This is a genomic window from Flavobacterium sp. 5 (assembly GCF_002813295.1).
Classification (GTDB): domain Bacteria; phylum Bacteroidota; class Bacteroidia; order Flavobacteriales; family Flavobacteriaceae; genus Flavobacterium.
On record NZ_PHUE01000001.1, the window covers coordinates 3,056,588 to 3,114,258 of the forward strand.

A 57,671-nucleotide genomic window follows, 5' to 3' on the forward strand; every position below is an offset into this window, starting at 1 on the left:
AATATGAAATTGATTTAACAATTACACTTTCAGATGCACATCTGTTGAACCGTAAAATTGAATATGTAAAAGTAATTGAAGTGTCAAATATAGGAATGGATTTTTCTGGATATGAAAGATTTTATGAGAGTATTAAAAACGAAGAAAATCAATATGTTATTTTAAGTAATAGTTCAGTTAATAAATTGCAGAGTGAGTTTATAGATTCTTATGTGGATTTTTTTAAAGAAAACAAATCAATTGGAATGTTAGGGGTCTCATTGAATTCTAAAATTTATCAAAGCTTGATTAGGAATAACTTTAATCCTCATTTACAAAGTTTCTTTCTGTTAACAACGACAGATGTTTTGAGAGAAGTTGTAGAAAAAAACAGTTGTTTTCCAGGTAAGGGGATTGACCATAAATTGCTGTTAATTAGAAAAGGAGAAGTCGAATTATCTAAAATTGTATTGAATTTAGGATATAAGTTAGCATGTGTTCTTGAAGATGGAAAACCTTTTTTGTTTGATAAAAGTTTTTTTATAGATAATGGTAAAGCTTTTTGGAATATTCCTTTTGGAGATTACAGAATAAATGCGATAAATCCTAATTCAATAAATCCAATTACTATTAAATAATAAAATTATGAGTTTATGATTAGCAAAACATTTTCAGCTTCTATTGTTGCTTATAATGCTGATTTATTTGAGTTAATGAAAACTATTGATAGCCTATTTCGTGAAAATTTGGATATTAAGCTTTTTTTAGTTGACAATTCGATTAATGACAATTTAAAAAAAACATGTGAGGATTTAAGAATACATTATATTCATAATCCCTCTAATCCAGGGTTTGGAGGTGCACATAATATTGCTATTAAAAAGGCTATTGAATGTGGCTCAGATTATCATTTTATAGTTAATCCTGATATTTATTTTGAAGGAAACGTTATTTCTTCAATGGTAGCTTACATGGAAGAAGATATTACAGTTGGAATGATGATGCCACAGATTTTAAATCTTGATGGAACAGTTCAAAATCTACCTAAGTTGCTACCATCTCCTTGTAGTATTTTAATGCGGAAACTAAAAAGGCCAAAATTAATTTACAATACTTTTATTAATACATATGAATTAAGATTTGTGGATAAAAAAATGATATATAATACTCCGATATTATCTGGTTGCTTTACCCTGTTGAATCTAAAAGCAATACAAGAAATTGGTATGTATGATGATAACTATTTTATGTATTTTGAAGATTGGGATTTATCTAGAAGGATGCATGCAAAATACAAGACTATATATTATCCAGAGGTTAGCGTTTACCACGGGTATGAGTCAGGGGCAAATAAGAACTCTAGATTGTTTAAAGTTTTTATTAATTCGGCGATAACATATTTTAATAAGTGGGGTTGGTTTTTTGATAGTGAGAGGCGATCTATTAATAAAAAAGCATTAGCTCAATTTAAATAAATGAAAATTATTATTACTGGAGCAAAAGGTTTCGTGGGTTTAAATCTTAAAGAATTTCTAAAAAATGATTTTGATGTTGAAGGATTAAGCGTTCGTTATGCAAACAATCAAAGCTTCAGCTTAGAAGTAGATGCTATTATTCACTTAGGAGGTAAAGCTCACGATTTAAAAAATGTTTCTGTTCCGCAAGACTATTACGATGCCAATTATGAGCTAACTAAACAATTATTTGATTCATTCATTGATTCAAAAGCAAGCATTTTTATTTTTATGAGTACCGTAAAAGCAGTAGCAGATGAAGTTGCTGGAACTTTAACAGAAAATGAAATTCCAAATCCTAAAACGCATTATGGTATTGCTAAACAACAAGCCGAAGCTTATATTTTATCCAAAGAATTACCAGAAGGAAAAAGGATTTACATTCTAAGGCCTTGCATGATTCACGGTCCTGGTAATAAAGGAAATCTAAACTTATTATATCAATTGGTGTCAAAAGGTTTACCTTGGCCTTTAGGAACTTTTGAAAATAAACGCTCTTTTTTGAGCATCAAAAATTTATGTTTCGTTATTAAAGAATTATTAGAAAGAACTGATATTTCATCAGGTATTTATAATCTTGCTGATGATGATGCCTTATCAACTAATGAATTGATTAAATTGTTAGGACAAAGCTTAGGAAAACGAAATAAGATCATGAAAATTTCAACTTCTCTAATTAATAAAATGGCATTGATTGGAGATATTTTGAAGCTACCCCTAAATTCGGAACGTCTTCAAAAGTTAACAGAGAATTACGTGGTTTCAAACAAAAAAATAAAAATGGTATTAAGTAAAGAATTACCTATCTCCGCTAAAGAAGGATTATTAATCACATTTGACTCTTTTAAAAAATAGTAATACAATGACAATAGAAAAAACACCCATTCAAGACTTAGTAATAATCAATCCAACTGTATTCCCAGATGATCGTGGTTACTTCTTCGAAGCTTATAATAAAGCTAAATTCCATGAAAATGGAATCTTGTATGAATTCATTCAAGATAACCAATCTTTTTCAAAAAGAGGAGTAATACGTGGTTTGCATTTACAAATTAACCCTTTTGCACAAGCGAAATTAGTGCGTGTATTAGAAGGAGAGATTTTGGATGTAGCCGTAGATTTGCGTAAAAATTCACCAACTTATGGACAATATTTTTCGGTTGTATTAAATGCTGAAAACAAGAAACAGTTAATGGTTCCTCATGGTTTTGCGCATGGTTTTTCAGTGTTGAGTGAAACTGCTTCAGTGCTATATAAAGTGGATCAATTATATCATAAAGAAAGTGAGAGAGGCATTCGCTTTGATGACCCAACCTTGAATATCGATTGGCAGATAAATGAGGGTGAAGCTATTGTTTCGGAGAAAGATATGATTTTACCAAGTTTTAACGAAATAGACTGGAGTTTTGAATAATAAAAATAAAATTTTGGTAACGGGAGCCAATGGTCAATTGGGTTCTGAATTAAAAGTATTGTCTTTACAATATTTACAATTTGAATGGATTTTTACTGACAGAGAAGAATTGGATTTAAGTAATTTAGAGCAATTAGCAATTGAATTAAATAATTTAAATCCTCAAATACTCATCAATTGTGCCGCTCATACTGCTGTTGATAAGGCAGAGAATGAGATTGAATTATCTGATGTTTTGAATCACCAATGCGTTGCTATTATGGCTCAATGGACATCAGCTAATAATTGTAAGTTCATTCATATTTCTACTGATTATGTTTTTGATGGTACAGCCTCAGTCCCGCTGAAAGAAGAAGCTATTGCAAACCCAATAAATGTGTATGGCCAAACCAAATTAGCTGGAGAAATCGCTTGTATACGTGAAAATACTAATGCAGTTATTATTCGTACTTCATGGGTATATTCAAGTTTTGGAGCTAATTTTGTAAAAACAATGTCACGCTTGATGCAGGAAAGAGACAGTTTGAATGTAGTTAATGATCAAATAGGGAGCCCTACTTATGCAGCTGATTTGGCTGAAGCGATTATTACTATTATAAACTATTCAAAATGGGAAGCGGGTATTTATCATTTCTCAAACGAAGGAGAAATTAGTTGGTATGAATTTGCTTTGTCTATTCAAGAAATTGGTGGATTCGATTGTGTGATTTCAGGTATTCCCAGTAGTGCCTATCCGACTCCTGCAAAACGTCCACAATACTCTCTGTTAGATAAATCAAAAATTGCAACTACATTTGGAGTTATTGTTCCTAATTATAAAGAAAGTTTAGTTAGGTGTATGGGTCAGTTAGTTAATGATTGATTGATGGTTTTGAAGAAAGCTTTAGTTGGCATTTTGAAATTTCAGGTTTCTAAAAAGTATATTAACAGTGCAAAACATATTGAATATGATGTAAATTCATGTTAAATTCTATTGCTTTTACTATCTTTGGAAAAAAATGGCAAAAGTAAAAGCCCCTTTTACAATTACAGGAACAATTGATGATTTGAATTTTTACGATTCTCCTGATGGCAATATTGTAAGAATGTCTGGTAAAACAGGTGTTACCAAACAACAATTTCGTGATAATGCTATTTTTGATCCGATACGCAGACAAGGTGCTGCTTTTGGTTTATGTTCCAGAAAAGCGAAGATTTTTAAGCAAATGGTTCAACCTTTTTATAAGAATGTCCATGCTGGATCTTTATTTGGCCGCTGTATACAGTTGTTGTTGGCTATTTTAAATGAGGATACTCAAAATAAAGAAGGCAACAGGCAACTTATTAATGGATTGCGAACTTTAACAGGATTGGATTTTTTACTTGGATTTGAAGGAAATAACAGTCGCCCTATAGAAAGTGTTTTTTCTAAGACTCTCCTTTTTAGTTGGGAAAAAGCGGAACTTAATTTAACATGGTTTAATCCTTCAAATGATATTATCTGGCCTGAAAATGCAACACAAGTACACATTCAATTGGCAGTTGCTGATTGGGATTGCAGAGAAGATTTTTTTGAAACAAACTATAGTGACGAACTCGTTTTTGACAGATTGTCAAATAAAGCTTTATTGTCTTTTGAGTTGATGACTCCTAAACAAGCGCATTTATGGCTCTGTTTTATTCATTTTAAATTTAGTTATACTTTGTATAATAAAGTAAAACCATTGCCAAATATTAGTAATTCAGTTACTTTGATTGGATATAGGTCTTTTAGTGAATATTTACTATAGATTGTGTGATTTTTAAGTGATTAATTTTTGTAAAAAGTGGTTGCTATTAATAGCAATGTTAGTGTTTCTTTAAATGTTTTGTGTGGTAAAATATAACACTTAGTCAGAAAAGAAGAACTCCGTTTTATATTATTTCGCTTGTAAAATGTTACTTTAGGATACCCTCTCTTAAATAGAATATATTTTAGGATAGTGTTGGGAATGGATGAGATGAGTTGGGAGAGTTGATTTGTTGTTTTGAAAAAGAAATTGAATTTAGATTGATATAAAGAGAAATTTAAGAGGATAATACTATAAGATTTTAATATATGAAAGGAATTATATTAGCAGGAGGTTCAGGTACAAGGTTACATCCGTTAACGCTTGCAATGAGTAAACAAATGATGCCGGTTTATGACAAACCAATGATCTATTATCCATTGTCAACTTTGATGATGGCAGGGATCAATGAAATATTAATTATTTCAACTCCACATGATTTACCTAATTTCAAAAAATTGTTAGGAGATGGGTCAGCAATTGGATGCCGTTTTAGCTATGCTGAGCAAGCTATTCCAAATGGTTTGGCACAAGCTTTTGTGATAGGAGAAGAATTTATTGGATCGGATAGTGTAGCTTTAGTTTTGGGTGATAATATTTTCTTTGGAGCCAATATGCATGAATTGTTGCAATCGAATACAAAACCTGAAGGGGGAGTTGTTTTTGCTTATCATGTTTCTGATCCTGAGCGATATGGAGTAGTGGAGTTTGATAAAAATCTTAAAGCACTCTCTATTGAAGAAAAACCTTTAGAGCCTAAATCTAATTATGCTGTTCCAGGATTGTATTTTTATGATAATTCAGTGGTAGAAATTGCCAAGAATATTAAACCTAGTGCAAGAGGTGAATATGAGATTACCGATGTGAATAAAGTATATTTAGAAAAAGGAGCTTTAAAAGTTGGTATATTGAGTAGAGGAACTGCTTGGTTGGACACAGGGACTTTTAATAGCTTGATGCAAGCTGGACAATTTGTACAGGTTTTAGAAGAACGTCAAGGTTTGAAAGTGGGTTGTATTGAAGAGATTGCTTGGAGACAAGGATTTATAACAGAACAAGAATTAAGAGATTTAGCTGAGCCATTGAAGAAATCTGGTTATGGAGAATATTTGTTAGGTCTTTTAAAACACAAATTGTAATTAAAATTATTTAGTTATTCGTTATCTATTTTTGGTTATGATTAACTAAGAATAAAAAATCTCCTGTATGATATACATCGCATTGCTTTTTTTATTTATTGGTATTGAGTTGATTTATTTCAAAATTGCTGATCATTTTAATATAATAGACAAGCCAAATAGTCGTTCTTCTCACACTTCAATTACTTTGCGTGGTGGAGGTATTATTTTTCCTTTTGCAATTCTAATTGCATATATTCTAGGATATGTTTCTTTGTCAATAACCATTGCAGTAGTTTTGGTAGCTATTGTAAGTTTTATAGATGATATAAAGCCTTTGTCTCAATTACCCCGATTTGCATCTCATGCTATAGCCATTTGTTTAGTTTTTTATGATTTAGGGTTATTTACCCAATTGTTTTGGATCTTACCTGTAATTTTTATTTTGATGATAGGTTGGGTGAATGTTTTTAATTTTATGGATGGTATCAATGGAATTACTGTATTGTATTCATTTTTTGCTATAGTGAGTTTTTCTTTTATAGAAATAAATAAGGAGAGTTTACCATTATTGATTACTATGGGATTGTCTTGTTGTGCATTTGGTATTTTTAATGTTAGAAAAAGAGCTAAGACATTTGCAGGTGATGTTGGTAGCATTAGTATGGCTTTGTTTTTGGGGTATTTTATGATGAAAACAATTTTAGATTCAGGTCAAATTGGATATCTTCTGTTCTTATCTGTTTATGGGATTGATTCTGTAATTACCATTTTTACCCGTATTAAAAAGAAAGAGAATATTTTGACACCCCACAGATCTCATTTATATCAATATTTGGCTAATGAATTAGGATACTCTCATTTAGTAGTGTCATTATTGTACTCAGGAATTCAAGTGTCAATTAATGTAATATTACTTTATTTGCAACAAATAGGGGAATTATCACTCCAAATTATTGTTCCTTTTTTACTATTTCAAATTCTATTTTATTTATGGATTAGAAAAAGAGTTGTCCAAAAAATTACTTTACAAAAAATTTGAGAATTGTAATATAATATTATATTTTACTTAATTAATTTTCAATTGCGGTCAATAACTAAAAGATTTTTTGATGTTTTATTTTCAGTAATACTCCTTTGTTTGTTTTTTTGGGTATTATTTCTGGCCTGGATTTTATCGGTTATTGATACTCGGACTAATGGAATTTTTACACAAGTACGTATTGGTCAGTATGGAAAGCGATTTAAAATCTATAAGCTTAGAACCATTCAAGTAAACCAAAATATAAAAGAGCTGCAAATATCTAAGATGGGGCAATTACTCCGAAATTCTAAATTAGATGAGTTACCACAACTTATCAATGTATTGAAAGGAGAAATGAGTTTTGTGGGACCAAGGCCAGATATTGAGGGGTACTATGATTTGTTAGAAGATGAGAATCGAAAAATCCTGAAATTAAAACCTGGATTGACAAGTTTAGCATCTTTGAAATATTACAATGAAGATGTATTGTTACGAAATCAAAGTAATCCTTTAGTTTATAATGATGAAGTTCTTTTTCCAGATAAAGTAAAAATGAACTTGGATTATTATCACCATCAAAGTTTTTGTAATGATTTGAAGATTATTATTAGAACTTGTAAATTTATCTTTAAAAGAGGTGAAAATTAAATAATCAAATTTGTATTACTTTGATGCGTTTGTTTGAAAAATCGGATTGTTAATTGTCGCTCAGGATGGTATTGTTGTATTTAGACCTTTTATTTATGAAAGACTATTTAGTTCAATTAATCTATTTTTATAAAGATAATAATTTGTATTTTTGTTTTTATCAATTATTTCTTTTAGAAATTTTAAATGCCTTATAATATGCTTAAAAACTCCATATACGCTGGAATTTTTTCTAGAGATAATCTGAAATTAAGTATCCGTAATTTGAGTTATTTGCCTAGGTGGATTATTGTAATGATTGATTTGTCAGTTTTGATAATTACATTTTTTTTCACCTTACTTATTTTTAGAGGGACGGGTTTAAGATATATTCTTACTTCACATGACGTTTTTTTTACGTCTTGTTTTTTTGGAATTAATGTTTTCTTTTTTTGGATATTTCGAACTTATTCGGGGATTATTAGACACTCATCTTATATTGATGCTGTGAAGCTTTTGTTTTCACAAATTTCAGTTTTGATCGTATTCTTGATCTTTAATTTTGCTTATGAGTTATTATACGATGAACGAGTATTTTTGACTACTGCATTTTTTATCAATGTAGTACTTTCTTTTTGCGGTTTATTTTTATATCGTGTTGTTGTTAAACAAACTTTTGAATTATATCTATCTGAAAAAAATACAACTAAATTAATCCGAACCGTTATTTATGGTACAGATGCGAATGCTATTTCGGTAGCCAATGCATTAAAATTTGAAACTCCTACTCGTTTTAAAATCGTAGGTTTTGTTGATAGAAATAATCAAAATGCATCTAAGAGGATGTTAGATTTACCCATATTAGTTCAAAAGAAAAAATTACCTTCTTTAATGCGTTCAGTAGGTGCCGAGGCAGTTATTATGGCAGATAAGAGTATAAGTAAAGAAGAGCAATTGATTGTTGTAGATCAATGTTTAGAGTTTAATTACAGAGTTTATACTGTGCCTTTGATTACCGACTGGGAAAACCAAAAAGAGATTTCTCAAAAGGTAAAGAATATTCAAATTGAAGATTTATTAGGGAGAAAACCAATTGTTTTGGATAATAAATCTATTTCGAAACAATTAAAAGATAAAACTGTTTTAATCTCAGGAGCAGCTGGTTCTATCGGAAGTGAAATAGTTAGACAAGTATTAACATTCAATCCAAAGAGAGTCATTATTTTAGATCAAGCCGAAACGCCGTTGCATCATTTAAGTCTTGAATTGGAAAGTTCATTTCCAAAATCAAAAATTAGAAATGTTATTGCTGATGTTAGGAATAAAGAAGTCATGAATAGGGTTTTTAAAACGTATAAGCCACAAGTTGTTTATCATGCAGCAGCCTATAAGCATGTGCCTTTAATGGAAGAAAATCCATCAGAAGCTATTTTGACTAATATTATGGGAACTAAAAATTTAGCAGATTTGTCTTGTGAATATGGGGTCGTAAAATTTGTTATGGTTTCAACAGATAAGGCGGTAAACCCTAGTAATGTTATGGGAGCCAGCAAAAGAATTGCTGAAAAATACGTTCAATCTTTGCAAATAAAGACCCAGAGAGAGAATAAGATCAATGCAACAAAATTTATTACTACTCGTTTTGGAAATGTTTTGGGGTCTAATGGTTCTGTTGTACCATTATTTACCAAACAAATTGCCAATGGAGGTCCCGTAACAATTACGCATCCAGATATCATTCGTTATTTTATGACCATTCCAGAAGCTTGTCAGTTGGTTCTAGAGGCTGGCGCAATGGGTAATGGAGGTGAAATTTATATTTTCGACATGGGTAAGCCTGTTCGTATTTTAGATTTGGCCAAAAAGATGATTAAATTGGCTGGGTTTATTCCAGATAGAGATATTAAGATAGAGGTTGTTGGATTACGTCCAGGAGAAAAATTATATGAAGAATTATTGAATGATACAGCAAAGACTGTCCCTACTTACCATGAAAAAATCATGATTGCTCAAGAAATTCAAGATGAATTTGAAAGTTTACATGGAGATATTGATGAATTGATCGGGATAGCTAATTTCTTTGATAATGATGATATAGTTGCCAAAATGAAAGTCATAGTCCCTGAGTTTAAGAGTATGAATTCAACTTTTGAGATTTTAGATAAATAAAATTTTAAATAACTACTAAAAGAAAAGGTTTACAAGATTGTTCTTGTGAACCTTTTTTGATTGCGATTGAATTATTGAAGTTGTAAAAACGATGAGTCTTTCTTTCAACCTTTACATTTTAAGTAGCTCTTTTTTTGAGACAATAATTCTATGATTTTGAAATATCTTACAAAATATAATAATATATAAAATAATTTGACGCAAAGAGATCGCGTTATGATGTTTTCTTATAAATAAAAAAAATGAATGAATTACTTGAAATAGCTATAAATGCTGCGGTGTCCGCTGGTGCTGAAATTATGAATATTTATTCCAAGGATTTTGAAATTTCTTTTAAATCAGATCATTCTCCACTTACAGTAGCAGATGAAAGAGCTAATGCTATTATAAATTCTATATTAATTCCTACTAAGATTCCAATAATAAGTGAAGAGAATAAGCAAATTAATTTTGAAGATAGAAAGAGCTTTGAAAGTTGCTGGATGATTGATCCATTGGATGGAACCAAGGAATTTATAAAGAGAAATGGAGAATTTACTGTTAATATTGCATTAATAAAAAATATGCGGCCAGTTTTGGGAGTGATTTATGTGCCTGTAACCAAAACGTTGTACTATGCTGTTGTTCAGGATAACAAAGCGTATAAGATTGATTTGAGTAGTCATTTTTTTGCAAATAAAATGAAAGGACAGTCTCAGCTTTTAGTTCCTAGTTTGTCAAGAGAAAATGAAGTCATAATAGTTGCAAGTCGTTCTCATCTGAATTCTGAAACTGAATTGTATATTGACGATTTAACTCAATTGGGTAAAAAAGTTTCTTTGGTTTCAAGAGGCAGCTCTTTAAAATTTTGTTTACTAGCAGATGGAAAAGCAAATATTTATCCTAGATTTGCGCCAACAATGGAATGGGACACTGCCGCGGGTCATGCGATTTGTAACGCTGTTGGCTTAAAGGTCATGCAGATTGATTTAGAAGAGGAGCTGAAATATAATAAAGAAAGCTTACTAAATCCTTTTTTTGTAGTTAAATAATAGTTGATGTTGATGGAAAAATCAAATTTAGTTCAGTCCTATACTATAGGGAGAAAGGATCGAGAGGCAAAGAATGGACATCGGTCTTTTTTAATTTGGTTTACTGGACTTTCAGGTTCAGGAAAATCGACTATTGCTAATTTACTTGAGACGAAATTGTATCAACAAGATTTTCATACCTATACACTTGATGGTGATAATTTAAGGAATGGATTAAATAAAGAGCTTGCTTTTACTGAAGAAGGACGTAATGAAAATTTGAGACGTACTGCCGAGGTTGCCAAATTATTTGTTGATGCAGGCACTATTGTTATCGGCGCTTTTATTTCGCCAACGGTAGTCGTACGTGAATTAGTTAAGAATATTGTTGGATGCGAAAATTATGTTGAAGTTTTTGTTAATACTCCATTAGCAATTTGCGAACAGAGAGATATTAAAGGATTATATAAAAAGGCTCGTACGGGAGAAATTAAAAATTTTACAGGAATTAGTTCACCTTATGAGAACCCCGTAAAACCTGATATTATTATACATACAATTGAAGAATCTCCAGAACAAGCAGTAGAAAAAATAATGGGTATTATTAAAAAAAGATTGTATTAATAAAGAACATACTTGTATGTTTTGAAATCTTACTTTTTAATTTCAGAAAACGTAACTTGAATAAGTATTTTGAGTAAGTTGGATAGAAATAAACGAAAAGTAAAATGGATTATACAGAAAGAAAAATTTAAATGAATTTAGAAAAACATATTTATACCAGTTCCAACAATTATAGTTTTAGGAACATTCTAAAAGCTAGTTTAAAGGGATATAGAGATTCTTTTTATTTAGCAAAACAATTAGCAAAGCGAGACATACAGGCGCAATATCGACAATCTTTTTTGGGTATTTTTTGGGCTATTTTCCCTTTATTAATTAACTCTTTAGTTTGGATTTTTTTGCAATCATCAGGAACAATCAAAGTGACAACAACTAATATTCCTTATCCCGCTTTTGTTTTGATAGGAACAACTTTATGGGGTATTATAGGAGAATGTATCAATCTGACTTCGGCAAGTGTTAATGCCAACCAAAGTATTATTACTAAAATTAATTTTGATAAAGAGGCTTTAATTACATTAGGGATATTAAAGTTTTTATTTAATTTTTTTATTAAAATTGGACTAATAATACTCTTTTTGATTTTCTTTAAAATTGTTCCTACGATAGAAATTCTTTTTTTTATCCCTCTTTTGTTTTTGACTATTGTATTTTTTGTGGCTGTTGGAACTTTGTTGATGCCAATAAGTTTACTTTATACCGACATTAGTCGTTTGATTCCTATTGGACTCCAGTTTTTGATGTATGCGACTCCTGTAGTTTATGCTATGCCATCTAATGGAATAATGCGTAAGATAATGCTGTTAAACCCTTTGAGTTATATTATTACCGATTTGCGTAATGTACTAACTGGTTATAATATAGAAAATCCTGTCTTCTGGGGTGTAGGGATTTTGGTAACAACAATTTTGAGCATATTAGCTTTAATTATTTATAGAGTTTCGATGCCAATATTAACTGAAAGAATGAGTTAATTATGGGAGAAGTATTGATAAAAGTAGATCACGTTTCTAAGAAATTTGCCAAAGGTCTCAAAAAAAGTTTGCTTTATGGTTTAAGCGATGTTTTTAGCGGTATTATAAGAAGAAAACAAGACAAGTCGTTACGAAAAGATGAGTTTTGGGCTGTAAGTAATATTAGTTTTGAAGTACGTCGTGGCGAATGTTTAGGGCTTATAGGTCATAATGGGGCAGGTAAAAGTACTCTGCTTAAAATATTAAATGGCTTGATTGCACCCGATGAAGGTAGTGTAACCATGTATGGTAAGGTAGGTGCTTTGATAGAATTAGGAGCAGGCTTTAATCCGATACTTACAGGTCGCGAAAATATCTATAATAACGCTGCTATCATAGGCTTTAGCAAGCAAGAAATTAAAGACAAGTTTGATGCTATTGTTGCCTTTGCAGAGATAGAAGAATTTATAGATATGCCTGTACAAAATTATAGTTCGGGAATGAAGGTACGTTTAGGTTTTGCTATTGCGGCACAAATGGAACCTGATGTATTGATTATCGATGAGGTTTTAGCAGTTGGTGATTTAGGATTTATCCTGAAATGTTTTAAAAGAATAGATACTATTTTACCTAATACAGCTATTGTTTTTGTTTCTCACGCAATGCCGATGGTATCACGTATTTGTAACCAAATTGTTTTAATGGATAAAGGAGAATCCGAATTTCAAGGCAAAGAAGTGGGCAAAGGAATTGATTTTTATTATAGTCGATTTTTAGATAATGAATCTAATATTGCTTTTGATGATGGTACTTTTGAAATGTTAGAAGCAAAAGGATTAAATATAAATAATAATGAAAAAGGGATTGCTCAAATAAAATGGGGAGAACCACTAAAGCTTTATTTTAAAATTAGACAAAATCGAGAAATTGAGATGCCTATTTTTATAATCGTGATTTATGATAAGGAACAACGTGAAGTGGCATATATTGATCATAGTAATCAAAATGAGTTGTTTTTTAAAGATGGTCTTATAGAATTTGAGATGTTACTAGAAAAAATACAACTGTCAAAAGGGTTTTATACTTTAGATATTTCTATAAATAAAAAACAAACAAGGGAACCATATCTAAGAATAAAAAAAGTTTTAATAATACAGGTTTTGCATGAAAGTGAAATTTTTCCTTCTTTTTTGTTAGATTGTTCTTTTAAAAATAGTTATAATAATTAATCTTAATAAAAGTGATGGACATTGAAAATATAATTGGTAACTCTAAAGATAGATTACAGCTTTGGACTTCTTTTGTAAAACACAAAGGATTTAAAAATATAGTTGAGTTAGGTGTTTATAGAGGTGAATTTGCTGAAAATATTCTTTTGAATTGCGATTCTATAGAGAAATATTACATGATTGATCCTTGGAGAAAGTTGAAAGAATGGAATAAACCAGCTAATACAGAAGATGAAATATTTGAAGATTATTATAATGAAACCTTAAAGAAGACTGAATTTGTTCGTAATAAGAGGATTATTTTAAGAGGTAAAACTCAAGAAATGCATCAAGAAATTAATAATGATTCTTTAGATTTTGCTTATATAGATGGAGATCATACGCTAAAGGGAATTACAGTTGATTTAATAGCTATATGGGATAAGATTAAGTCTAATGGTTTTATAGCTGGAGATGATTTTTGTTCAAGCGTTTGGCAACATGATAAAACATTTGAGCCAACATTTGTATTTCCTTTTGCTGTCTATTTTGCCGAGGCTAAAAATGTTAAAATATACGCATTGCCTTTTAATCAATTTTTGATATCAAAAGGGAGTAAAGGATATGAGCTTATTGATTTAACTAACGGTAAGTATAATGATTTAAGTGTTTTAAATCAATTGAAGGTACAATTGCCGAAAAAGAGAAATACATTTCTATCTAATTTTTTTAAATAATAATGAATAATATTTTAATCTTAGGTTCTGGAAGAAGTGGAACGAGTATGTTAACCGGAATACTTGTAAAATCAGGTTTTCATTTAGGTGAAAATTTTGAATATTTGAAGAAAGATAAGGCAAATCCAAAAGGTTATTTTGAAGATTACGAAGTAAATACAGTTAACGAAGATATATTAAAAGAAAATTTAATTTCAATACCTGAAACATTAAGGAAATGGATTTTCCCCTCTTTTACTTTTTATAGAGCGAGATGGTTAGCAGTAATTCCAAAAGGGAAAAAAATTAAAACAACGAGTTCTATAGATAATAGAATAGAAGTGTTAATTAATAAACCTTCTTTTTGTTATAAAGACCCTCGTTTTAGTTATACATTGCCTATTTGGAAGAAACTTTTTAAAAAGAATAATATAGCAGCAAAATATTTGGTTGTTTATAGAGAGCCTTTTAAAACAGCAAATAGCATTGTTAGAGAGTGTGAAGAGAATAAAGCTTTGCATCCTTTAAAAATGACTAGTGAAAGAGCTTTAAAAGTTTGGGAATCGATGTATTCGCACATACTTGAAAATTATGAAAAAGATATTCAAAAAGAAAATTGGATGTTTGTTCATTTCAATCAATTATTTTCGTTAGAAGTTCTTGAAAAAATAGAGGAATTTATAGGAGGCAGTATTGATAAACAGTTCCCTGAAAAACAGTTGTCTAGGGCAGAGGATTTGGGGAATGAATTAAGTCCAAATTTGTCTGGGATATATAATCAATTGAAAAAATATTCTTTTTAATAATGAAAAAAGTTCTATTCTTATCACATGATGCCTCAAGGACAGGAGCGCCAATTTTATTATTAAACTTGGCCAAATTGTTGTTGTCTTTTAACGAATTTGAAATACATTTTCTTTTAAAAAAAGGCGGTGTTTTAGAAAATAATTTTAGAGAATTGGCAACAAGTTATTGTTTGGAACAACAGAAAAAAACAAAGTTTGATTTTATTAAGAATAAATTATTTAAGACAAAATCATTATTAGAAGACAAGGAATTTTTGAATCAATACCATTGTATCGTTTCTAATACAATAACCAACGGTGATATTTTAGGAAAGATAAGAACTCATTATAAAGGACAAATAATAAGTTATATTCACGAATTAGAAGTAGCGAGTAAAACCTATACTACTGCTAATAGAATTGAGATAGTGATAAAAAATTCAGATCAGTTTTGGGTTCCTAGTGCTTTGGTAAAAAAATTTTTACATCGAGAATTTAATGTTAAAAATGATATAATTGCAGTAATGCCCTCATATATTGAAAGTAAAAATAGTTTAGATACTCATAGAAATAAAGAAATTCAGAACAGTTTTGTTGTTGGTGGATGTGGTACTATTGATTGGCGAAAAGGTGCTGATTTGTTTTTACAAGTAGCTAATGACTTGTTTTTGAAACGTCCCAATGCTTCTGTTGTATTTAAATGGAAAGGAGCAAATAATGGAATTGAATTAATGAGATTGGAATATCAAATTAAAATGACAAATCTAATAGGGAAAGTTTTTTTTGAATCTGCTTCCTCTGATTTAGATTCTTTTTATCAAGAAATTGATTTGTTCTTATTAACTTCTAGGGAAGATCCTTATCCGTTGGTTATATTAGAAGCAGCTCAATTTGCTATACCTTCTCTTTGTTTTGATACGGTTTGCGGTAGTATTGACTTTATAAAAAATAGTGATGGAGGAGTTGTAGTTCCTTTTTTAGACATATCGGCTTTAAGCGATTCTATTTTGTCTTTTTATGATAATTCAAATTATAGAATTCAAAAAGGAATAAATGCCAAGCAATTTATGTTGAATACACATTCTAATAAAGAATATGTTTATTCAGAATTTAAAAAAGCTATTAACTAATTAAAATAAGTAAGTGAAAAATAAAATTAAAAAATATATTAGAGAAAAAATAATAGCAATTTATGAAACTAGGTTTGCGACTTTTTTTTTTAAACAAAAAGGATTTTGCCCTTGTTGTGAGCAAGATACTTTATTTATTGCAAGAAACTCATGGTTAAGGGATCATTTTAAATGTACTAATTGTGGTTGCATTCCCCGAGAGCGTGCATTAATGAAAGTTATAAAAGAATACTATCCTAATTGGGAAACATTAGCTATTCATGAATCATCTCCAGGAAATAGGGGACATAGCAAATTACTTAGAGAAAAAGCCCAAAATTATACAGAAACACAATTTTTTGGGAATACAAATTTGGGAGATTATGTAAATGGTGTACGCAATGAAGATTTAGAACAACAAACATTTGATGATGCAATGTTTGATATTGTGGTAACTTCCGATGTTATGGAACATATCTACAATCCAGAAAAAGCTTTTAGCGAAATACAACGTACATTAAAATCTGGAGGAGCTCATATTTTTTCAGTACCAATTATAAATAAGCATAAGGCTACACAGCGTTGGGCTAAGAAAGGTTCTGATGGAGAACCTGTTTTTTTGTTTGAACCTGAATGGCATGGAAATCCAATTGATAGTAAAGGATCACCTGTAACTTTTCATTGGGGATATGATATTAAAGATATTATTAAAGAATATACGGCAGATGAATGCGAAATTATTTATATAGATGACTTGAATTATGGTATTAGAGCAGAGTATATAGAAATTGTAGTTCAAAAAAAGAATGTTAAATAGATGAAAATTAAACCGATAGCATTTGTATTGCCACAATTTCATCCCATTCCAGAAAATGATCAATGGTGGGGAAAAGGTTTTACGGAGTGGACTAATGTCACTAAAGCACAACCTTTATTTGAGGGGCACTATCAACCTCAGTTGCCCACAGATTTAGGATTCTATGATTTACGTTTACCTGAGGCTAGGCAAGCTCAGGCTGATTTAGCTCAGGCATACGGAATTCAAGGTTTTTGTTATTATCATTATTGGTTTAACGGTAAAAGACTGTTAGAGCAACCCATTGATGGAATGCTACAGCAAAAGGATTTGAATATGCCTTTTATGTTATGTTGGGCTAATGAAAATTGGACACGCCGATGGGACGGAAATGAGGATGATGTACTCATGAAACAAGACTATAATTTAGAAGATGATAAGGAGCACATGCGTTGGCTATGTGAAAATGTATTTTCTGATTCCCGTTATATAAAGGTTGATAATAAACCTGTATTTGTACTTTACAGGCACAGTTTGTTACCAGATATAAAAAAGACAGCAGCAATTTGGAGAGAAATAGCTATTAATGAATTTGGTTTTCCAGATTTGTATCTGTGTATTACAGATAGTTTTGGAGAGACAAGCGTACCTCAAAAATTAGGTTTTGATGCTGCAATTGAGTTTTCTCCTTTGGCAGTCATTAAAAATAAATTAAAAATAAATCAAAAGAAAGGACTGTTTGATTTCTTCAAAAAGAAATCTAAATCTTCGCCAATTGATTTAAGAGATTTTGAACTTGGTGTTAAAAATTGCATTGAAAAAAAGATTCCAGATTATAAATTCTATCGTTGTGTTACACCGTCATGGGATAATACAGCAAGGAAAAAAGAAAGGGGAGCAGTGGCTATAGGTAGTAGTCCAGAGTTGTATTATAAGTGGTTAGATTATATAGTTAAGCATTTTATACCTTACTCAGTTGAAGAGAATTTTATTTTTATTAATGCAATGAACGAATGGGCTGAAGGAAATCATTTAGAACCCTGTATTAAGTATGGTACAGCTTATCTAGAAGCAACTAAAAAAGCATTAGAAAATTGAACCCAAAAGTATCCATAATTATCCCAAATTACAATCATGAACAATTTTTGGTTCAACGATTAGAAAGTGTTTTTAATCAAACCTTTCAAGATTTTGAAGTTATCCTTTTGGATGATAAAAGTACAGACGATAGTCTGATTATTTTGCAACAATATGCTAACCATCCCAAAGTATCTCATTTTATAGTTAATGATAAAAATTCGGGAAGTACTTTTAAACAGTGGCAAAAAGGGATCCAATTAGCAAATGGTAATTTTATTTGGATTGCTGAAAGTGATGATTTTTGTGAACTCAGTTTTTTAAGTAAAATGATAAATCATATTGAGGCAGATGCAGCAATCGGAATTGCTTATTGTCAAACCAATGATGTTGATGAAAAGGGTCTTTTTTTAAACGACAGAGTTAATTATACAAAAGGATTTGAACCAAATATTTGGGAAATGAATTTTCTTTATGATGGGCAGAAATTTGTTGAATCGTATTTTAGTTTTTTTAATGTTATTCCAAATGCTAGTGCAGTAATTTTTAAAAAAAACTTAGTAGATAATTCTTGTTTTTCAGAGTCTTTGGTGCAAATGAAAATGTGTGGTGATTGGTATTTTTGGATTAAGATAGCTTTAAAATCAAAAATATTTTTTTTGTCAGAAACGTTAAATTATTTTAGAGAACACCAATCTGTAAGTCGTAATCATTTTGATAATACAAAGAAGAGAAGGCGTTTGTTAGAAGAAAAAGAAGTCCGTTTTTTTATGCAATCAGTCAAAATAAGTAATTCGCAAGCTGAATGGTTGTTATATGATAAGTGGTTTAATTTACATAGTTATAAGACCGTTTTCTATAAATCTTTTTATGATATTAAATTAAAACAAACACCATTGTATTTTTTTTTGAAAATGTATATTCAAAGACAGGGTAGAATTAATTAAGGCTAAAAGTAAATTATAATTTTTTAGTATAAGCAGGTTATATGGAATTACAGCACAATAGAATTGCCATAGTTTCTCCTTCTCAAAATGGGTATTCCGAGACTTTTATTCAAGAACAAAAAAATGGATTAAAGGGGAAGGTGTTTTATTATTTTGGTGGAGAAGTCCCGCACTATTTAGAGGAATTTGGAAAATTGAGTAATCAATACATTGCTTGGTCAATAAAAATAAAACGCAGACTAGGATTTAAAACAGTATCGGTAGCTGAGGAAGCTTTTAGTTATTCACTAAAAAAGAATAAAGTTCAGGTTGTTTTGGCACAATATGGACCAACTGCTCACCAAATTGTAAATGTCTGCAAGAATCAAAAAATCCCTTTAATTGCTCATTTTCATGGCTTTGATGCATCTGTGCAATCTGTTATTGAAAATAGTAATTATTACAAAGAAGTTTTTGATTACAGTACATTTGTTATTGCGGTTTCAATTTCGATGCAGAAGAGATTAATTGAAATAGGTTGTTTAAAGGAAAAAGTGATATACAATCCTTGTGTTGCCAATTCAGTTTTTAATGAAATTAAACCAAATTTTACAGAATCAACTTTCATAGGATTAGGGCGTTTTGTAAATAAAAAAGCCCCTTATTATACCATTTTAGCATTCAAAAAAGTACATGATCAATTTCCAAATGCAAGACTGGTAATAGGAGGTATAGGAGAATTATTTGAGACTTGTTTGAACCTTGTAAGATTAATGCAATTAGAAGAGGCAGTTTTGTTGCCTGGAGTTATTAATAGAGTACAATTTATTGAGTATTTATCCAAAGGATTGGCTTTTGTGCAGCATTCTGTTACTGCTTTGAATGGAGATCAAGAAGGAACGCCTGTTGCTGTTTTAGAAGCTAGTGCTGCAGGATTGCCTGTAATTTCAACTATTCATGCAGGGATTCCAGATGTGATTATTGATAATGAAACAGGTTTGTTAGTTGAAGAGCATGATGTTGATGCTATGGCTGAAAAAATGATACTACTTTTAAAGAATAAAGAATTAGCCATACAGTTGGGAAATAATGGAAAGTTGCGAATGAAAGCTAATTTTACGTTGAGAAGGCATCTAGATGTTATTGATGATTTAATAGAAAGAGCAATTAGTAATACTCATGAATAATTCTTTAGTTTCCGTGATAATTCCTACATATAATAGAGCCCACCTTATAGGTGAAACACTCGATTCTGTGTTGAGGCAAACTTACACTAATTGGGAATGTATTATTGTTGATGATGGGTCAACGGACACTACGGCAGAAGTAGTTGGAGAGTATGTACAAAGTGATTCTCGTTTTCAGTTTCATCATCGCCCTAATGATAGATTAAAAGGAGGAAATGATGCTCGAAATTATGGTTTTGAACTGAGTAAAGGAGAATATGTAAATTGGTTTGATGATGATGATGTTATGCTGGAAAATTTTTTAAAAACAAAGATGCTTGCATTTAGACCAGAGTTGGAATTTGTAATTTCTTCGGGATATTATGTTGATGAAAAATTAAAGAATAAAGTTTTAATGAATGTTTATGATACAGATTCTTTATTTAAAGATTATTTGTTATGGAAAAATGAAATTATTACAAATTCGGTTTTAATTAAAAAAACATTTTTAATAGGGAAAGAATTATTTTTAAATTTTATAATTAGAGGACAAGAAGGAGAATTATTTTCAAGACTTTTTTTTAAAATAGAAAAAGAATCATATTTAATTATAAATGAACCTTTGTTTCTGTATAGGCAGCATGAAAATGCAAAAAGTGCAAATGAGGAAAAATATAATGAACATCATGTAGCTTCCAGAACTTATATTGCTATTCAGAATTTTAAAAGAAGTGTAGAACTGAAAGATTCAGAGTTGATTGTTTTTTATTACAGAACATTGATAAACTTTTTTTTTAGAAGTATCGAAAATTCAAATTATTCGAATTCAAAGTACATTATAAAAGAATTATGCCCAATTTTGAGACCAATAAAACTTAAGTTAGCAATAGAGTTTCAAGTTTTAGGGAATTTGCTTTTAATTCTTTCTAGAGGTAGTTATAAAATTGAAAAACGTTGGAAAAATTGCAAAATATAAATCCATTAGTCTCTATAATTATTCCAACTTATAATCGAGCTCATCTTATTGGTGAAACGCTAGATTCAGTATTAGTACAAACATATACTAATTGGGAATGTATTGTTGTTGATGATGGTTCAACGGACAATTCCGAGGAAATTATTGGTAAATATGTGAAAAAAAATGGACGAATTCTATATGAAAAAAGGCCTGCCAATAAGTTAAAAGGACCTTCATCATGTAGAAATTATGGAGTAGAAAAATCAGTTGGAGAATATGTTATTTTTCTTGATTCAGACGATATATTAGAGCCCTTTTGTTTAGAGCAAAGAATTGATTTTGCTAATTATAATGGCAACTTTGATTTTTGGGTTTTTAAGATGAATATTTTGGCTGATAATAAGATAACAGAAAGATTATGCAATATAATCCCTCCTAAGGAATCAGAGGAAAGTATTTTTTATAAAAAGGAATTTTTAAAAGGAAATTATCCCTTTACGGTAACAGCTCCATTGTGGAGAGCTAGGATTGTTAAAGAAAGTGGATTTGATGAAGGAATGATTCGGTTGGAAGATCCCGATTTTCATTTGAGAGTTTTGCAAAAGAATTATAAATGTATTACGGCAAATGATTTACCTCATGATACTTATTATAGAGTAGATAATTCTAAAGCGCAGCAATTAAATTCAGTACTGAATGATATTATTGAAAGCCATATCAGTTTTTTGAATAAGTATTATGATAGAGAAAATGAGGATACAGTACTTTATTTTGATAGGACATTCAGAGGTTTAGTGATCCCCAATGGATCCATAAAACTTTATTTTAAGGCAATTGCTGTAGCGAAAAAATATAAGATTTTAACTTTAAAAAAAACAGTAATATCCTTTATTATGCTCGTGTATAATAGGTTTAATTTGCATAAAATTAGAGGTACTGGATATACTAAGCTTAATTCGATTTTAAGAAAATAAAATTCATATTTTTCTAAATGAACAAAAAAAATCCAAGAATAACGGTTCTTATGCCAGTTTACAATGTAGAGTCCTATATAAAGGAATCTATTGAAAGTGTTTTAAATCAAACATACTCTGATTTTGAATTATTGATTATTGATGATGGTTCTACTGATAATACCGTTGATCGAATCATGGAATTTTCAGATTCAAGAATCAGATTAATTAAAAAAGATAAAAATTTAGGACTTATAGATAGTTTGAATTTGGGTTTTAAACAGGCAAAAGGAGAATATATTGCCCGTATGGATGGGGATGATATTAGTGCACCAAATCGTTTTCAAAAACAATTAGATGTTCTATTAACTAATCCCGAAATAAAAGTTTGTGGTTGTTGGCTTCAAAGGTTTGGAATTCACAATAAAATAATTAAGCATAAAGAGTTTCATGAAGAAATTGTTGCTCAGTTGTTGTTACAATGTTCAATGAGTTTAGGGGCAGTAATGTTTGAAAAGAAGGCATTAGAAAGTTACAGTTTTGATGAAAATAAAAAGCATGTAGAAGATTATGATTTTTGGTCTCGCATTTCTTGGGCCTGTAAGTTATATAACATACAGGAGGTTTTGTATTATTACAGATCACATGATACGCAGGTAACAAAGTTATTTTTTGATACACAAAGAAAGGGAGATATAGATATTAAATTGTTTTTATTTAAAAAACTAAATTATGACAATAAAATTTTCTCAGATGATTTAATAGCTAAGATGCTTTGGTTAACCCAAAAGATTTCGATGAGCGACTTAGTTTTGTTTTTTAAATGGATAAAACAATTGGCTCTTCAAAACAAAAAACAAAAAATTTATTCTCAAAAAGAATTAATTAATATTCTTAGTGTCATTAATCGGAGATTAGTTTTTGAATTATATTTTGAAAAAACTACTATAGGCTTAGATAAAAAATGGCGTTTACAAGCACTAACTTATTTACCTTTAAAAGAGATTATCTTTGTAGTGAAAGGGAAGACAACAGAAATGCTAAAAACGAAAGTAATCAACAAGTTTAATAAAAATAGAGTTTTAAAAAAGTAATGATTTTATGGTTGTATCAGTAATAGTCCCTTGTTATAATCAAGGTGATTTTTTAGACGAGGCTTTAGAATCTGTTTATAACCAAATTTATACAGATTGGGAATGCATTATTGTAGATGATGGCAGTACCGATGATACTGAAACTATTGCCCAGCGTTGGGTATCCAAGGACAACCGATTTAAGTATTTTTATAAAAAAAACAACGGTGTAAGTAGTGCCAGAAATTTTGGAATTGCAAAAGCTTCCGGAAAGTATATCCAATTTTTAGATTCTGATGATATTTTGGATAGTAGAAAAATGCAACTTTCTATTGATAAATTAAAAGAAGATAAAAGTAATGAGTTAGGAATAGTAGTGTCAAATTTCAATATGCTTTCATCAGATTCAAAAGAAGTTTTGCCTCCTTTTTGCGAAATGAACGAAAAATCATTAACGTTTGAAAATTTTTTATTTCATTTTTTTTCAATTCAGTTACAATGTGGTTTTTTTGATATAAAATTGTTTGAAAGTATTAAGTTTCCTGAAAATTTATCTGCTCAAGAAGATTGGATAGTTTGGATTAATCTTTTTAAGGATAACCCTAAATTCGTTTTTATAGATTTACCTTTGGCTTTTTATAGAATAAATCCTTCTGGGAGAATGAATACAATAGGTGCAGATGATAATCAGATTAAGGTTTTAGGTTCCTTGAGAGAAATTTTAACTTACGATCAATATCATAAGTTTTCGGTTGGTTTATTAACTCGATATTATGATTCAACTAAACTGTTTAGAAATAATTTGAAAGCAGTAAAAAAATCAAACACATATCAAGGAGGATTAATGATTAAAAAAGGACTAAATACATTTGGAGTTTTAAAATTTGTAAAGCAAATTTTAAAAAAAGCTCTTAAGTTTAAAGCTAAATAGCCGGTTTTCTTCTCTTTTTTACACTAATATTTGATAATAATTTAAATTAATGATTTCAATAATTATATGTTCTAGGGATTTGCATCTTTACAATAAAGTGCTAAAAAGTATAGAAGAAACAATAGGAGTTGTAACATATGAAATTATAAAAGTTAATAATCTGGTTGAGAATGTACCAATTACAAAAGCTTATAATATTGGTATTCAAAAGTCAAAATACGAATATTTACTTTTTATTCATGAAGATGTTCTTTTTCATACTAAAAACTGGGGTGAGATTTTAACAAATATATTTGCCAATAATTTAAAAATTGGATTAGTAGGAATTGCAGGAGCAAAATATAAAAGTAAATTTCCCAGTGCCTTTTGGCATACAAAGGAAGAACTTTTAACGATGAACCTGATTCAGCATCAACCTTATAAAGAAACAAGTCATATTAACCGTGGATTTAAAGAATCAAGTCTCGAAAAAGTGGTCGTAATTGATGGTGTTTTTATTGGACTTAGAAAAAGTACAACTGTCAAATTTAATGAAGAGATTTTAGGTTTTCATTGTTATGATTTAGGAATTAGCATTGATGTTTTTGATAAACAATATCAGATTGTCGTAACCAATCAAATTTTAATTGAACATTTTTCAATAGGAAATACGGATTTTAATTTTTTGAAAAGCGTTATTAATTTTCATAAGTTGTACAAAAAACAACTTCCAAAATATATTGAAAGGAAGGATTCTAGTTTAGAAAATGTAGCATTAAAAAAATTTTTAGGAGTATGCCTTTCAAATAGATTTATCCCGTTTAATTTATGGATGTATAATTTGTTAAAGAATCCTTTCGAAAGATTAAATTATAGTATATTGAAATTAGTTGCTTATGAATTTAAGAAAAAAATTAAATGCCTAAAGTTTCCATAATATTGCCAAGTTATAATCATGCTAAATTTTTAAAAGATAGGCTTGATACTATTTTAAATCAAACATATACAGACTGGGAAATCATTATTATAGATGATTGTTCTACAGACAATAGTAACGAGATTTTAACTGAATTTGTAAATCAAAATAAATCGAAGGTTAAATATTTTATTAGTAACGATTATAATTCGGGAAGTGGTTACAAATCCTGGCAAAAAGGTATCGAACTTGCTGAAACAGAATATATCTGGATTGCTGAGACAGATGATTATTCTGAACTAACTTTCCTTGAACAATTAGTATCTATTTTAGATATAAATGAGGGCGTTTCTTTAGTGTTTTCGGGTAGTAATTATGTTGAAAACGATACTATTATTTACGATTCAACTAAAAGGGTCAAAGATTTGGATGTCGAAATAAATAAGTATAAAGTTATAGATAGTAGTGTTTTTTTAAATCAAATGCCTTTTAATACTTATATAACAAATGGTAGTTCAGTTGTATTTAGAAAGCCCAAATTAGAGATTCCATCTGTATTGTTTACCAATAGATTATGTTCGGATATTTTTCTTTGGTCATATTTGTTACAAAACAGTTCTTTTGCATTTCTTAATAAAAATTTAAACTTTTTTAGAAGACATAATGGGTCAACATCATCTTATTTACAAAAAAACAAAATGGAAAGTGTTTATCATGAGAAAGCACATTATATGAATTATTTTGGGCAAACGGAAAAGTACAGTCAGTTCATGGATCATTATATAAAGTACTATATTTGGGGTCATAAAAAAGAATTTCTAAACATTTCAAGTATTAAAAAGATTCAATCAGGTAAAAAAATAAAAGCATTGTATTTTTATAAATTGATTCGTTTTTTTGTTTCAAAAATTTCAAATAGATGATTCATTTAGTTACTGTTATTATAACAACATATAATCGTCGAGAATATCTTGAAAATGCTATTCAATCTGTAGTAAATCAATCCTATACAAATATTGAAATAGTTGTAATAGATGATGGGTCAGATGACAATTATGCTGAAGCGATTTGTAATAAGTACTCAAATTGCACTTATTTTTATAAAGAGAATGAAGGACTATCATCTGCTAGAAATTATGGAATTTATTTGTCAAAAGGAGAATATATAGCCTTTTTAGATGACGATGATTTTTGGGAAAGTTCAAAAATTGATAAACAAATAAAAGTTTTTTTAGAAAATCCTGAAATTGATTGCGTACATTCCTCTGCAGCTGTTATTGATGAAAAAGGGCAATTAACTGGGACAATTATAGGAGCTAGTGAAACCAAAGCCCACAAGCGCTCAGGATATGTGTTTTGGAATGCTTTAGGGGTTTGGGTTGTCAAATCACCGACTCCTTTGATTAGAAAAAAAATATTTCAGCCAGATTTGTTGTTTGATGAAAGTATTAAAGTTGGTGAAGATGTAGATTTTTATCAACGAATGTTTTTTAGGCATAGAGTATATTATATAAATGAACCTTTGGCTTTTTATAGAGAATATAATAATCCAGATAGACTTTCGCTTCAGCAAAAAAAATACATAGGAATAGAAAAGAAAATGTTTCTGAATTTTAAAAAAATGGGAATTAAAAATCCATTTTTGCTTAATAAAATTGCAAGAAAATTACTAAGAAGAGCTGCGAAAAGATGGAATGAAATTCATCCTCAAAGTCAAATTAAAATAAGTATTATTGATTTGTATTTTAGACCTGTTTATTGTTTGTCGAACTACTTTAATGAAAAAAAATGAATGACTTTATAGGTAAAACTATTTTCTTATTAAAACGTTTGCTAAAAGAAAATTTCAAAACTATTTATTTTAACTTTAGGTATTTTTCATTTAATGAAGCAGTTAATTTTCCTGTTTTGATTTCTAAGAATGTGCTTTTTACGGAGTTAAAAGGAAGTGTTAAGTTTGAATGCCCATTGCGGTATGGTTTAGTTAAAATAGGTTATGCAAAAGTAGGGATATTTGATAAAAGATTTTCAAGGTCAATTTTGGAAATTTCGGGAGACATTATTTTTAAGGGAAGCGCAAATTTTGGTCAAGGTTCAAAAATTAGTGTGGCTAAAAGCGGAAAAATAATTTTTGGAAATAAATTTAATATTACTGCTGAAAGTTCAATCGTTTAATCAAAAAAAATTCAGTTTGGGAATAATGTATTATTGTCTTGGGATATTTTAATTATGGACTCGGATCATCACACAATTTGGGACGAAGAAGGAAAAATCATTAATAGCCCTGAGGAAATATTAATAGAAGATAATGTTTGGGTAGGATGTAGGGGATTAATATTAAAAGGTTTAAGAGTACCTTCAAATTCAGTTATTGGAGCTAATACTGTTGTTAATAAAAATTTGCAAGACACGAATTCCTTATACGCTGGTATTCCAGTAAAAATGATAAGAAAAAATATATCTTGGGGTTAATAAACAAATTTAATTAATAAATGAGAATTGTTATAACAGGTGAAAAAGGTTTTTTAGGAATACATTTGACTAACTATTTACGCCATATATTGAAATATGAAGTTGTCGAATTGGGAAGAAATTTCATAGAAGTCTTGCCTAATACGAAAGAAATAGATTGGCTTATTCATGGAGCCTGTGTTCATAGACATAATAATCCAGAAATGGTTTTGCACCTGAATAATGAAATTACAAACCAAACAATTGAATGTTTAAAAAAGAATAATATAAATTGTAATGTGGCTTTTTTGTCTTCTATTCATGAGGATGCTGAAACGTTTTATGGGAAATCAAAAAGAGAAGCTAAGAAACAATTTGAAAATTTTTGTTTAGAAAGGAATACTAATTTTGTTTCCTATAAACTTCCAAATGTTTTTGGGCAATATGCAAAACCCAACAAAACCTCTTTTATAGCAACATTTTCATATAATTTATTAAATAATCTTCCTGTTGAATGTAATAGTAATCTTGTGAAATTAGCTTTTGTTACGGATGTTGTTGAAATGGTGTGCAAATTTGAAGAACAAGAAATTATTTCTAGAGCTATTACAGTTGAAGAGGTATATTTATTATTAATTGAATATAATAAGTTGTTCAATAATTCCATTTTTCCAACTTTTAGAGATAAGTTTGAGTTTGATTTATATCAAACATTTATAAGTTACAAAAATTATAAAATTTAAATAGTATAATGAAATTATTTATAACAGGTGGTGCAGGTTATTTAGGGCGTGAAATCGTAAAGAGATTTTATGATAGTGCAGAACTTACTATTTATAGTAGAGATGAGGCCAAACACTATTATCTTAAAAAGCAATTTCCAAAGATTCGATGTATAATAGGTGATGTAGCAGATTACGATTTGATGAATCGTTCCGCAAAAGGGCATGATTATGGTATTTTTGCAGCTTCTTTAAAACAAATTGAAGCAGTAGACCAAAATGTAGAGATTGCTTTAAGAACTATTGTTAATGGAGCAATTAATTCACGGCGTGTTGCCGAAAATAATAATTTTAAGGCGGCATGTTTTATCTCTTCTGATAAAAGTAGAGCTGCTACAACATTATATGGCTCTATGAAATTTATTGGTGGCGAAGCATTCATTGTAAACGCGGAGGATTCTAGTGTTAATCTTACAACAGCAGTTTATGGTAATGTCCTAAATTCAACAGGTAGTATATTACCATTGATTTTAGATTCAATTAAGAATAAATATGAGTTGAAGCTTTATTCTCCCGAAATGACTAGATTTATGATTGATGTTGAAGAAGCAGTTAGTGTAATTGAAAATTCATTTAATTTAACAGGTTTCAATATAATCCCAAATATTCCAAGTTTTAAAATTAAGGATCTTTTTGAAATTTATAAAGAAGAATTTGGGTTAAAATATACGTTGGGACAACCAAGAATTTCTGAAAAGATTCATGAAATTATGATTGCAAAAGAAGAAGTTCCACGTACTTATTTAGATAAGAAAACGAATTTGTATCTGATGCATTACCATAAAATTTATAATGATTCAAATGTTGATTTTGAAGAGTTTTCGAGTGAGAATGTTTTAATTACAAAGGAAGAGTTATACAAGAAATTACAGAAGAATAATTTTTTTAGACAATAATACAAATGAGAATAGGCTTTAATCCAATTAAAGAAGACAAAGAAATTGTTCTTAAAAATTATCATAGAATAATTGTACCAGTTTATATACCCAATCAAGAAGGTTATTTTAAAGATTCATTTGAAATTTTGAAATTAAATATCGAATCTCTATTAACTACTATTCATGATAAAACTAGAATTACAATTTATAATAATAATTCTATAAGTATAGTAAAGAATTATATAGATGATTTGTACCAAAAACATCAAGCCATTGATCAAGTATTTCATTCTAAAGAAAATTTGGGCAAAATAAATGCTATTCTTGCTGGTGTAAAAGGGAATTTAGAACCATTAATTACGATTACAGATTCTGATGTTTTTTTTAAACATGATTGGCAAAAAGAAGTAGAGCAAACATTTATTAATTTTCCAAATGCAGGAATGATAAGCCCAACTCCTAGTAGTAAAACAATAAAAAGTTTTACTGCAACTAATTGGTATTTTGGTATTTTAGGAGGTATGTCAATGCAATTTGAAGATGTTCAAGACCCAACTGCCATGAAGAAGTTTGATGATAGTTTAGGAAACCCTACACCAATTTATTCACAAGCTCATTTAGATAAATATTTGGTTTTAAAATCAAAAAAAGGAAAAGCCGTAATGGGTTGTGGTCATTTTGTAGCTACTTTACGAAGAGAAGTTTTTGATAAAGGATCAGATTCGCCAGCATTTATAAAAATTGTTGGTGGTGTCGAGAATAAATTTATAGACATTCCAAATGAAAGTTTAGGCTTTTTAAGATTGGCAACATTAGGAAATTATACCTACCATTTAGGAAATGTAAAAGAACTATGGATGGAAGAGGAGTTTGAATTGCTTAAAACTCGTAAGCCAAATGTTTATGCAGAAAACAATGAACTATTTGTATCTAAACCTTTGCCTAAATGGAAAATCAAAATTGGGATGATATTTAGAAAACTGTTGTTGAGTAATTTTTTTAAAAATGGGTATTTTAGAAATATAGGATTGACAGCACCTGAAAATTATTCATTATAACTCAATTTTTATTTATTAAATCAAGAATAATTTTATAAGGAATGTTAAACGCTTTATTTACAATTGAAAATGATTAGATTATTCTTATATAAAAAATGGAATCATTATAAACGTTGTAAGTTTTTAAATCAGCGTAAAAAAGAAGGAACTGAAATAAGTTCTAAAACAACTGGTTATTGGAATGTTTTTTTTGAAGGGAAAAACAAGATTCCCGAGAGATGTCAGTTTTTAGGAAACAATATCAGAATAGGATATGCTACTACTTTGGGAGTAAATAATCTATTGTCAGGAAATGTAAATGTGGGCAAATATTGCCAGTTTGGAGCTGATGTAGCGCTACATGCTAATAACCATCCCATTTCTTCGATGACGACTTATATTAATAAGAATTTATTCTTAGGTGAGCTTAAAGCATTAAGACAAGAAAAAAAAGTTGTTATTGGAAATGATGTCTGGATTGGTCACGGTGTAATTATAGTGGGGAATATCACGATTGGGAATGGTGCTATAATTGCAGCAGGAAGTGTCGTTACTAAAGATGTTCTGCCTTATACTATTGTCGCTGGAGTATCGGCCAAACTAATACGAAAACGCTATGCAGATTCTATTATTAAAGAAATAGAAGCACTTAAATGGTGGGACAAAAGTGAAGTTGAATTAGAACAGTTAAAACCTTTATTTTTTAAAGATTTTACTGATAAAATTAGTGTTTATGATTAATAAAACACCCTATATTATCGCAGAAATAGGCCAGGCACACGAAGGGAGTCTAGGTATTTTATATTCCTATATCGATGCTATTGCTCAAACTGGTGTAGATGCGGTGAAATTTCAAATGCACATTGCTGAAGCAGAAAGTAGCGAGTATGAACCTTTTCGTGTCAAGTTTTCGTTAGAAGATAAGACCAGATTTGACTATTGGAAACGAATGGGGTTTTCTTTAGAACAATGGGCAGGAATTAAAACATATTGTGAGAGTTTAGGACTTGATTTTATTTGTTCTCCCTTTAGTAATTTGGCAGTCGATTGGCTGGAAAAAATAGGTTTAGAGCAATATAAAATAGGCTCGGGAGAAGTTAATAATTTCTTGATTTTAGAAAAAATTGCTAAAACTAGAAAACCCGTGATTTTGTCTTCAGGAATGAGTTCTTACGATGAATTGGATGAAACTGTGGCATTTTTGAAAGAAAGAAATGTAGAATTTTCTATTTTGCAATGTACAACCTCATATCCTACTCAGCCTAAAAGTTTTGGTTTAAACGTTATTCAGGAATTACAAAAAAGGTATAATGTACCGATAGGTTTTTCCGATCATTCAGCACGTATAGAAACTTGTATTGCTGCGACCGTTCTTGGCGCTGAAATACTTGAGTTTCATGTTGTTTTTGATAGACAGATTTTTGGTCCAGATTCTAAATCTTCCTTGACAATTTCGGAAACCAAAGATTTGGTTATTGCTGTTCGCAATATCAAAGAAGCTTTGGATAATCCAATTGATAAAAATTCGAATGAAAATTTTACAGTTTTAAAACAAATATTTGAAAAATCTTTAGCTATAAATAAAACGCTTTCAAAAGGACACATCATAACTTTTGATGACCTGGAAGCTAAAAAACCAAAAGGATGTGGAATTGATGCAGCAAAATTTAGGGATGTTGTAGGCAAAACACTTACTTTTGACAAAAGCCAATGGGATTTTTTAAAGGAAGAAGACATACAATGAATAAACGGAAAATAGCTGTTGTAATTACAGCACGTCCATCTTATAGCCGGGTTAAAACAGTTTTGTCAGCGATTGAGACACATCCTGATTTAGAATTACAGTTGATTGTTGCTGCATCGGCTCTCTTGGATCGATACGGCTCTGCAGTCAATTATATAGAAAAAGACGGCTTTATTATTGCTGCGAAGGTATTTAATGTACTGGAAGGGGAAAATTTAACTGCTGCAGCTAAAACCACTGGAATTGGAATTTTGGAGCTTTCTACTGTTTTTGATAATTTAAAACCCGATATTGTAGTTACAGTTGCCGATCGTTTTGAAACTATGGCAACGGCAATTGCAGCTTCTTATATGAATATTCCGCTAGCACATATTCAAGGTGGTGAAGTTACTGGCAACATTGACGAAAAAGTGCGTCATGCTATTACCAAATTAGCAGATTATCATTTTGTAGCTTCCGAAAATGCTAAAGAAAGAGTGATTAAATTAGGAGAAAATCCTGATTTTGTTTTCAATACGGGTTGCCCTTCAATAGATATTGCATCGGAAGTGGCTAAAATACAAGGTCTAAATTTTAATCCATATCAAAAATATGGAGGAGTTGGAGCAGAACCTGATTTGTCCAGTAATTATTTAGTAGTGATGCAGCATCCAGTAACAACAGAATATCAAAATTCTAGAAAACATATAGAAGAAACATTAGAAGCGGTAAATGAATTGGATATTCCAACTTTGTGGTTTTGGCCAAACGTTGATGCTGGTGCTGATGGAACTTCTACAGGAATTCGAGCGTTTCGTGAACATCATAAGTTGAAAAATGTTCACTTTTTTAAAAATATGGAAGGCGATGATTTTCTAGTTTTACTTAATAACGCTAAAGCATTAATAGGGAATTCCAGTGTTGGAATTAGAGAATGTGCTTACCTTGGTGTTCCTGTTATTAATATTGGTTCGAGACAAAATAAACGAGACAGAGGAAATAATGTAATTGACGTGAACTACGATAAAAACGAAATAATTGCTGCAATTCATACTATTTTAAAAAATGGAAAATCCAAAATTTCATCTGTATATGGTGGAGGAAATGCTGGTTCTATTATTGCTGATTTGTTAATAAAAGTGCCTTTGCAGTTTCATAAAACAATTATGTATTAATGAGAGTTTTAGCAATTATTCCGGCAAGAGGAGGAAGTAAAGGTGTTCCTGGAAAAAACATCAAATTATTAGGGAGCAAGCCTTTGATTGCTCATGCAATTGAATGTGCAAAAAAATGCAATAAAGTCACGAGAACAATTGTTTCCACTGATTCAGATGAAATTATAAATATTGCACTGAATTTTGATGCAGAAGTCATCAAGAGACCCGCTAGCTTGGCAGAGGATACTAGTAATGTGATAACGGCTGTTGTAGATGTTTATCAAAAAATTGAACAAGAGTTTGATTTAATTGTTCTATTGCAACCAACATCTCCTCTTAGAACTTCTATTGATTTAGATAACATAATAGCAATGTTTGAAAAAGATAAATTTATTGATGGGGTCATAAGTGTAGTTCCTTTAGAAGATTGTCACCCAGCAAGAATGTATAATTTGGAAAAAGATAACAAGCTAACTTCTTTTTTAAATGAGGGAGAAACCAAACTTAGACAAGATTTAAAACCTGTGTATTACAGAAACGGATGTTTTTATGTAGTACGGACGAAAGCCTTTTTTAAAGAAAAATCTTTTATGGTTGAAAATAAAAAAGCATATGTGATGGACAGTAATTGGTTAGCAAATATAGATAGTCCAAGAGATTTTAAAATAGCTGAAGTGTTGTATGAAGATTGGAAAAATGAAAATAGTTGTAGTTGAATCTCAAAATTTTAGTGAAGAAGCTTTACGATCTCTTTCTGAGATTGGAGATATAAAATTATCAGATGTTCATGATAAAGCCCAGCTAATAAATAACATCAAAGATGCTGAGGTTTTATTTGTTAGATTGAGATTTTATATTGATAAAGAAATTATTGATGCTTGTTCAGGATTAAAATTTATTCTAACAGCGACTACAGGGTTAGATCATATAGATGTAGACTATTTTGAGCGTAATGGAGGAAGAGTAGTTTCACTAAAAGGGGAATATGAATTTTTAAAATCAATACCTTCAACAGCTGAACATACATGGGGATTGCTTCTCTCTTCAATGCGAAATATTCCTAATGCGTTCGATGATGTTAAAGATGGGTACTGGAGGAGAGATTTGTTTAAAGGAAATAACCTCAAAGGAAAAAAAATTGGACTTTTAGGATTGGGGCGCGTTGGTATACAAGTTGCTAAATATGGTGAGGCATTTGATATGGAAATAGGATTTTATGATATTGAAAACAAGATTAATTCCTATAAGAAATTTGATATTCCTTCGGAATTGTTTGCTTGGGCTGATATAGTTTCGATTCATATACCATTAAATCAAGAGAATATTCATTTTGTTGACAAGCGGTTGTTGGATCAATTAAATCCAAATTCAATATTAATTAATACAGCAAGAGGAGCTGTGATAGACGAGATATATTTATGCAATTTAATTGAGATAAGAAGGATAAAAGGATATGCGACTGATGTATTAGAAGAAGAGTTAAATATTGATATTGGTAAAAATAAATTAGTTGAGCTATCAAAAAAAGGTTTTAGTATTATCATAACACCTCATATCGCAGGAGCAACTTTTGAATCTATGGATATGACTGAATTATTCATTGTTGAAAAGTTTTACAAAGAGTTAAATAAAAGTAAAAATAAGTAAGATGAAAAATATTTTTTAAATGAGATTTCAATATAGAAAGAGCAAATTAAATTTTGGATAACTTATAGGGGAATCTGTTTTAAATTGCTTTAGATTTGTATTTATTTTTTTGTTTATAATTTTTGCAAAATCTTGTAATTTTTTATGTTTTTTAACTCATTGGCTTTCGCCATTTTTTTACCAATTGTATTTCTTCTTTATTGGTTTGTTTTTAATAAAACTAAAAGCACTCAAAATGCTTTGTTAATCGTTGCCAGTTATTACTTTTATTCTTGTTGGGATTGGAGATTCTTATTTCTATTGGTGTTTTCTACTTTTTTAGATTATTACACTGGTATCCAAATCGAGAAAGGTAAATCGGAAAAAAGTCAAAAATTATGGTTCTGGCTGAGTATTATAGTCAATCTTGGATTTCTTGGAATTTTTAAATATTACAATTTTTTTGCAGCTTCATTCTCAGAATTATTAAATTCTGTTGGGTTAAAAGCAAGTCCAATTTTGTTGAATGTGATTCTTCCGGTCGGAATTTCATTCTATACTTTCCACGGCTTATCATACGTAATTGATATTTATTATAAAAGAATCAAAGCCGAATACAACTTTGTAGATTATTCTTTGTTTGTTAGCTATTTTCCACTTCTAGTTGCTGGTCCAATAGAAAGAGCGACTCATTTATTACCTCAAGTAAAAGTAAAACGAGAGTTTAATTTTCAAATTGCTAAAGAAGGGGTTTGTCAAATCATTTGGGGATTAGTCAAAAAGGTTGTTATTGCAGATACCTGTGCGACTTATGCCAATGCTATTTTTGATAATTATACTTCGATGAATTCGTTTTCATTAATTCTAGGTGCAGTTTATTTTGCATTTCAAATTTATGGTGATTTTTCAGGTTATTCGGACATGGCATTGGGGATGTCCAAATTGTTTGGATTGGATTTATTGAGAAATTTCAATTATCCCTATTTTTCAAGGGATATTGCCGAATTTTGGCGACGCTGGCATATTTCACTTTCTTCTTGGTTTCGAGATTACTTATATATTCCCTTAGGAGGAAGCAAAGGAGGGATTTGGATGAAAATCAGAAATACATTCATCATTTTTGTTGTAAGTGGTTTTTGGCACGGTGCAAATTGGACATACGTTGTTTGGGGATTTATAAACGCTATATATTTCTTACCTTTATTATTATCGAATAGTAACCGAAATAATATGAATACCATTAAGTTAAAATTTGATTTTGATTCAGCCAAAATTTTAATAAGCATTTTATATACATTCACATTAACTTGCATTGCATGGGTATTTTTTAGAGCCAAAACCATAACGGATGCAGTTTTATATCTTAAAAAAATAGTGTTTAATGGTGAATTTACTTCGCAATATCTGGCTAACGAAAGATACAATTACGAGCTATTGATTATGGTAGGATTATTTGTTGTGGTTGAATGGAATAACCGCGATAAAATTGAACCTCTTTCTGGTAAAAGAAGTTTGTTAAAGGTAGCTTTGGCAATTATGACAATCATTGCTTTTGGAACTTTTTCTGATTATAAAGAATTTATATATTTTCAGTTTTAATGAAGAAATTTTTAGTTTATAGTGCCAAAATTTTAGTCGTGACTTTTTTGATTGCAGTAGTTTTGGATGGGCTTTATACTTTTGTTTATTTGCAATCTAATAATAGAGGAAAAATAGATTACGTGTACAACTCGAATGCAAGAAATTATGATGTTATTATCTTGGGTTCCTCTCGAGCAAATAATCATTTTGTATCTCAAATGTTTGAAGATAAAGGCTTGAAAACTTTTAATTACGGGATGAGTGGTGGACATTTATTTGAAGCAGATTTGATGTTGAAATTAATGATTGAACGCCATTATAAAATAAAGAATATAATTTTAGAAGCTGATTTGAATCTTTCGAATGAACATAGATCAGATGGAATTTCTTCGAAGTTTTTACCGTATTTGCATGCTTCAAAAATTATTAAAGAACATTTTTCGAAAGAAGATGATTTTGATTATTTATATTATATTCCTTTTTATCGATATATTAAATTTGATTCTCAAATAGGTTTTAGAGAAATTTTTAAAATAATTGGGAAGGAAAAAACCAGTAGTTTAGAAAATGATGGTTATTATCCATTAGTGAAGCATAAAAATGGGAATATGAAAAACAATATTGTAAGCTTAAATCCTTTGCCTCACAATAAATATTATGAGGAAATTAAAAAAAATTGCAAAGCTAACAATATTAATTTTATTGCTGTAATGACACCAATGTGCGAAAATGTTAAAGGGATGAATTATTTTGATAAAGTAAAAAAAACATATCCTGAAATTCATAATTATGAAAATGTAGTTATGGAGGATAAATATTTTTCGTCTTGCGGACACATGAATGATAAAGGAGCTAAAATGTTTACTAAAAAAATAATTGAAGATTTTTTTAGCCCACAAATTAATTTAAAATAACTATTTAAAATAAAATTTTAAGAAGTGAAAAATAAGATTGTATTACTGTTTCCAGATGGAGTAGGGGTTAGGAATTATCTTTTTTCGGATGTTTTTAAAAAAGCAAATGAGGAGTTAGTCTTGTTCCATAACTTTGATCCAGAAACCATAACAGCTATTAAACAAAATTCTTCAATTAGTGATGCAATTACTATCCCTGTTTATAAAGAGTCAGTTAAAGAGAAATTTTTAAGAGAATTAATTTGTTTATCGAGACTGTATAATAATACAGAAAAAGTTGATAATAAATCTGTACTAGCTTATTGGAACTGGAATCAAAAAACATTTACCAAAAAGCTATTCTATAAATTAATTGAACAGGTAGCTCCTTTTTTTAAGGACTATACTAAGATTTTAAAATTAGAGGAAAAATATCAAAAAACAATTCGTCAAAATCCTTTTTATGATGAGGTTGCAGCAATTTTAAAAAAAATACAGCCAAGTGTTGTTTTTTGTTCTCATCAAAGAGCTTTAAAAGCAGCAACAATTTTTGCAGCAGCTGCGGATTTAGGAATTACAACAACAACTGTAATTTATTCTTGGGATAATTTGCCTAAGGCACGTATGGCTTTACGTGCTAGTAATTATTTGGTATGGTCAGAGTATATGAAGAAAGAAATGGATACATATTATCCTGAAATTTCTTCGGAAAGTATTTATGTCACAGGAACTCCTCAATTTGAGTTTTATGAAGATCAAAAAAATATAATTGAAAAAGAAATTTTTTACAAAAGGTATAATTTAGATCCTAATAAAAAAATTATTTGTTTTTCTGGGGATGATACTAAAACATCTCCTGATGATCCGAGTTATCTAAAAGATATTGTTGAAGAAATAATTAGTGCTAATCTACAAGATGAATATCAAATTTTATTGAGACGATGTCCAGTAGATTTTTCTGGAAGATTTGAAAATATAGTAAATGATTATAAAGATCTAATAAAAGAAGCAGTCCCTTTATGGCACTTTAATTCTTCAAAAGAATGGAATGCTGTCTATCCATCTGTTGAGGATGTTAAATTACTGGTAAGTACTGCTTTTTATTCGGATATAGTTGTCAACGTTGGTTCAACTATGGCTTTTGATTTTGCGATGTTTAATAAGCCATGTGTTTTTATTAATTATGATCAACAAAATAAAAAGGTGAAAGATTGGTCAGTAGATACAATTTATCAATTTCAGCATTTTAGGAGTATGCCAAATAAAAATGCTATTATTTGGTTGAACAGTAAAGATGAAATTGTAGAAAAATTAACTCTTAAAAAGAGTTGTAGTTTGGATATGATTCAATGGAAAGAAACTGTATTAGAAGATTATAAAAAAGCTTCAATAAAAATACGTGAACAATTAAAATTAACTACATAATGCACATCTGTTTTTTAACAAATGAATATCCAAAAGAAGGATTTCCACACGGAGGAATAGGTAGTTTTGTAAAAACTTTAGCTGTAGAATTGGTAATAAAAGGAATTGAAGTATCAGTGATTGGCCTTAATTATACTGATAATGACGAACTAGAGATTGTTGAGGGTGTTCGTATTTATAGATTGAAAAGAAGCAAAATAAAAGGGTTATCTTGGTATTTTAATTTTAAAGCATTTAACAAAAAAATCAAAGAAATTCATAAACTGAATCCTATAAGTATTGTCGAAGCTTCGGAACTGGGTCTTGCTTTTATTTCAAAATTAAAAGATATTAAATATACGATAAGACTCCATGGAGGGCATCATTTTTTTACTGAAAGTGAAAACAGAAAAATTAATAAATGGAAAGGATTTCAGGAAAAAAGGTCTTTTAAAAATAGTGACGCTTTTATAGCTGTTTCACATTATGTAAAAGAACATACTGAAAAATATTTGAGTTATAATAATAAGCCATTATATTATATCAATTATCCGATTAATACAGAGCTTTTTAAATTTAGTGAAAGACCTATAACTGATGCAAAAATTGTTTTTGCCGGTACAGTTTGTGAAAAAAAGGGAATTCGTCAATTAATACAAGCTTTTCCATTGGTAAAAAAGGAATTTCCTGATGCTACTTTGGAAATCTATGGTAGAGATTGGTTTTTTCCTGACAGTAGTTCTTATATACAACTGTTAAAAGAAAAAGAATTACCACAATTAGGAGTACTTGTAAAAGATATTCATTTTCATGGGGCTGTTGCCTATAAGGACATTCCAAAGGTATATGCCGAAGCTTCTGTATGTGCGTTTCCATCTCATATGGAAACCCAAGGTTTGGTAGCTCCAGAAGCTATGGCTATGGAAAAAGCTGTTGTTTTTACTAAGTTAGGGCCAGGCCCTGAAACAATAGTCAATTATGAAACTGGATTATTATGTGATCCTTATAATCCGACTGATATTGCTGAAAAAATTATTTGGGTTTTTTCTAACAAAGAGAAAGCAAAAGAAATTGGTAAAGTCGCCAGAGAATTTGTACTTAAAAAATATGGTTTGCAGTATATTGTTGCTCAAAACATTGAGTTCTTTCAGTATATAGTAGATAAAACTAGCTACTAAAGTGTATTTTGACACTATTATTAAATAATTCATTTATAAATGAATAGTATTAAAAAGGTTTATATTTTTGGTTTATTTAATGCGTTTTATGATTCTTTTTATATAAAGGGAATCCAAGATTTATATGGAAAGAATAAAATAGTTTATGATATTTCTAAGTTTCCTAAATTTAGGCAGAATACTTTTGCTGCAATTTTTCAACACGAGGATGGAAAAGAGATTAAAGTTGTTATTGATTCGAGAGATACTACTGAAATATGGAAAGAAGAATTAGTTTGGTGTGATGTTTATGGTAAAATAAATTATAGTTTAAATGAGATTCCAATAGATTTTGAATTTAAAATAATTGCAATAGGACCTAGTTTTGAAATTAAATTTTGGAATTTCTATGAATCCTTTTTTTTAGGAATAAAACATACTTTAAATTTTAAAAATGCACTTTCAAACCGAACTGATTATTTTGCTAATTATTGGAGACAATATAAAAGATTAAGACTTGAAGAATATTATTCTAAAGTAGTAAGTTTAGATAACTATGTCTTTTTTGTAAGTTCAATATGGAAAAAAGAATCGCAGACAAATAGAAATAGGTCTAACTATATTAAAGCCTGTAAATCAAATTCAAAAATTATTTTTGAAGGTGGATTTGCTCCTAGAAAAGACGGTGATAATTTAGGGTTTGGTGCATTAGTAATATCAAAGAGATTTGATTTAAAGGCATATTTTTATAAAACAAAAAAAACTAAAATTGTCTTTAATACACCAGCAGTTTTATCTTGCCATGGATGGAAATTAGGAGAGTTTTTAGCAATGAGTAAAGCAATTATCTCAACGAATCATAAAAATATTTTACCAAGTCCGTTAGATAATAATATCCACATTGTTTATGTCGACGAAAATTCTTTTGAAGATTATTCAGATAAAATAAATAAACTGATTGATGATTCTGAAAAAAGGATAGAATTAGAAGCTAACGCGTTTAAATATTTTAAGGATCATTTGGAACCTTCAGTAGTCATAAAAAAACTTTTAAATTTTAAGATTTGAAATTCGCAATAATTACTCATGTAATCCATAAGAAAGAGCAAAATCATTTTTTTGCCTATGCGCCATATGTAAATGAAATGAATATTTGGTCCAAATATATTGACGAGTTAATTATTGTTGCTCCTTTACAAAACAGCAAAAAATCGACAATTGATAGTGTTTATAATTCTGGTAATGTGAAATTTATGCCTATTCAACAAATAAGTTTGGTAGGAAGGTTAGAGGTTATAAAGGCAATTTTAAATTTGCCAAAAATTAGTTGGCAAATATACAAAGCTATGAGCCAATCAAATCATATTCATCTCCGATGTCCAGGAAATATTGGGCTTTTAGGCTGTTTGATTCAAATTTTATTTCCAAATAAAAAGAAAACGGCAAAGTATGCTGGGAATTGGGATCCAGAATCTAAGCAACCTTTGAGTTATCGTTTACAAAAATGGATTTTAAGCAATACTTTTTTAACCAAGAATATGCAGGTATTGGTTTATGGAGAATGGAAAAATTTATCCAAAAATATAGTCCCTTTTTTTACCGCTACTTATTTAGAATCAGATAAGGATCTTTTTCAAGTAAAGGGATTGGCAAAAAAGATTAATTTTATTTTTGTTGGGACATTGGTGGAAGGTAAAAATCCACTATATGCAATTCAATTAATAGAAGAATTGTATAAAAAAGGATTTATAGTTCATTTGGATTTGTATGGTGAAGGTTTGGAAGGAGAATTATTAAAGGATTATATTTCAAATTCTAATTTAGAAAAAGTGGTTAAGCTTAAAGGGAATCAACCTAAAGATGTTGTAAAAGATGCCTATCAAGGCAGTCATTTTGTTATTTTACCTTCTAAAAGTGAAGGTTGGCCAAAAGCTATTGCCGAAGGTATGTTTTGGGGTTGTGTTCCAATTGCTACTGCAGTTTCATGTGTACCTTTTATGTTAGATTTTGGAAATAGAGGATTATTGTTACAAATGAATTTGGAAGAAGATGTTCAACAATTAATAACTCTTTTAAACAATGAATCAGGCTTTTTAGACAAAAGTAAAAAGGCTTCTGATTGGTCTAGAAATTATACTCTTGATGTTTTTGAAGTTGAAATAAAAAAAATGTTACTGCAATGAGAATTGTCCAATTAATAGATTCTTTAGAAGCGGGTGGAGCTGAGCGAATGGCTGTCAATTATGCGAATGCTTTAGTAAAGGAGGTTAAATTTTCGGGATTAGTTGCTACTCGAAAAGAAGGCTCTTTAGTAAATCAAATTAATCCAAATGTTTTCTATTTGTTTTTAAATAAAAGAGGGAAGCTTGATTTTAGAGCTCTTTTTAGATTGCGGTCTTTTGTTTTGAAAAATAAAGTAACTCATCTTCATGCACATAGTACTTCTTTTTTCTTTGCTTTTTTGCTGAAACTTATTCTTCCATCGTTACTTATAATTAGACATGATCATTATGGGAATAATGAATTTTTAGCAACAAGACCTTCTTTGATATTAAAAAGAACAGCTTCTTTTTTTAAGGGTGTTATTGCAGTAAATCAAAATCTTAAAAATTGGTCTGAGAATGTAGTTAAGGCTAATAATGTTATTTATTTGCCTAATTTCCCAATAGAGGAGACTAATGTTGTGAACCAGACAGTTTTAATGGGAATTCATGAAAAACGCATTATATCTTTGGCTAATTTAAGAGAACAAAAAAATCATTTTTTACTGTTAAATGTGGCAAAAAAGTTAAAAAAAACTAATCCAGATTGGACTTTTCATTTGATTGGTAAAGATTTTGAAGACGAGTATGCAATTCAAATAAAAAAATTGATTGAAGAATATGATTTAAAAAATAATGTTTTTCTTTATGGTTCCAAAGAGGATGTAGGACATATTCTCGATCAGGCGTCAATTGCAATTTTGACCTCAAAATCAGAAGGATTACCTGTTGCTCTTTTGGAGTACGGTTTATACAAAAAAGCAGTTGTTGTTACTCAAGTGGGGGAAATTCCTATGATTGTTCAAAATGGGAAGAATGGATTTATTGTTGAGACTGAAAGATCAGATTTATTTTATCAAGCTTTGGTCAATTTGATAGAAAATGAAACTTTGCGAGTTGATTTTGGTAAAGCTCTTTTTGATACAATTCAAACTGAATATGCTGAAGAAAGCGTTATGAAAAAATATTTAAATTGGTTGAAATAAATTGAAATGAAAAAAGAAGAAGTATCTTATATCTATTTATTACTGTTTCATGCTTTTCTTGGGGTATTGATATTTGTATTGCCGTTTATCTCAAAAATATATACAATAGCAATATTAATTTTTGGGATTTATTATATTATCAAGAGTAAAAATAAAAATAATGAGGTTCTTGTAATATCGGCCTATGTTGTCAGTGTTGAAGTTCTTTTAAGAATGACAGATGGAATGATTTTAAATGAATTTGGTAAATATTCAGTTCTAATTTTTATGTTTCTGGGAATGATTTATTCAGGGTTTTCTAAAAATGCATTACTGTATTGGCTTTTTTTGTTGTTACTTATTCCAGGAGTTATTTTGGCAACACTTACTTTAGATTTTGATACCAATGTTAGGAAAGCAATTGCATTTAATTTAACAGGTCCAGTTTGTTTGGCATTTAGTGCAATATACTGCTATCAAAGAAAAATATCTTTTGATCGATTATTGGGCGTAATTACAGCATTTTCGTTGCCCTTAATTGCGGTTTCTGTTTATTTGTTTTTATATACACCAAGTGTAAGAGATGTAGTTACAGGAACTCAATCTAATTTTGAAACTTCAGGAGGATTTGGACCAAATCAGGTATCAACTATATTAGGACTAGGGGTTTTTATATTTTTTGTTCAGTTAGTTTTTAACTCCAAAAGTAAATTATTGCAACTGGTAAATATTGGTTTTGTTATGGTTTTTGCTTTTAGAGGAATTGTGACATTTTCTAGGGGAGGAATTATTACAGCGTTGATGATGGTTTTTATTCTGTTGGTTGTAATTTATTTTCAGGCCAATGAAAAAACAAAACCTAAAATAGGTTTGATAATTATACTGTCATTTATAATAGGAATCGGGGTTTGGGGATATAGTTCTCTCCAAACAGGTGGATTAATAAATAAACGATATGCTAATCAAGATGCACGAGGTAGGGAAAAGAAAAGTAAATTATCAGGGAGAGAAACTCTTATAGCTACTGAAATGCAAATGTTTTTTGATAATCCTATTTTAGGTGTAGGGGTAGGAAGGAATAAGGAAATTAGAGAAAAAGAAACAGGAATTGCATCTGCTTCTCATAATGAAATTACTAGAATGCTAGCTGAACATGGTTCTCTTGGTTTGATTGATTTAATTGTTTTATTGTGTACACCGCTGTTTTTATTTATGATTAATCGTCAAAATATTTTGGCACTTTCTTTTTTAGTTTTTTGGTTGTTAACGATCAATCATGCTGCTATGCGATTAGCAGCACCAGCTTTTGTTTATGCACTTTCATTATTAAAAGTCTATACTATTGAAAAACCTGTTATACATAGGGAATAAATTATCCAAGCATGGAGTTACTCCAACTACTATCGAAACTCTTGGTCCCCTTTTGGAGCAAGAAGGCTTTAGAATATGGTATAGTTCATCTCAAAAAAACCAAGGATTACGATTAATAATCATGTTGTGGAGTGTTTTTCAATATAGAAAAGTTGATTGTGTTCTTATTGATACTTACAGTACTGCCAATTTTTGGTATGCATTTGCAATTTCTCAATTGTGTCGCTTTTTAAAAATAAAGTACATTCCTATTTTACACGGAGGTAATTTATCTTTAAGATTGAAGAAGAATCCGAAAATGTGTGAAATGATTTTCAAACATTCTTTTCAGAATGTTGCTCCCTCTCTCTTTTTGATTAGTGAATTCAAAGCTAATGGATATGAAAATATAATTCATATTCCAAATGCAATTGAATTGGATAGATATCCTTTTTTGAAAAGAGAAAAAGCAATTCCTAATTTATTATGGGTTCGTTCTTTTGCGCAACTATACAATCCTGTAATGGCTGTTGAAGTATTTGCTTCTTTAAAAGAAAAATATCCAGAAGCTACACTTTGTATGGTTGGACCCGAAAAAGATGGTAGTTTATTAGAAACCAAAAAACGAGCTAAAGAACTTAATGTCGAAGTACTTTTTACAGGGAAATTATCTAAGAAAGATTGGATTGTTCTGTCTGAAAATTATTCTATTTTTATAAATACAACCCATTTTGACAATATGCCAGTAAGTGTGATTGAAGCTATGTCTCTAGGTTTAGCTGTTGTTTCTACTAATGTTGGAGGTATTCCATTTTTGGTAGAAAACGAAAAAGAGTCTCTATTGGTACCCGATGAAGATATGGATCAAATGACGAGGTCAATCGTTAGATTAATTGAAGATCCTTATTTGTATAATGAAATTATAACTAATGCTAGAAATAAATCAAAACATTTTGGATGGCAGGAAGTTAAGTTAAAATGGTTAGCTATTTTAAAATAAAGAAGGTTTGTTTTTTATATAATAACTAACTTGCAACTAAATTCAACTCTTTAAAGAATGAGTAATTCAAAAAAAATGCATTTCGAAATATCCGAACGTAAACTGCTTTTACGGATTTTTGATGTAGTTTTTGTGTTATTAGGTTTGTATTGTCTTGGGTTTATTCCAGAATTTAATTATTTTCAATTCTCATTAATCAATTACTATTGGGTTATTGTTTTAGCTATTTATATTAGTGTTTTTGGGGCGATTTTTGAAATGTATAATCTTCAAGTTGCAAGTAACCATTTTCAAGCATTACGTAGTACAATTTTGACGACTACTTCTTCTGTAATATGTTATTTATTAACACCAATTTTTTCTCCTCAATTACCTAAAAATCGTTTGCAATTATTACTTTTTTATATTGTCTTTTTTATCGCATTGTATGCCTGGAGAATGATTTATGTTCGTTTTTTGGCCTCCAATAGGTTTATCCAAAATGCAGTTTTAGTATGTGATAAAGATCAAGTAGAAGAACTTGTTTCAGGACTAGAAAGTGTTGATCCTCATTATAGAATAGTAGGATATATAAATTCGGATAGTGATTCGACTTCCCAATTTGAACTTCAGCATGTAAGATGTATTGAAATAAATGATTTAAGTTCTTTTGTTGCTAAAAATGGTATTTCCGAAATAGTTGTTGCTTCTCAAAAAACAGATGGAATTACTGCAGATTTATACCATCAGCTACTCCATTTATTAGAATCGGGTAAGAGTATTAGAGAATATACTCAGGTATATGAAAGTAAAACGCAACGGATTCCAGTTCAGTATATTTCGAGAGATTTTTATCGTTTTTTTCCTTTCAGTCGCAGTAATCATAATAAATTATATTTATTATCTATTCGATTGTCTGAAATTGTTTTGTCATTAATTGGACTAAGTATTGGTTTTGTTTTAATTCCTATAATCCTTATTGGAAATGCTTTTTGGAATAAAGGAAAATTGTTTTATACTCAAAAAAGAGTAGGCAAAGATGGGGTTGTTTTTAAAATAATCAAATTTAGGACGATGATAAAAAATGCTGAAAAATCGGGAGCAGTTTTTGCCCAAATAAATGATTCCAGAGTAACTAAATTTGGAAAGTTTTTAAGAAAAACTAGAATTGACGAATTTCCACAATTTATTAATATTTTAAAAGGTGATATGGCTGTGATTGGGCCAAGACCTGAGCGGCCAGAATTTGTGAATAAAATTGCAGAAATAATGCCGTTTTATGAAACCCGACATATCATTAAACCAGGTCTTACTGGTTGGGCACAAGTCAATTATTCGTATGGAGAAAAACTTGAAGACAGCTTGATAAAACTTCAGTATGATTTGTATTATATCAAACATCGGAGTATTTATTTAGATTTAGATATTGCTTTCAAAACCATCTCCACTATTTTGTTTTATAGAGGTCAGTAAATATTAAATAATTATTGGAATACGTTTTTTGTTCTTAATAGCTAATCGAGTTAGAACAAATAAATTGGTTATAAGAACGGGTGAAACAATAAGTAAATGAATTTTTGTAATGATGAAACAGAAATACATGAGCATCATCACAATATTGAAAAAAGCCAATTTGTATGTCCATTTTGAATTTTTTGCTAGCACAAAATATAAAACAAGTAAAAGCGTAGGATTGAATAAAAGTATGTTGTAATTGTATCCTAATTCCTGATGAGAGGAATAAAAGCCTAAAAAGACAAAAAGTAAGCCCAGTAGTCCTATAATCGATAAATAAGTATAATCGATGCTTTTCTTGTTTATTAGGGTTACGAATCCTAAAATAAAGAGATAAGTATAACAGTTATTCCACAAAGAAGTTGGAGTTTCTTCTTCAAAATTTAATATCGTTTTGTTTGCTTTAGATAAAGGTTGGTTATTATATTGAATAAGTTGTAAGCTTTTTTGAAGTTCAAAAGGCAAGAATATTTTAGTCCCCATTTGATCCACTTTAGTTCCAAATACAATACTTGTACCCAGTTTCTCATAAAAATGATTGTTGAAATAAGGAAATAAAATAGATCTGTACGTTTGATCGGTATCTACTTTTTTGGTGATTACTTTTGCTTTTAATGATTTATTAATCACGTCAACTACCTTCGAGGTACAGTTGTTATCAATAAATTTATATTGGTACAAACGTTCATCCGATAACATGGATTGGGCTAAGTTTTCAAATAATTGTTGTTTCAGTGCCAATGGAATATTTAACTCTTGTTCGTAAACATCTCTTTTTTCATAATTGTACTGATTAATAAAATCAATATAACGAGTGTTTACTATAAAATAATCCAAATCTCCTTTTGTAAATTGCATTGCAAAATTAGGAGTGTCAAAGTCGAATGCGCCATAATTATACACCACATCAAGATTGTTCTCAATATCACGAACTCGTATGGCTGTATGTCCAAATAAGGAATAGAGTTCATTTCCAAGACCGCAGGTCATTACGCTTACAGAAGCATTTTTAGATAAGATAACATCTTGAGAAAAAGCATTATAAATCGAACTCAATAAAAGAATAGAAACTAATATTTTTTTAAGAAGTGTAGTTTTCATTTTGCTGTTTTTTTAGATGTTAAGATGGGTTCAAAAATAATCAAAGTTAGTTTCTAAAAAGAGATAAATCAATTTTTAAAGAAAATACATTTGAATACAATGCAGTGCTTTGATTACCTAACGCGGTTAATGCATAATCAATTGCGATTCCTTTGTATTTAAATCCTAAACCAATATTGGGCTGAAATCCTATTTTTTTGGTGTTATCTAACTGAGTTACGTGTTGAAAATTTCCAACACCAGCTCTTACGAAAGCTAGATTGGTGTACCCAAATTCCAAACCAATAGCAGGATCAATACTAACAAACTTGCTGGAAATTAAATCGTTAGTTTGTGTAAATTGCATGTTCATATTTGCGGTAGTCAGAAGACTGTAATCGTCATGAAAAACAAATTTTTTGGCTGCGCCTAACTGAGCTTTAGGAAGTGTAATCTCGGTACTTTCTGGGACTTCTTGATTTTGGCCAGGAATCGCATCTGCTATTTTTTGATAGGCTTCTTCGTTGATGTTCCAAATGTTGTAAGTAGTGGTGATATCTCGTAGCATTAATCCAAATTGCCAATCATTTTTTTCAAATTGTAAGCCTACATCAAATCCAAATCCCCAAGAAGTCGCAAAGTCACCAATTATTCGTCGGATAATTTTAGCATTTACTCCATATTGAAAACCAGGAACAGGCAATTTCACTGCATACGAAAAAGTAAATCCGTAATCAGCCGTTGAAAAAAGCTTGATTCTATTGTAATCGATGTTGCCTTCATTGTCGATTAATTCTGTAGTATTCATAATATCATCAACTCCAAAACGGATTAACGAAATTCCCCAAGCACTTCGGTCGTCAATAGGACTGGCATAAGCTATGTAATCATATTTGGCAATATTGGCGAAGTAATTAGAATGCATTAAGGAAATTTGATCTTCTTCTAAATGCATTAACCCAGCAGGATTCCAATAAGTAGAATTGACATCAGAAGTGGAAGCAACAACAGCATTAGACATTCCTAAAGCCGCAGCATCTACACCAATATTCATAAACTCATTTGAGTATTTCCGAACGGTTTGGGAGTAGATACTATTTGCAATGAAAAGAAATAAAAAAAGCTGTGTTTTTTTCAAAGGATATTATTTGTAGGCTAAAAGCGATTTAATTATTATTCAAAAATAAAGTTTTTTGACGATGTAACTACTTCAATTCAATTAAATACTAATTTTTGTTACTAATAATTTAAAATCTCTCAATAAAACGGGTATCACTTTCGTTGAATGTATTAAATTTGCCAAGCTTATAATTCAATTTAAACACTATGAACATCAAAAAACATATTCCGAATACGATTACATTATTAAACCTTTTTTGTGGTTGTATCGCGCTGATATTTGTAAGTAAAGATGAATTTGAAATAGCTTTCTACTTCGTTTGTCTCGGAATATTTTTAGATTTTTTTGATGGTTTTTTTGCACGTTTATTCAAAGTATCTGGCCCTTTGGGATTGCAATTGGATTCTTTAGCAGATATGGTTACAAGTGGTGTGGTTCCGGGTTTTGTAATGTATAAAATGATGTTTTCTAGTAATATTGCGATGAGCGGCGAAGGCTGTCTCCAGTATTTTCCTTATTTAGGTTTTATAATCACTTTAGGTTCTTGTATGCGTCTGGCAAAATTCAATATAGATACACGTCAAACGGATTCTTTTATTGGGGTGCCAACTCCTGCAAATGCACTTTTTATATTGAGTCTACCCTTAGTTTTAAAATATTCTGAATCATTAATGATGCTTGAAATTTTGACAGAAAAATGGGTTTTACTTTTGATAGCATTGTTTAGTGCCTATATCTTAAATGCTGAGATTCCTTTGTTTGCTCTAAAAATAAAAAAGTTTAATTTTAAGGATAATGCACTTCAGGTAGTGTTTCTAAGTATTGCTGTTTTATTATTGGTTTTCCTAAATTATTTAGCGATACCATTAATAATTATCTTCTATGTTTTGCTTTCAGTAATCAATAATAAATTTCTAAAAAAGTAATTTTTTTGGATGAAAAGTAAGAATACAAGAACTAGCTATACTCGAAAAGCCAAAAAGAAAAACACTATTTTTACCTCTAAATTTTTTGGTAATTTAGTACTTATTTTTTTGTTTTTTGTAGTTGCTACAGTCGCTTATCATTATCGTTCTAGTTTTGCTCATTATTTGGGCTTTAGATCACGTGACACTACTATTGAAACTGATGTTTTTTCGGAAGCTCGTAATTTAAAAGTTCTGGAAAAAAATGATGGAAAAGTCATTGGTATTGATGTTTCAGAATATCAAGGAAAAGTCCGCTGGTCTTATGTAGATACTATAGAAGAAAAATATCCAATACATTATGTTTTTGTTCGGGCAACAGTAGGGAGAGATAGACCTGACCGACAATTTAAAAAGAATTGGCTTGGTGCCAAAGAAAATAAAATGATTCGAGGCGCCTATCATTATTATCGTCCAAACGAAAACTCTCTCGAGCAAGCTGAACTTTTTATAAAAACAGTTACTCTAAAAAAAGGAGATTTGCCTCCAGTTTTGGATATTGAAAAATTACCCAAAGAACAGTCTATTGAGCGTTTAAAAATCGGTTTAAAACGTTGGTTAAATGCTGTTGAAAAACATTATAGAGTGCGACCGATAATTTATACAGGAGAGAAATATTATGATGATTTCTTGAAAGAAGAATTTAGTGATTATCTTTTTTGGATAGCCAATTACAATTTTTACCGCGAAGAAATTCAAGATGAATGGCTTTTTTGGCAGTTTACAGAGAAAGCTACTGTGCCAGGAATCGATACTAAAGTAGATGTTAATATCTACAATGGAGATTTACAACAGTTGCAATTCATCACTGTTGAATAGTTTTGATATTTACCTGTTTCTTGAAATAAAATAAAAAATCATTGCAAAAAAGGCCAAAGCTATTATTAATGCCAATACTGATTTTGGATTTGCAAAATTGATAGTACTGCCCATTTCTTCATTTTTCTTAGGAGGAAAAATGCGTTGGTCTTCTTTATTATAATAGAAAATTCCCCAAACCCAATTGTTGGGGTTATTTTTCCATTTATCTGAGGTTTCTTTGGATGGTTCTTTGTTTAATGACATTTTTTTGAAAAATTAGGATTAGTAAGTTTGTAATTTTAATATCAAAAAAACTAAATTAAAACTCCAATTTTTTCTTTCTTAATTCGAAATTCTGACCAAGATATACACGACGTACCATTTCATCTTCAACCAGTTCTTCAGGTACACCTGCTTTTAGAATTCCTCCCTCAAACATAAGATAAGTTTTGTCTGTGATTGCCAATGTTTCTTGTACGTTATGGTCGGTTATTAGAATTCCGATATTTTTGTTTTTCAATTGTGCTACAATTCTCTGGATATCTTCTACAGCAACAGGGTCAACTCCTGCGAAAGGCTCATCAAGTAAAATGAATTTAGGATCGGTGGCTAAGCAACGAGCAATTTCAGTACGACGACGTTCACCTCCCGAAAGCAAATCTCCACGATTCGTGCGAATGTGTTCTAAACTGAACTCAGCGATTAAACTTTCCATTTTAGCAACTTGTGCATCTTTCGAAAGTTTGGTTAATTGCAAAACGCTTAGAATATTATCTTCAATACTTAATTTTCTAAAAACAGAAGCTTCTTGTGCCAAATACCCAATTCCCTGTTGGGCTCTTTTGTACATTGGATAATCAGTAATATTTAAATCATCCAAATAAATATTACCAGAATTTGGTTTTACCAAACCTACAATCATGTAAAAAGAAGTCGTTTTTCCAGCACCATTAGGCCCTAGAAGTCCCACAATCTCACCCTGATTTACTTCTACCGAAATCCCTTTTACAACACTTCGGCCTTTGTAGGTTTTTATTAAATTTTCTGCTCTTAATTTCATGTTTTTAAAGTTGCTAAGTAGCATAGTTACTAAGTAACTAAGTCTTTATTTGTTGCAAAGAAACGAATTTCGTCTATTTGGTTTTAGGTTTTAACTTCAATTTTGGATTTTAAATCGTACCAACTACTGTTGATTGTTTTCTAATGCTTCCCAAAATTCATAAGCTCTACGCAAATGAGGTACTACGATTGTCCCTCCTACTAGAGTTGCAATTCCCATAGCTTCCATCATTTCTTCTTTGGTTACGCCTTCTTTATGGCTAGTTTCTAAGTGATATTTTACACAATCATCACATCTTAAAACTGCTGAAGCTACTAGTCCTAGTAACTCTTTTGTTTTTACATCTAAGGCACCTGCAGCATAAGCATTGGTGTCTAGATTAAAAATACGTTTTACTATTTTATTATTGTCTGCCAATAATTTTTCATTCATTTTAGAACGGTAATCATTGAATTCTTCTACTATATTAGACATTAGCTTTCTTTTTATTTAATACTACAATTTTTGAAATTAAGATACTTACTTCGTAAATAAGTAACATTGGAATAGCAACAATAGTTTGACTCACAACATCTGGCGGAGTAACAATTGCAGCTACAATTAAGATTATTACAACAGCATATTTCCAATATTTTCTTAAAAATTCAGGCGTTACTAAATCTAATTTTGTTAAGAAATAAATAATTATAGGAAGTTCAAAGAACAATCCGCTGGCTAGGATACTGGTTTTTACCATCCCAATGTAAGAGTCCAATGTAAATTGGTTTTTAACAACATCACTCACTGTAAAAGTTGCGACAAAATTGACCGACATCGGAATGACAACAAAATAGCCAAATAATACTCCTAAAAAGAAAAGCAAAGATGAAGTGAATATAAATACTCTCGCGTTTTTCTTTTCTTTTTCATACAAAGCAGGACCAATAAATTTCCATACTTCCCATAAAATATATGGGAAACTTAAAATAAAACCTGCTAAAATACACATCCAGACAAAAATATTAACCTGACCCTCCATCTCTGTGTTCTGAATGATAAAAGGCATTTCTGTAATACAAATGCTGTCAGCAAATCCTAATTGATGGGATAATTCACAAAAATAACGATAGGTAAAAAAGGTTGGTCTCGTTGGTCCAAATATAATGGTGTCAAACAAGTAATCACTTATAAAATAGGTAACAAAAGCCATAATAATTACAGCCGTTGTACTTCTAACTAAAAGCCATCTTAATTCTTCAAGATGATCTAAAAAGGACATTTCGCCTAGATTTTTCTTTGCCATTATACAATCCCCTCTTTTAAAATGTCATGTAAATGCAATACGCCTTTATACTCTCCATTGTCTACTACTATTAATTGTGTGATGGAAAAATCTTCCATAATGTTAAAAGCATCTACAACCATAGCTGTAGATTGTACTGTTTTTGGACTTTTAGTCATAATGTCTTTAGCGGTTAAATCAGCAAAAGTATCTCTATCGTTTAGCATTCTTCGAATATCACCATCAGTTATTATTCCAATGACTTTGTTGTTTTCTACAACTGCTGTTACTCCCAAACGTTTCTCTGAAATTTCGAAAATTGCTTTTTTAACAGGTGTGTCAGGAGTTACTTCTGGTTTTAAAGTGTGTTCAAGCATGTCTTTTACTCGCAGTAATAATTTTTTACCTAAAGCACCACCGGGATGATATATTGCAAAATCTTCAGCCTTGAAGTCTCTCATTTCCATAAGGCAAACAACTATGGCGTCTCCCATAACTAATTGTGCTGTCGTGCTATTGGTAGGAGCCAAGTTTAACGGACAAGCTTCAGCATCAACTGTTGTGTTTAAAATATAATCAGAGCCTTTGGCTAAAAAGGAAGTAGTATTTCCTGTCATACCAATTAATTTATTGCCAAAACGTGTCAAAAGAGGAACCAATGCTTTAATTTCTGGGCTATTACCACTTTTGGAGATACAAATAACAACATCGTCTTTTTGTAGCATTCCTAAATCGCCATGTATCGCTTCTGAAGCATGTAAAAACAAAGAAGGGGTGCCTGTTGAATTAAATGAGGCTACCATTTTTTGAGCAATAATAGCACTTTTTCCAATTCCGGTTACGATTAATCTTCCTTTGGAATTGTAGATACATTGTACTGCTTCCGCGAATGTATCATCAATGAAATTAATTAATTTGGCTATAGATTGGCTTTCGGATTCAATAGTTTTTTTAGCGTTAGCTACTATGTTTTCTTTTGTAATCAAAACGGATAATTTAAAATTTGTATGTGTAAAAGAAAATTGTATCTTTATGTGCCACAAATTTATATAAAATACCACATATTAAAGAATGAATTCAAACGAAATTGACATAGACAAAGAATTAAAGAAGTATTTTGGCTTTAGCAAGTTCAAAGGCCTACAGGAAAATGTTATAAAAACGTTGCTTAATAAGCAGAATACGTTTGTCATTATGCCTACTGGTGGAGGAAAATCACTTTGCTACCAATTACCAGCTTTAGTTCAAGAAGGGACTGCAATTGTTGTATCTCCTTTAATAGCATTAATGAAGAATCAAGTTGATGCCATTAGAAGTCTTTCTTCCGAAAATGGGATTGCCCATGTTTTAAATTCCTCACTGACCAAGACAGAAATTACACAAGTTAAATCCGATATTACTGCGGGTATAACCAAGTTGTTATATGTAGCACCTGAATCTTTGACCAAAGAGGAATATGTAACGTTTCTTCAAACTGTACCTATTTCATTTGTTGCTATTGATGAAGCGCACTGCATTTCAGAATGGGGGCATGATTTTAGACCAGAATATAGAAATCTGAAAAATATCATTAAGCAATTAGGTGAAGTTCCTATTATTGGGCTTACTGCTACTGCAACTCCAAAAGTTCAAGAAGATATCCTGAAAAATTTGGAGATGTCTAATGCTACAACTTTTAAGGCTTCGTTTAATAGAGCCAATTTATTTTATGAAGTACGTACTAAAACAAAGAATGTTGAATCGGATATCATTCGGTTTATAAAACAACACAAAGGCAAGTCGGGGATTATTTATTGTTTGAGTCGTAAAAAAGTAGAATCAATAGCCGAAGTTTTACAAGTAAACGGAATAAGCGCCGTTCCGTATCATGCAGGTTTGGATGCTAAAACACGAGCCAAACATCAGGACATGTTTTTGATGGAAGATGTAGAGGTTGTTGTTGCGACCATCGCTTTCGGTATGGGAATTGATAAACCCGATGTGCGTTTTGTAATTCATCATGATATTCCAAAATCGTTAGAAAGTTATTATCAGGAAACGGGTAGAGCTGGACGAGATGGAGGAGAAGGACATTGTTTAGCATATTACTCTTATAAAGACGTAGAAAAATTAGAAAAGTTCCTTTCTGGGAAACCAGTTGCCGAACAAGAAATAGGTTTTGCTTTACTACAAGAAGTGGTGGCTTATGCTGAAACTTCTATGTCAAGGCGAAAATTTTTACTTCATTATTTTGGTGAAGAATTTGACAGCGAAACAGGAGAAGGTGCGGATATGGACGATAATGTTCGCAATCCAAAAACAAAAGTCGAAGCCAAAGACGAAGTGCTTAAGTTGTTGGAAGTTGTCAAAAAAACCAAACATATTTATAAATCAAAAGAGATTGTCTTTACATTAATTGGTCGTGTAAATGCAGTTATCAATGCACATAAAACAGATTCTCAGTCATTTTTTGGTTCAGGTTCCAAGCATGATGAAAAATTTTGGATGGCATTATTGCGACAAGTTCTTGTAGCAGGTTTGTTGTCAAAAGATATTGAAACCTACGGCATTATAGAGATTACCAAAGAAGGTTTGGCTTTTATGAAAAACCCAGAATCTTTTATGATGTCTGAAGACCATGAATACAATGAAACTGAAGATGAGGCTATCGTAACTGCTGCAAAATCATCAGGAACTGCTGATGAATTGTTAATGTCAATGTTGCGTGAATTAAGAAAGAAAGTTGCCAAAAAACTTGGAGTTCCTCCATTTGTAGTTTTTCAGGATCCTTCTTTGGAAGACATGGCCTTGAAATATCCAATTTCTCAAGCTGAATTAATTAATATTCATGGAGTTGGTGAAGGAAAAGCTAAGAAATACGGTAAAGAATTTATTGAATTAATAAATCGTTATGTAGAAGAAAATGATATTATTCGCCCTGATGATTTGGTTGTGAAATCTACTGGAGTTAACTCTGTCAATAAATTGTATATTATTCAAAACATTGATAGAAAGTTAGCCTTAACAGATATCGCTTCCGCAAAAGGGTTAAAAATGGACGATTTGATAAAGGAAATGGAACAAATCGTTTATTCGGGAACCAAATTAAATATCAAATATTGGATAGACGAAATGTTAGACGACGATCAACAAGAAGAAATCCATGAATATTTTATGGAATCAGAATCGGATAATATAGAAAAAGCCCTCAAAGAATTTGACGGTGATTATGATTTGGATGAATTGCGATTAATGCGTATCAAATTTATTAGCGAAGTGGCTAATTAGATTTCAGATTTTTCTATGTCCTGTTTAGGTTGACACAAAAGTTAAGATAGTTTATTATTGTAATAATAAATGTAGGGTAATAATATTGGTAAAATAAATTTAGGTTTTGAGAACTACTGGATTAATAATCAGCTTTTTTCAAGACCTTTTTTATTGTTTTTCACTTTTTAAATGTTTTGTGCGAAGTCTGCTCAAAAATTCTGGGGTAATTCCGAGATAAGAAGCGATATAATGTTGTGGAACTCTTTTGATAATTAACGGATAACGATTTACAAATTCAACATATTGATCCATTGCAGGTGTTGATATTTTCTTAAATAATCGTTTTTGCACTTTAGACAAATGTCTTTGAATCATTAAACGAAACATTCGTTCTAATTGCGGAATCTCATGAAGAAGTTTATCTTTTGCTTCACGACTAAGTATCATTAACTCACAATCTTCTAATACTTCAATGTTTCTGTCGCTTGGTGTCTGATCTTCAAAACTAACAATGTCACTTACCCACCAATCTTCAGAAGCAAATTGCAATGTGATGTCTTCTCCATCACCATTAATAAAATATTCTCGAATAATTCCTTTGTTTATATAGGCTTCAAAATTACAAATATCACCTGCACGCAATAAAATAGTCTTTTTAGGAACTTTTCTAAATTCAAGATTATTTTCGAAAAGCGTAAGCTCTTCTGCTGAAAGGTTTGTAAATCTCGAAAGATATCCCTGAATTTTTTGATACATTTTAAACTGATTTTATTTTCTGAAAAAGTAAATATATGATGATTTTATTTAACTCGTTACAGGCAATTATTTTTAAGACATAGAAACATAGTTTATAAAGTTCAAAAAAGGCACTTCATTTAAAATAAATCATATAAGACTATTTGAAAAAAATATTATTTTCTTAAAACTTAATGTTTCTATTTGTTAAAAATAATTGCTTCTAACGGGTTTTATTTAATATTAACCTTGATCTAGTTTAAGAAATTTCTAAAAAGAAATTTTAATCTTTGAAATCTTGAATAATTTAAAAATTTTAAAAAATGGAAAACCTGACACTAGATGTTCAGATTGAAGTGGCACTCTCAAAAATTGAAGGTTTAATTACTGAATATATGTTAGTAGAAGAAGATCTGCGAATTTCTAACGGAAATGTTGCAATATGCATTATCACTCCAGATGGAAATATTTACGGAAAAATGTATGGAAACGATAAGCCACGTTTACGTAATTCATACAGAATTGCTTGGACAAAGGCGAGTCAAGTTTGGCTTACGGGAATTAAAACTGGAGATTATGAAAAACTAGTATTCAATAATGTTGTAGATGAAAATTCGCACGGAATCGAAGCTCCAGATCTTATTGGATGGCAAGGAGGACAACCAATATTTCTTAAGGATGATACCTGTCTATCGATTGGGTTTAGTGGTTTTAGAGGAGTTACCGATTTAGATATAGTGACAAGAGCTTTTGAAAATTTATAAAATATAAAAACATGAATTACTTACCAGATACAAAGCGTTATCAA

The 57,671-nt window shown here is 30.1% G+C and carries 61 protein-coding genes (2 of these 61 running past the window's edge); 53 read left to right on the plus strand and 8 right to left on the minus strand.

Annotated features, from left to right (window positions below; all coding sequences use genetic code 11):
• The 48 genes from CLU82_RS12605 to CLU82_RS12840 all read left to right on the plus strand — a co-directional run.
• A protein-coding gene (locus CLU82_RS12605; RefSeq protein ID WP_100843425.1) for a hypothetical protein crosses the window boundary here: on the plus strand, positions 1-617 show its 3' portion. It extends 283 nt beyond the left edge of the window; the window shows 617 of its 900 coding nt (coding positions 284-900); its start codon lies beyond the left edge, outside the window; it ends in the stop codon at positions 615-617.
• Between the two features lie 15 nt (positions 618-632).
• The gene (locus tag CLU82_RS12610; protein ID WP_100843426.1) at positions 633-1,454 is read left to right on the plus strand and encodes a glycosyltransferase; all 822 of its coding nucleotides are present in this window, start codon (positions 633-635) and stop codon (positions 1,452-1,454) included.
• A complete protein-coding gene (locus CLU82_RS12615) occupies positions 1,455-2,348 on the plus strand; it encodes an NAD-dependent epimerase/dehydratase family protein (protein ID WP_100843427.1) in 894 nt (297 codons plus the stop codon).
• A gap of 7 nt (positions 2,349-2,355) precedes the next feature.
• Entirely contained in the window at positions 2,356-2,907 is a 552-nt protein-coding gene (rfbC, locus tag CLU82_RS12620; RefSeq protein WP_100843428.1) for a dTDP-4-dehydrorhamnose 3,5-epimerase, read from the plus strand.
• Entirely contained in the window at positions 2,900-3,769 is an 870-nt protein-coding gene (gene rfbD, locus CLU82_RS12625) for a dTDP-4-dehydrorhamnose reductase (protein ID WP_100843429.1), read from the plus strand. Before rfbC ends, rfbD begins: the two co-directional genes overlap by 8 nt.
• Before the next feature lie 136 nt (positions 3,770-3,905).
• Positions 3,906-4,676 (plus strand): hypothetical protein, encoded by a 771-nt coding sequence (locus CLU82_RS12630; RefSeq protein WP_100843430.1) that lies wholly within the window; start codon positions 3,906-3,908, stop codon positions 4,674-4,676.
• 308 nt (positions 4,677-4,984) lie between these two features.
• Positions 4,985-5,854, plus strand: coding sequence for a glucose-1-phosphate thymidylyltransferase RfbA (rfbA, locus tag CLU82_RS12635; RefSeq protein WP_100843431.1), 870 nt, complete (start codon positions 4,985-4,987; stop codon positions 5,852-5,854).
• A gap of 67 nt (positions 5,855-5,921) precedes the next feature.
• Complete coding sequence (locus CLU82_RS12640; RefSeq protein ID WP_100843432.1) at positions 5,922-6,875, plus strand: UDP-GlcNAc--UDP-phosphate GlcNAc-1-phosphate transferase; 954 nt, start codon at positions 5,922-5,924, stop codon at positions 6,873-6,875.
• A gap of 51 nt (positions 6,876-6,926) precedes the next feature.
• Positions 6,927-7,505: a sugar transferase gene (locus CLU82_RS12645; RefSeq protein ID WP_100845024.1), complete on the plus strand. Its 579-nt coding sequence runs from the start codon at positions 6,927-6,929 to the stop codon at positions 7,503-7,505.
• A 198-nt stretch (positions 7,506-7,703) separates the two neighbouring features.
• Positions 7,704-9,653: a nucleoside-diphosphate sugar epimerase/dehydratase gene (locus CLU82_RS12650; RefSeq protein WP_198520220.1), complete on the plus strand. Its 1,950-nt coding sequence runs from the start codon at positions 7,704-7,706 to the stop codon at positions 9,651-9,653.
• Positions 9,654-9,895: 242 nt separating this feature from the next.
• Entirely contained in the window at positions 9,896-10,684 is a 789-nt protein-coding gene (gene cysQ / locus CLU82_RS12655; RefSeq protein WP_100843434.1) for a 3'(2'),5'-bisphosphate nucleotidase CysQ, read from the plus strand.
• 12 nt (positions 10,685-10,696) lie between these two features.
• Positions 10,697-11,287 carry an adenylyl-sulfate kinase gene (cysC, locus tag CLU82_RS12660; RefSeq protein ID WP_100843435.1) on the plus strand — a complete coding sequence of 197 codons (591 nt, stop codon included), beginning with the start codon at positions 10,697-10,699 and terminating at the stop codon, positions 11,285-11,287.
• Between the two features lie 131 nt (positions 11,288-11,418).
• Complete coding sequence (locus tag CLU82_RS12665) at positions 11,419-12,261, plus strand: ABC transporter permease (protein ID WP_100843436.1); 843 nt, start codon at positions 11,419-11,421, stop codon at positions 12,259-12,261.
• A 2-nt stretch (positions 12,262-12,263) separates the two neighbouring features.
• Positions 12,264-13,469, plus strand: coding sequence for an ABC transporter ATP-binding protein (locus tag CLU82_RS12670; protein WP_100843437.1), 1,206 nt, complete (start codon positions 12,264-12,266; stop codon positions 13,467-13,469).
• A 14-nt stretch (positions 13,470-13,483) separates the two neighbouring features.
• Positions 13,484-14,185: a class I SAM-dependent methyltransferase gene (locus CLU82_RS12675; RefSeq protein ID WP_100843438.1), complete on the plus strand. Its 702-nt coding sequence runs from the start codon at positions 13,484-13,486 to the stop codon at positions 14,183-14,185.
• 2 nt (positions 14,186-14,187) lie between these two features.
• Positions 14,188-14,967: a sulfotransferase gene (locus CLU82_RS12680; RefSeq protein WP_100843439.1), complete on the plus strand. Its 780-nt coding sequence runs from the start codon at positions 14,188-14,190 to the stop codon at positions 14,965-14,967.
• A 2-nt stretch (positions 14,968-14,969) separates the two neighbouring features.
• The gene (locus CLU82_RS12685; protein ID WP_100843440.1) at positions 14,970-16,079 is read left to right on the plus strand and encodes a glycosyltransferase family 4 protein; all 1,110 of its coding nucleotides are present in this window, start codon (positions 14,970-14,972) and stop codon (positions 16,077-16,079) included.
• 13 nt (positions 16,080-16,092) lie between these two features.
• Entirely contained in the window at positions 16,093-16,875 is a 783-nt protein-coding gene (locus tag CLU82_RS12690) for a class I SAM-dependent methyltransferase (protein ID WP_198520221.1), read from the plus strand.
• Complete coding sequence (locus tag CLU82_RS12695; RefSeq protein ID WP_100843441.1) at positions 16,876-17,952, plus strand: glycoside hydrolase family 99-like domain-containing protein; 1,077 nt, start codon at positions 16,876-16,878, stop codon at positions 17,950-17,952.
• Positions 17,949-18,878, plus strand: coding sequence for a glycosyltransferase family 2 protein (locus tag CLU82_RS12700; protein WP_157813353.1), 930 nt, complete (start codon positions 17,949-17,951; stop codon positions 18,876-18,878). The genes CLU82_RS12695 and CLU82_RS12700 overlap by 4 nt, the downstream gene beginning before the upstream one ends.
• A 41-nt stretch (positions 18,879-18,919) precedes the next feature.
• Complete coding sequence (locus tag CLU82_RS12705; protein WP_100843443.1) at positions 18,920-20,044, plus strand: glycosyltransferase; 1,125 nt, start codon at positions 18,920-18,922, stop codon at positions 20,042-20,044.
• A complete protein-coding gene (locus tag CLU82_RS12710; RefSeq protein WP_100843444.1) occupies positions 20,037-20,999 on the plus strand; it encodes a glycosyltransferase family 2 protein in 963 nt (320 codons plus the stop codon). The genes CLU82_RS12705 and CLU82_RS12710 overlap by 8 nt, the downstream gene beginning before the upstream one ends.
• Positions 20,978-21,955, plus strand: coding sequence for a glycosyltransferase family 2 protein (locus CLU82_RS12715; protein WP_100843445.1), 978 nt, complete (start codon positions 20,978-20,980; stop codon positions 21,953-21,955). Before CLU82_RS12710 ends, CLU82_RS12715 begins: the two co-directional genes overlap by 22 nt.
• 17 nt (positions 21,956-21,972) lie before the next feature.
• On the plus strand, positions 21,973-23,028 hold the full coding sequence (locus tag CLU82_RS12720) for a glycosyltransferase (RefSeq protein ID WP_100843446.1): 1,056 nt from the start codon (positions 21,973-21,975) through the stop codon (positions 23,026-23,028).
• Positions 23,029-23,035: 7 nt separating this feature from the next.
• Entirely contained in the window at positions 23,036-23,938 is a 903-nt protein-coding gene (locus tag CLU82_RS12725) for a glycosyltransferase (protein ID WP_100843447.1), read from the plus strand.
• A 49-nt stretch (positions 23,939-23,987) separates the two neighbouring features.
• Positions 23,988-24,854: a glycosyltransferase gene (locus CLU82_RS12730; RefSeq protein ID WP_100843448.1), complete on the plus strand. Its 867-nt coding sequence runs from the start codon at positions 23,988-23,990 to the stop codon at positions 24,852-24,854.
• Positions 24,836-25,756: a glycosyltransferase gene (locus CLU82_RS12735; RefSeq protein ID WP_100843449.1), complete on the plus strand. Its 921-nt coding sequence runs from the start codon at positions 24,836-24,838 to the stop codon at positions 25,754-25,756. The genes CLU82_RS12730 and CLU82_RS12735 overlap by 19 nt, the downstream gene beginning before the upstream one ends.
• A complete protein-coding gene (locus CLU82_RS12740) occupies positions 25,753-26,625 on the plus strand; it encodes a glycosyltransferase (RefSeq protein ID WP_100843450.1) in 873 nt (290 codons plus the stop codon). The genes CLU82_RS12735 and CLU82_RS12740 overlap by 4 nt, the downstream gene beginning before the upstream one ends.
• Entirely contained in the window at positions 26,622-27,008 is a 387-nt protein-coding gene (locus tag CLU82_RS12745; RefSeq protein WP_100843451.1) for a hypothetical protein, read from the plus strand. The genes CLU82_RS12740 and CLU82_RS12745 overlap by 4 nt, the downstream gene beginning before the upstream one ends.
• A 54-nt stretch (positions 27,009-27,062) precedes the next feature.
• Positions 27,063-27,305, plus strand: a complete 243-nt coding sequence (locus CLU82_RS12750) for a hypothetical protein (protein WP_100843452.1) — start codon at positions 27,063-27,065, stop codon at positions 27,303-27,305.
• Between the two features lie 20 nt (positions 27,306-27,325).
• Positions 27,326-28,027 carry an NAD-dependent epimerase/dehydratase family protein gene (locus CLU82_RS12755; protein WP_100843453.1) on the plus strand — a complete coding sequence of 234 codons (702 nt, stop codon included), beginning with the start codon at positions 27,326-27,328 and terminating at the stop codon, positions 28,025-28,027.
• Positions 28,028-28,035: 8 nt separating this feature from the next.
• Positions 28,036-28,962, plus strand: a complete 927-nt coding sequence (locus CLU82_RS12760; protein ID WP_100843454.1) for a polysaccharide biosynthesis protein — start codon at positions 28,036-28,038, stop codon at positions 28,960-28,962.
• A gap of 5 nt (positions 28,963-28,967) precedes the next feature.
• Entirely contained in the window at positions 28,968-30,002 is a 1,035-nt protein-coding gene (locus tag CLU82_RS12765; protein ID WP_100843455.1) for a glycosyltransferase family A protein, read from the plus strand.
• A 69-nt stretch (positions 30,003-30,071) separates the two neighbouring features.
• Positions 30,072-30,722 carry a CatB-related O-acetyltransferase gene (locus CLU82_RS21015; protein WP_100843456.1) on the plus strand — a complete coding sequence of 217 codons (651 nt, stop codon included), beginning with the start codon at positions 30,072-30,074 and terminating at the stop codon, positions 30,720-30,722.
• Positions 30,715-31,725, plus strand: coding sequence for an N-acetylneuraminate synthase family protein (locus CLU82_RS12775; RefSeq protein WP_100843457.1), 1,011 nt, complete (start codon positions 30,715-30,717; stop codon positions 31,723-31,725). Before CLU82_RS21015 ends, CLU82_RS12775 begins: the two co-directional genes overlap by 8 nt.
• Positions 31,722-32,879 (plus strand): UDP-N-acetylglucosamine 2-epimerase, encoded by a 1,158-nt coding sequence (neuC, locus tag CLU82_RS12780; protein WP_100845026.1) that lies wholly within the window; start codon positions 31,722-31,724, stop codon positions 32,877-32,879. The genes CLU82_RS12775 and neuC overlap by 4 nt, the downstream gene beginning before the upstream one ends.
• Entirely contained in the window at positions 32,879-33,577 is a 699-nt protein-coding gene (locus tag CLU82_RS12785) for a cytidylyltransferase domain-containing protein (RefSeq protein WP_100843458.1), read from the plus strand. The genes neuC and CLU82_RS12785 overlap by 1 nt, the downstream gene beginning before the upstream one ends.
• On the plus strand, positions 33,543-34,508 hold the full coding sequence (locus tag CLU82_RS12790) for a D-isomer specific 2-hydroxyacid dehydrogenase family protein (protein ID WP_100843459.1): 966 nt from the start codon (positions 33,543-33,545) through the stop codon (positions 34,506-34,508). The genes CLU82_RS12785 and CLU82_RS12790 overlap by 35 nt, the downstream gene beginning before the upstream one ends.
• A 144-nt stretch (positions 34,509-34,652) precedes the next feature.
• Positions 34,653-36,086 carry an MBOAT family protein gene (locus CLU82_RS12795; RefSeq protein ID WP_100843460.1) on the plus strand — a complete coding sequence of 478 codons (1,434 nt, stop codon included), beginning with the start codon at positions 34,653-34,655 and terminating at the stop codon, positions 36,084-36,086.
• Positions 36,086-36,982, plus strand: coding sequence for a hypothetical protein (locus tag CLU82_RS12800; protein WP_100843461.1), 897 nt, complete (start codon positions 36,086-36,088; stop codon positions 36,980-36,982). The genes CLU82_RS12795 and CLU82_RS12800 overlap by 1 nt, the downstream gene beginning before the upstream one ends.
• A 24-nt stretch (positions 36,983-37,006) precedes the next feature.
• Entirely contained in the window at positions 37,007-38,386 is a 1,380-nt protein-coding gene (locus tag CLU82_RS12805; protein ID WP_100843462.1) for a hypothetical protein, read from the plus strand.
• On the plus strand, positions 38,386-39,543 hold the full coding sequence (locus tag CLU82_RS12810; protein WP_100843463.1) for a glycosyltransferase family 4 protein: 1,158 nt from the start codon (positions 38,386-38,388) through the stop codon (positions 39,541-39,543). The genes CLU82_RS12805 and CLU82_RS12810 overlap by 1 nt, the downstream gene beginning before the upstream one ends.
• Before the next feature lie 39 nt (positions 39,544-39,582).
• The gene (locus CLU82_RS12815; RefSeq protein ID WP_100843464.1) at positions 39,583-40,590 is read left to right on the plus strand and encodes a glycosyltransferase; all 1,008 of its coding nucleotides are present in this window, start codon (positions 39,583-39,585) and stop codon (positions 40,588-40,590) included.
• Positions 40,587-41,705: a glycosyltransferase gene (locus CLU82_RS12820; protein WP_100843465.1), complete on the plus strand. Its 1,119-nt coding sequence runs from the start codon at positions 40,587-40,589 to the stop codon at positions 41,703-41,705. The genes CLU82_RS12815 and CLU82_RS12820 overlap by 4 nt, the downstream gene beginning before the upstream one ends.
• Positions 41,702-42,769 (plus strand): glycosyltransferase, encoded by a 1,068-nt coding sequence (locus CLU82_RS12825; RefSeq protein ID WP_100843466.1) that lies wholly within the window; start codon positions 41,702-41,704, stop codon positions 42,767-42,769. Before CLU82_RS12820 ends, CLU82_RS12825 begins: the two co-directional genes overlap by 4 nt.
• A gap of 6 nt (positions 42,770-42,775) precedes the next feature.
• On the plus strand, positions 42,776-44,119 hold the full coding sequence (locus CLU82_RS12830) for an O-antigen ligase (protein ID WP_100843467.1): 1,344 nt from the start codon (positions 42,776-42,778) through the stop codon (positions 44,117-44,119).
• Positions 44,091-45,098 carry a glycosyltransferase family 4 protein gene (locus CLU82_RS12835; protein WP_100843468.1) on the plus strand — a complete coding sequence of 336 codons (1,008 nt, stop codon included), beginning with the start codon at positions 44,091-44,093 and terminating at the stop codon, positions 45,096-45,098. Before CLU82_RS12830 ends, CLU82_RS12835 begins: the two co-directional genes overlap by 29 nt.
• Positions 45,099-45,155: 57 nt before the next feature.
• Positions 45,156-46,550: a sugar transferase gene (locus CLU82_RS12840; RefSeq protein ID WP_100843469.1), complete on the plus strand. Its 1,395-nt coding sequence runs from the start codon at positions 45,156-45,158 to the stop codon at positions 46,548-46,550.
• A 3-nt stretch (positions 46,551-46,553) separates the two neighbouring features.
• On the opposite strand, the gene CLU82_RS12845 is transcribed toward CLU82_RS12840, so the two are convergent.
• Together CLU82_RS12845 and CLU82_RS12850 are read right to left on the minus strand one after the other, a co-directional pair.
• Positions 46,554-47,693, minus strand: coding sequence for a DUF4105 domain-containing protein (locus CLU82_RS12845; protein ID WP_100843470.1), 1,140 nt, complete (start codon positions 47,691-47,693; stop codon positions 46,554-46,556).
• 46 nt (positions 47,694-47,739) lie between these two features.
• Positions 47,740-48,726: a PorV/PorQ family protein gene (locus CLU82_RS12850; protein ID WP_100843471.1), complete on the minus strand. Its 987-nt coding sequence runs from the start codon at positions 48,724-48,726 to the stop codon at positions 47,740-47,742.
• Positions 48,727-48,998: 272 nt separating this feature from the next.
• On the opposite strand from CLU82_RS12850, the gene CLU82_RS12855 reads away from it, so the two are divergent.
• Together CLU82_RS12855 and CLU82_RS12860 are read left to right on the plus strand one after the other, a co-directional pair.
• Positions 48,999-49,718, plus strand: coding sequence for a phosphatidylcholine/phosphatidylserine synthase (locus tag CLU82_RS12855; RefSeq protein WP_100843472.1), 720 nt, complete (start codon positions 48,999-49,001; stop codon positions 49,716-49,718).
• Positions 49,719-49,727: 9 nt separating this feature from the next.
• Positions 49,728-50,576, plus strand: coding sequence for a glycoside hydrolase family 25 protein (locus tag CLU82_RS12860; protein WP_100843473.1), 849 nt, complete (start codon positions 49,728-49,730; stop codon positions 50,574-50,576).
• Positions 50,577-50,585: 9 nt separating this feature from the next.
• Here the strand turns inward: CLU82_RS12860 and CLU82_RS12865 are convergent, their stop codons facing one another.
• From CLU82_RS12865 to CLU82_RS12885, 5 genes are all read right to left on the minus strand, one after another.
• Entirely contained in the window at positions 50,586-50,822 is a 237-nt protein-coding gene (locus CLU82_RS12865; RefSeq protein ID WP_100843474.1) for a DUF5808 domain-containing protein, read from the minus strand.
• 55 nt (positions 50,823-50,877) lie between these two features.
• Positions 50,878-51,618 carry an LPS export ABC transporter ATP-binding protein gene (gene lptB, locus CLU82_RS12870; RefSeq protein WP_100845027.1) on the minus strand — a complete coding sequence of 247 codons (741 nt, stop codon included), beginning with the start codon at positions 51,616-51,618 and terminating at the stop codon, positions 50,878-50,880.
• A gap of 123 nt (positions 51,619-51,741) precedes the next feature.
• Positions 51,742-52,092 (minus strand): carboxymuconolactone decarboxylase family protein, encoded by a 351-nt coding sequence (locus tag CLU82_RS12875; RefSeq protein ID WP_100843475.1) that lies wholly within the window; start codon positions 52,090-52,092, stop codon positions 51,742-51,744.
• Positions 52,085-52,900: a twin-arginine translocase subunit TatC gene (gene tatC, locus CLU82_RS12880; RefSeq protein WP_100843476.1), complete on the minus strand. Its 816-nt coding sequence runs from the start codon at positions 52,898-52,900 to the stop codon at positions 52,085-52,087. Before tatC ends, CLU82_RS12875 begins: the two co-directional genes overlap by 8 nt.
• Positions 52,900-53,865, minus strand: a complete 966-nt coding sequence (locus CLU82_RS12885) for an SIS domain-containing protein (RefSeq protein WP_198520223.1) — start codon at positions 53,863-53,865, stop codon at positions 52,900-52,902. The genes tatC and CLU82_RS12885 overlap by 1 nt, the downstream gene beginning before the upstream one ends.
• Positions 53,866-53,950: 85 nt before the next feature.
• Between CLU82_RS12885 and recQ the strand changes: the two genes are divergently transcribed.
• Positions 53,951-56,146, plus strand: a complete 2,196-nt coding sequence (recQ, locus tag CLU82_RS12890) for a DNA helicase RecQ (protein ID WP_100843477.1) — start codon at positions 53,951-53,953, stop codon at positions 56,144-56,146.
• Positions 56,147-56,296: 150 nt separating this feature from the next.
• Here recQ and CLU82_RS12895 read toward each other — a convergent pair whose 3' ends face one another.
• The gene (locus CLU82_RS12895) at positions 56,297-56,884 is read right to left on the minus strand and encodes a Crp/Fnr family transcriptional regulator (RefSeq protein WP_100843478.1); all 588 of its coding nucleotides are present in this window, start codon (positions 56,882-56,884) and stop codon (positions 56,297-56,299) included.
• 302 nt (positions 56,885-57,186) lie between these two features.
• Between CLU82_RS12895 and CLU82_RS12900 the strand changes: the two genes are divergently transcribed.
• A complete protein-coding gene (locus CLU82_RS12900; RefSeq protein ID WP_100843479.1) occupies positions 57,187-57,627 on the plus strand; it encodes a hypothetical protein in 441 nt (146 codons plus the stop codon).
• Positions 57,628-57,638: 11 nt separating this feature from the next.
• On the plus strand, positions 57,639-57,671 hold the beginning of the coding sequence (gene mgrA / locus CLU82_RS12905; protein ID WP_100843480.1) for an L-glyceraldehyde 3-phosphate reductase. Its footprint extends 975 nt past the window's final position; only the first 33 of its 1,008 coding nucleotides appear in the window; it begins with the start codon at positions 57,639-57,641; the stop codon falls past the right edge of the window.

What these genes read in the sequence shown, in the direction of transcription:
- CLU82_RS12725 (WP_100843447.1), top strand. Translation starts at nt 23,036, where the DNA reads ATGGTTGTATCAGTAATAGTCCCTTGTTATAATCAAGGTGATTTTTTA.
- lptB (WP_100845027.1), bottom strand. Translation starts at nt 51,618, where the DNA reads ATGAAATTAAGAGCAGAAAATTTAATAAAAACCTACAAAGGCCGAAGT.
- CLU82_RS12675 (WP_100843438.1), top strand. Translation starts at nt 13,484, where the DNA reads ATGGACATTGAAAATATAATTGGTAACTCTAAAGATAGATTACAGCTT.
- cysC (WP_100843435.1), top strand. Translation starts at nt 10,697, where the DNA reads ATGGAAAAATCAAATTTAGTTCAGTCCTATACTATAGGGAGAAAGGAT.
- CLU82_RS12830 (WP_100843467.1), top strand. Translation starts at nt 42,776, where the DNA reads ATGAAAAAAGAAGAAGTATCTTATATCTATTTATTACTGTTTCATGCT.
- CLU82_RS12810 (WP_100843463.1), top strand. Translation starts at nt 38,386, where the DNA reads ATGCACATCTGTTTTTTAACAAATGAATATCCAAAAGAAGGATTTCCA.
- CLU82_RS12855 (WP_100843472.1), top strand. Translation starts at nt 48,999, where the DNA reads ATGAACATCAAAAAACATATTCCGAATACGATTACATTATTAAACCTT.
- CLU82_RS12745 (WP_100843451.1), top strand. Translation starts at nt 26,622, where the DNA reads ATGAATGACTTTATAGGTAAAACTATTTTCTTATTAAAACGTTTGCTA.
- CLU82_RS12865 (WP_100843474.1), bottom strand. Translation starts at nt 50,822, where the DNA reads ATGTCATTAAACAAAGAACCATCCAAAGAAACCTCAGATAAATGGAAA.
- CLU82_RS12740 (WP_100843450.1), top strand. Translation starts at nt 25,753, where the DNA reads ATGATTCATTTAGTTACTGTTATTATAACAACATATAATCGTCGAGAA.
- CLU82_RS12650 (WP_198520220.1), top strand. Translation starts at nt 7,704, where the DNA reads ATGCTTAAAAACTCCATATACGCTGGAATTTTTTCTAGAGATAATCTG.
- CLU82_RS12815 (WP_100843464.1), top strand. Translation starts at nt 39,583, where the DNA reads ATGAATAGTATTAAAAAGGTTTATATTTTTGGTTTATTTAATGCGTTT.
- CLU82_RS12825 (WP_100843466.1), top strand. Translation starts at nt 41,702, where the DNA reads ATGAGAATTGTCCAATTAATAGATTCTTTAGAAGCGGGTGGAGCTGAG.
- cysQ (WP_100843434.1), top strand. Translation starts at nt 9,896, where the DNA reads ATGAATGAATTACTTGAAATAGCTATAAATGCTGCGGTGTCCGCTGGT.
- tatC (WP_100843476.1), bottom strand. Translation starts at nt 52,900, where the DNA reads ATGGCAAAGAAAAATCTAGGCGAAATGTCCTTTTTAGATCATCTTGAA.
- recQ (WP_100843477.1), top strand. Translation starts at nt 53,951, where the DNA reads ATGAATTCAAACGAAATTGACATAGACAAAGAATTAAAGAAGTATTTT.
- CLU82_RS12680 (WP_100843439.1), top strand. Translation starts at nt 14,188, where the DNA reads ATGAATAATATTTTAATCTTAGGTTCTGGAAGAAGTGGAACGAGTATG.
- CLU82_RS12860 (WP_100843473.1), top strand. Translation starts at nt 49,728, where the DNA reads ATGAAAAGTAAGAATACAAGAACTAGCTATACTCGAAAAGCCAAAAAG.
- CLU82_RS12785 (WP_100843458.1), top strand. Translation starts at nt 32,879, where the DNA reads ATGAGAGTTTTAGCAATTATTCCGGCAAGAGGAGGAAGTAAAGGTGTT.
- CLU82_RS12900 (WP_100843479.1), top strand. Translation starts at nt 57,187, where the DNA reads ATGGAAAACCTGACACTAGATGTTCAGATTGAAGTGGCACTCTCAAAA.
- CLU82_RS12630 (WP_100843430.1), top strand. Translation starts at nt 3,906, where the DNA reads ATGGCAAAAGTAAAAGCCCCTTTTACAATTACAGGAACAATTGATGAT.
- CLU82_RS12850 (WP_100843471.1), bottom strand. Translation starts at nt 48,726, where the DNA reads ATGAATATTGGTGTAGATGCTGCGGCTTTAGGAATGTCTAATGCTGTT.
- CLU82_RS12800 (WP_100843461.1), top strand. Translation starts at nt 36,086, where the DNA reads ATGAAGAAATTTTTAGTTTATAGTGCCAAAATTTTAGTCGTGACTTTT.
- CLU82_RS12705 (WP_100843443.1), top strand. Translation starts at nt 18,920, where the DNA reads ATGGAATTACAGCACAATAGAATTGCCATAGTTTCTCCTTCTCAAAAT.
- CLU82_RS12615 (WP_100843427.1), top strand. Translation starts at nt 1,455, where the DNA reads ATGAAAATTATTATTACTGGAGCAAAAGGTTTCGTGGGTTTAAATCTT.
- CLU82_RS12875 (WP_100843475.1), bottom strand. Translation starts at nt 52,092, where the DNA reads ATGTCTAATATAGTAGAAGAATTCAATGATTACCGTTCTAAAATGAAT.
- CLU82_RS12790 (WP_100843459.1), top strand. Translation starts at nt 33,543, where the DNA reads ATGAAGATTGGAAAAATGAAAATAGTTGTAGTTGAATCTCAAAATTTT.
- CLU82_RS12695 (WP_100843441.1), top strand. Translation starts at nt 16,876, where the DNA reads ATGAAAATTAAACCGATAGCATTTGTATTGCCACAATTTCATCCCATT.
- CLU82_RS12665 (WP_100843436.1), top strand. Translation starts at nt 11,419, where the DNA reads ATGAATTTAGAAAAACATATTTATACCAGTTCCAACAATTATAGTTTT.
- CLU82_RS12610 (WP_100843426.1), top strand. Translation starts at nt 633, where the DNA reads ATGATTAGCAAAACATTTTCAGCTTCTATTGTTGCTTATAATGCTGAT.
- CLU82_RS12720 (WP_100843446.1), top strand. Translation starts at nt 21,973, where the DNA reads ATGAACAAAAAAAATCCAAGAATAACGGTTCTTATGCCAGTTTACAAT.
- CLU82_RS12840 (WP_100843469.1), top strand. Translation starts at nt 45,156, where the DNA reads ATGAGTAATTCAAAAAAAATGCATTTCGAAATATCCGAACGTAAACTG.
- rfbA (WP_100843431.1), top strand. Translation starts at nt 4,985, where the DNA reads ATGAAAGGAATTATATTAGCAGGAGGTTCAGGTACAAGGTTACATCCG.
- CLU82_RS12775 (WP_100843457.1), top strand. Translation starts at nt 30,715, where the DNA reads ATGATTAATAAAACACCCTATATTATCGCAGAAATAGGCCAGGCACAC.
- neuC (WP_100845026.1), top strand. Translation starts at nt 31,722, where the DNA reads ATGAATAAACGGAAAATAGCTGTTGTAATTACAGCACGTCCATCTTAT.
- CLU82_RS12760 (WP_100843454.1), top strand. Translation starts at nt 28,036, where the DNA reads ATGAAATTATTTATAACAGGTGGTGCAGGTTATTTAGGGCGTGAAATC.
- CLU82_RS21015 (WP_100843456.1), top strand. Translation starts at nt 30,072, where the DNA reads ATGATTAGATTATTCTTATATAAAAAATGGAATCATTATAAACGTTGT.
- CLU82_RS12710 (WP_100843444.1), top strand. Translation starts at nt 20,037, where the DNA reads ATGAATAATTCTTTAGTTTCCGTGATAATTCCTACATATAATAGAGCC.
- CLU82_RS12730 (WP_100843448.1), top strand. Translation starts at nt 23,988, where the DNA reads ATGATTTCAATAATTATATGTTCTAGGGATTTGCATCTTTACAATAAA.
- CLU82_RS12640 (WP_100843432.1), top strand. Translation starts at nt 5,922, where the DNA reads ATGATATACATCGCATTGCTTTTTTTATTTATTGGTATTGAGTTGATT.
- CLU82_RS12735 (WP_100843449.1), top strand. Translation starts at nt 24,836, where the DNA reads ATGCCTAAAGTTTCCATAATATTGCCAAGTTATAATCATGCTAAATTT.
- CLU82_RS12845 (WP_100843470.1), bottom strand. Translation starts at nt 47,693, where the DNA reads ATGAAAACTACACTTCTTAAAAAAATATTAGTTTCTATTCTTTTATTG.
- rfbC (WP_100843428.1), top strand. Translation starts at nt 2,356, where the DNA reads ATGACAATAGAAAAAACACCCATTCAAGACTTAGTAATAATCAATCCA.
- CLU82_RS12755 (WP_100843453.1), top strand. Translation starts at nt 27,326, where the DNA reads ATGAGAATTGTTATAACAGGTGAAAAAGGTTTTTTAGGAATACATTTG.
- CLU82_RS12795 (WP_100843460.1), top strand. Translation starts at nt 34,653, where the DNA reads ATGTTTTTTAACTCATTGGCTTTCGCCATTTTTTTACCAATTGTATTT.
- CLU82_RS12895 (WP_100843478.1), bottom strand. Translation starts at nt 56,884, where the DNA reads ATGTATCAAAAAATTCAGGGATATCTTTCGAGATTTACAAACCTTTCA.
- CLU82_RS12670 (WP_100843437.1), top strand. Translation starts at nt 12,264, where the DNA reads ATGGGAGAAGTATTGATAAAAGTAGATCACGTTTCTAAGAAATTTGCC.
- CLU82_RS12750 (WP_100843452.1), top strand. Translation starts at nt 27,063, where the DNA reads ATGGACTCGGATCATCACACAATTTGGGACGAAGAAGGAAAAATCATT.
- CLU82_RS12765 (WP_100843455.1), top strand. Translation starts at nt 28,968, where the DNA reads ATGAGAATAGGCTTTAATCCAATTAAAGAAGACAAAGAAATTGTTCTT.
- CLU82_RS12685 (WP_100843440.1), top strand. Translation starts at nt 14,970, where the DNA reads ATGAAAAAAGTTCTATTCTTATCACATGATGCCTCAAGGACAGGAGCG.